This window comes from Streptomyces sp. NPDC091376, from assembly GCF_044757085.1.
GTDB classification, from domain to species: domain Bacteria; phylum Actinomycetota; class Actinomycetes; order Streptomycetales; family Streptomycetaceae; genus Streptomyces; species Streptomyces pratisoli.
Genome location: NZ_JBIVUF010000013.1, coordinates 171,390 through 229,060, shown reverse-complemented (window position 1 = coordinate 229,060; position 57,671 = coordinate 171,390). Strand labels below are relative to the sequence as shown.

Annotated in this window: 43 protein-coding genes (1 of these 43 only partly in view); 20 read left to right on the top strand and 23 right to left on the bottom strand. The window is 73.0% G+C overall.

The genetic code is table 11. From position 1 onward, the window contains the following. Positions 1–41: 41 nt before the first annotated feature. Positions 42–1,283 (top strand): cytochrome P450, encoded by a 1,242-nt coding sequence (locus tag ACIQMR_RS26775; RefSeq protein WP_401392181.1) that lies wholly within the window; start codon positions 42–44, stop codon positions 1,281–1,283. A 15-nt stretch (positions 1,284–1,298) separates the two neighbouring features. Here ACIQMR_RS26775 and ACIQMR_RS26770 read toward each other — a convergent pair whose 3' ends face one another. From ACIQMR_RS26770 to ACIQMR_RS26760, 3 genes are all read right to left on the bottom strand, one after another. Then, a complete protein-coding gene (locus ACIQMR_RS26770) occupies positions 1,299–2,150 on the bottom strand; it encodes an anti-sigma factor domain-containing protein (protein WP_401392178.1) in 852 nt (283 codons plus the stop codon). Further along, complete coding sequence (locus ACIQMR_RS26765; RefSeq protein WP_401392175.1) at positions 2,147–2,746, bottom strand: sigma-70 family RNA polymerase sigma factor; 600 nt, start codon at positions 2,744–2,746, stop codon at positions 2,147–2,149. Before ACIQMR_RS26765 ends, ACIQMR_RS26770 begins: the two co-directional genes overlap by 4 nt. A gap of 270 nt (positions 2,747–3,016) precedes the next feature. Continuing rightward, positions 3,017–3,322 (bottom strand): hypothetical protein, encoded by a 306-nt coding sequence (locus tag ACIQMR_RS26760; protein ID WP_401392172.1) that lies wholly within the window; start codon positions 3,320–3,322, stop codon positions 3,017–3,019. A 449-nt stretch (positions 3,323–3,771) separates the two neighbouring features. Here ACIQMR_RS26760 and ACIQMR_RS26755 point away from each other — a divergent pair, with 449 nt between their 5' ends. Both ACIQMR_RS26755 and ACIQMR_RS26750 read left to right on the top strand, forming a co-directional pair. After that, positions 3,772–4,863 (top strand): hypothetical protein, encoded by a 1,092-nt coding sequence (locus ACIQMR_RS26755; protein ID WP_401392169.1) that lies wholly within the window; start codon positions 3,772–3,774, stop codon positions 4,861–4,863. Between the two features lie 141 nt (positions 4,864–5,004). Beyond that, positions 5,005–5,685 carry a class F sortase gene (locus ACIQMR_RS26750; protein ID WP_401392166.1) on the top strand — a complete coding sequence of 227 codons (681 nt, stop codon included), beginning with the start codon at positions 5,005–5,007 and terminating at the stop codon, positions 5,683–5,685. Between the two features lie 393 nt (positions 5,686–6,078). Here the strand turns inward: ACIQMR_RS26750 and ACIQMR_RS26745 are convergent, their stop codons facing one another. The 3 genes from ACIQMR_RS26745 to ACIQMR_RS26735 form a co-directional block, all read right to left on the bottom strand. Next, entirely contained in the window at positions 6,079–6,999 is a 921-nt protein-coding gene (locus ACIQMR_RS26745; RefSeq protein ID WP_401392164.1) for a MurR/RpiR family transcriptional regulator, read from the bottom strand. A 132-nt stretch (positions 7,000–7,131) separates the two neighbouring features. Beyond that, a complete protein-coding gene (locus ACIQMR_RS26740) occupies positions 7,132–7,608 on the bottom strand; it encodes an SPW repeat protein (protein ID WP_401392162.1) in 477 nt (158 codons plus the stop codon). 103 nt (positions 7,609–7,711) lie between these two features. Beyond that, a complete protein-coding gene (locus ACIQMR_RS26735; RefSeq protein WP_401392159.1) occupies positions 7,712–8,626 on the bottom strand; it encodes a DMT family transporter in 915 nt (304 codons plus the stop codon). 253 nt (positions 8,627–8,879) lie between these two features. Between ACIQMR_RS26735 and ACIQMR_RS26730 the strand changes: the two genes are divergently transcribed. The 4 genes from ACIQMR_RS26730 to ACIQMR_RS26715 all read left to right on the top strand — a co-directional run bounded on the left by ACIQMR_RS26730 (position 8,880) and on the right by ACIQMR_RS26715 (position 14,212). Next, the gene (locus ACIQMR_RS26730) at positions 8,880–9,071 is read left to right on the top strand and encodes a hypothetical protein (protein WP_401392157.1); all 192 of its coding nucleotides are present in this window, start codon (positions 8,880–8,882) and stop codon (positions 9,069–9,071) included. Then, positions 9,068–11,299, top strand: coding sequence for an FUSC family protein (locus ACIQMR_RS26725; RefSeq protein WP_401392154.1), 2,232 nt, complete (start codon positions 9,068–9,070; stop codon positions 11,297–11,299). Before ACIQMR_RS26730 ends, ACIQMR_RS26725 begins: the two co-directional genes overlap by 4 nt. A gap of 10 nt (positions 11,300–11,309) precedes the next feature. Next, the gene (locus ACIQMR_RS26720) at positions 11,310–12,455 is read left to right on the top strand and encodes a PP2C family protein-serine/threonine phosphatase (protein WP_401392151.1); all 1,146 of its coding nucleotides are present in this window, start codon (positions 11,310–11,312) and stop codon (positions 12,453–12,455) included. Positions 12,456–12,541: 86 nt separating this feature from the next. After that, positions 12,542–14,212 carry a SpoIIE family protein phosphatase gene (locus tag ACIQMR_RS26715; protein WP_401392148.1) on the top strand — a complete coding sequence of 557 codons (1,671 nt, stop codon included), beginning with the start codon at positions 12,542–12,544 and terminating at the stop codon, positions 14,210–14,212. A gap of 103 nt (positions 14,213–14,315) precedes the next feature. On the opposite strand, the gene ACIQMR_RS26710 is transcribed toward ACIQMR_RS26715, so the two are convergent. Together ACIQMR_RS26710 and ACIQMR_RS26705 are read right to left on the bottom strand one after the other, a co-directional pair. Then, positions 14,316–16,427: a SpoIIE family protein phosphatase gene (locus ACIQMR_RS26710; RefSeq protein ID WP_401392272.1), complete on the bottom strand. Its 2,112-nt coding sequence runs from the start codon at positions 16,425–16,427 to the stop codon at positions 14,316–14,318. A gap of 150 nt (positions 16,428–16,577) precedes the next feature. Next, positions 16,578–17,972, bottom strand: a complete 1,395-nt coding sequence (locus ACIQMR_RS26705) for a DUF6777 domain-containing protein (protein WP_401392146.1) — start codon at positions 17,970–17,972, stop codon at positions 16,578–16,580. A 221-nt stretch (positions 17,973–18,193) separates the two neighbouring features. Between ACIQMR_RS26705 and ACIQMR_RS26700 the strand changes: the two genes are divergently transcribed. Then, positions 18,194–19,468 (top strand): streptophobe family protein, encoded by a 1,275-nt coding sequence (locus ACIQMR_RS26700; protein ID WP_401392143.1) that lies wholly within the window; start codon positions 18,194–18,196, stop codon positions 19,466–19,468. Between the two features lie 154 nt (positions 19,469–19,622). Here ACIQMR_RS26700 and ACIQMR_RS26695 read toward each other — a convergent pair whose 3' ends face one another. The 7 genes from ACIQMR_RS26695 to ACIQMR_RS26665 form a co-directional block, all read right to left on the bottom strand. Beyond that, positions 19,623–20,249 (bottom strand): hypothetical protein, encoded by a 627-nt coding sequence (locus ACIQMR_RS26695; protein ID WP_401392140.1) that lies wholly within the window; start codon positions 20,247–20,249, stop codon positions 19,623–19,625. An 11-nt stretch (positions 20,250–20,260) separates the two neighbouring features. Next, positions 20,261–22,627, bottom strand: a complete 2,367-nt coding sequence (locus ACIQMR_RS26690) for an FHA domain-containing protein (RefSeq protein ID WP_401392138.1) — start codon at positions 22,625–22,627, stop codon at positions 20,261–20,263. Positions 22,628–22,728: 101 nt separating this feature from the next. Continuing rightward, positions 22,729–23,880, bottom strand: coding sequence for an XdhC family protein (locus tag ACIQMR_RS26685; protein ID WP_401392135.1), 1,152 nt, complete (start codon positions 23,878–23,880; stop codon positions 22,729–22,731). Positions 23,881–23,926: 46 nt separating this feature from the next. After that, a complete protein-coding gene (locus tag ACIQMR_RS26680) occupies positions 23,927–25,390 on the bottom strand; it encodes an NCS2 family permease (protein ID WP_401392132.1) in 1,464 nt (487 codons plus the stop codon). A gap of 255 nt (positions 25,391–25,645) precedes the next feature. Continuing rightward, positions 25,646–28,054, bottom strand: coding sequence for a xanthine dehydrogenase family protein molybdopterin-binding subunit (locus tag ACIQMR_RS26675; RefSeq protein ID WP_401392129.1), 2,409 nt, complete (start codon positions 28,052–28,054; stop codon positions 25,646–25,648). A gap of 5 nt (positions 28,055–28,059) precedes the next feature. After that, positions 28,060–28,650, bottom strand: coding sequence for a (2Fe-2S)-binding protein (locus ACIQMR_RS26670; RefSeq protein WP_401392126.1), 591 nt, complete (start codon positions 28,648–28,650; stop codon positions 28,060–28,062). 2 nt (positions 28,651–28,652) lie between these two features. Beyond that, entirely contained in the window at positions 28,653–29,543 is an 891-nt protein-coding gene (locus tag ACIQMR_RS26665) for an FAD binding domain-containing protein (protein WP_358665998.1), read from the bottom strand. A 285-nt stretch (positions 29,544–29,828) separates the two neighbouring features. Between ACIQMR_RS26665 and ACIQMR_RS26660 the strand changes: the two genes are divergently transcribed. Next, positions 29,829–31,547 (top strand): PucR family transcriptional regulator, encoded by a 1,719-nt coding sequence (locus ACIQMR_RS26660; RefSeq protein WP_401392123.1) that lies wholly within the window; start codon positions 29,829–29,831, stop codon positions 31,545–31,547. Positions 31,548–31,773: 226 nt separating this feature from the next. Next, the gene (locus tag ACIQMR_RS26655; RefSeq protein ID WP_401392120.1) at positions 31,774–32,538 is read left to right on the top strand and encodes a hypothetical protein; all 765 of its coding nucleotides are present in this window, start codon (positions 31,774–31,776) and stop codon (positions 32,536–32,538) included. A gap of 472 nt (positions 32,539–33,010) precedes the next feature. On the opposite strand, the gene ACIQMR_RS26650 is transcribed toward ACIQMR_RS26655, so the two are convergent. Both ACIQMR_RS26650 and ACIQMR_RS26645 read right to left on the bottom strand, forming a co-directional pair. Further along, positions 33,011–34,381, bottom strand: a complete 1,371-nt coding sequence (locus ACIQMR_RS26650) for a WD40 repeat domain-containing protein (RefSeq protein ID WP_401392117.1) — start codon at positions 34,379–34,381, stop codon at positions 33,011–33,013. Between the two features lie 10 nt (positions 34,382–34,391). Beyond that, on the bottom strand, positions 34,392–35,228 hold the full coding sequence (locus ACIQMR_RS26645) for a GntR family transcriptional regulator (RefSeq protein WP_401392114.1): 837 nt from the start codon (positions 35,226–35,228) through the stop codon (positions 34,392–34,394). A gap of 149 nt (positions 35,229–35,377) precedes the next feature. On the opposite strand from ACIQMR_RS26645, the gene ACIQMR_RS26640 reads away from it, so the two are divergent. Together ACIQMR_RS26640 and ACIQMR_RS26635 are read left to right on the top strand one after the other, a co-directional pair. Continuing rightward, complete coding sequence (locus ACIQMR_RS26640; RefSeq protein ID WP_401392111.1) at positions 35,378–36,247, top strand: (2Fe-2S)-binding protein; 870 nt, start codon at positions 35,378–35,380, stop codon at positions 36,245–36,247. A gap of 245 nt (positions 36,248–36,492) precedes the next feature. After that, the gene (locus ACIQMR_RS26635; RefSeq protein ID WP_401392108.1) at positions 36,493–37,572 is read left to right on the top strand and encodes a DUF2637 domain-containing protein; all 1,080 of its coding nucleotides are present in this window, start codon (positions 36,493–36,495) and stop codon (positions 37,570–37,572) included. Between the two features lie 121 nt (positions 37,573–37,693). Here the strand turns inward: ACIQMR_RS26635 and ACIQMR_RS26630 are convergent, their stop codons facing one another. The 4 genes from ACIQMR_RS26630 to ACIQMR_RS26615 all read right to left on the bottom strand — a co-directional run bounded on the left by ACIQMR_RS26630 (position 37,694) and on the right by ACIQMR_RS26615 (position 45,461). Beyond that, positions 37,694–38,107: an ATP-binding protein gene (locus ACIQMR_RS26630; protein ID WP_401392105.1), complete on the bottom strand. Its 414-nt coding sequence runs from the start codon at positions 38,105–38,107 to the stop codon at positions 37,694–37,696. Between the two features lie 121 nt (positions 38,108–38,228). Next, a complete protein-coding gene (locus tag ACIQMR_RS26625; protein WP_401392102.1) occupies positions 38,229–39,971 on the bottom strand; it encodes a pyruvate dehydrogenase in 1,743 nt (580 codons plus the stop codon). Between the two features lie 41 nt (positions 39,972–40,012). After that, on the bottom strand, positions 40,013–41,557 hold the full coding sequence (locus ACIQMR_RS26620) for a protein phosphatase 2C domain-containing protein (RefSeq protein WP_401392099.1): 1,545 nt from the start codon (positions 41,555–41,557) through the stop codon (positions 40,013–40,015). Between the two features lie 136 nt (positions 41,558–41,693). Beyond that, positions 41,694–45,461 (bottom strand): S8 family peptidase, encoded by a 3,768-nt coding sequence (locus tag ACIQMR_RS26615; protein WP_401392096.1) that lies wholly within the window; start codon positions 45,459–45,461, stop codon positions 41,694–41,696. A gap of 199 nt (positions 45,462–45,660) precedes the next feature. On the opposite strand from ACIQMR_RS26615, the gene ACIQMR_RS26610 reads away from it, so the two are divergent. The 3 genes from ACIQMR_RS26610 (at position 45,661) to ACIQMR_RS26600 (ending at position 50,181) form a co-directional block, all read left to right on the top strand. Continuing rightward, positions 45,661–46,692, top strand: a complete 1,032-nt coding sequence (locus ACIQMR_RS26610) for a helix-turn-helix transcriptional regulator (RefSeq protein ID WP_401392093.1) — start codon at positions 45,661–45,663, stop codon at positions 46,690–46,692. 642 nt (positions 46,693–47,334) lie between these two features. Beyond that, positions 47,335–49,701: a glycosyl hydrolase family 95 catalytic domain-containing protein gene (locus ACIQMR_RS26605; RefSeq protein ID WP_401392090.1), complete on the top strand. Its 2,367-nt coding sequence runs from the start codon at positions 47,335–47,337 to the stop codon at positions 49,699–49,701. Positions 49,702–49,803: 102 nt separating this feature from the next. Beyond that, the gene (locus tag ACIQMR_RS26600; protein ID WP_401392087.1) at positions 49,804–50,181 is read left to right on the top strand and encodes a PPOX class F420-dependent oxidoreductase; all 378 of its coding nucleotides are present in this window, start codon (positions 49,804–49,806) and stop codon (positions 50,179–50,181) included. A 38-nt stretch (positions 50,182–50,219) separates the two neighbouring features. On the opposite strand, the gene ACIQMR_RS26595 is transcribed toward ACIQMR_RS26600, so the two are convergent. Both ACIQMR_RS26595 and rsgA read right to left on the bottom strand, forming a co-directional pair. After that, the gene (locus ACIQMR_RS26595) at positions 50,220–51,617 is read right to left on the bottom strand and encodes a DNA-3-methyladenine glycosylase 2 family protein (RefSeq protein WP_401392085.1); all 1,398 of its coding nucleotides are present in this window, start codon (positions 51,615–51,617) and stop codon (positions 50,220–50,222) included. Positions 51,618–51,782: 165 nt separating this feature from the next. Continuing rightward, the gene (gene rsgA / locus ACIQMR_RS26590; RefSeq protein ID WP_401392082.1) at positions 51,783–52,922 is read right to left on the bottom strand and encodes a ribosome small subunit-dependent GTPase A; all 1,140 of its coding nucleotides are present in this window, start codon (positions 52,920–52,922) and stop codon (positions 51,783–51,785) included. Positions 52,923–53,289: 367 nt separating this feature from the next. On the opposite strand from rsgA, the gene ACIQMR_RS26585 reads away from it, so the two are divergent. The 5 genes from ACIQMR_RS26585 to ACIQMR_RS26565 form a co-directional block, all read left to right on the top strand. Continuing rightward, positions 53,290–54,066: a VOC family protein gene (locus ACIQMR_RS26585; RefSeq protein ID WP_401392269.1), complete on the top strand. Its 777-nt coding sequence runs from the start codon at positions 53,290–53,292 to the stop codon at positions 54,064–54,066. Positions 54,067–54,158: 92 nt separating this feature from the next. Continuing rightward, positions 54,159–55,145, top strand: a complete 987-nt coding sequence (locus ACIQMR_RS26580; protein ID WP_401392079.1) for an aldo/keto reductase — start codon at positions 54,159–54,161, stop codon at positions 55,143–55,145. 92 nt (positions 55,146–55,237) lie between these two features. Continuing rightward, complete coding sequence (locus ACIQMR_RS26575) at positions 55,238–56,212, top strand: SDR family NAD(P)-dependent oxidoreductase (RefSeq protein WP_401392077.1); 975 nt, start codon at positions 55,238–55,240, stop codon at positions 56,210–56,212. Between the two features lie 231 nt (positions 56,213–56,443). After that, positions 56,444–57,433, top strand: a complete 990-nt coding sequence (locus ACIQMR_RS26570; RefSeq protein WP_401392074.1) for an aldo/keto reductase — start codon at positions 56,444–56,446, stop codon at positions 57,431–57,433. After that, positions 57,430–57,671, top strand: partial view of an L-rhamnose mutarotase gene (locus ACIQMR_RS26565; protein WP_401392071.1) — the 5' portion only. Its footprint extends 70 nt past the window's final position; 242 of the gene's 312 nt are visible here — the first part of the coding sequence; it begins with the start codon at positions 57,430–57,432; its stop codon lies beyond the right edge, outside the window. The genes ACIQMR_RS26570 and ACIQMR_RS26565 overlap by 4 nt, the downstream gene beginning before the upstream one ends.

Here is a 57,671-nt window from a genome sequence, read left to right as displayed (position 1 = left end):
AAGTCCGCCCTCGGCGGCCGTGCCGTACCCCGGGAGACATCATGAGCCAGCAGCCGGTCCTCCTCCCCTACACCGACCCGGCCTTCCTCGCGGATCCCTTCCCGCTCTACCGGCAACTACGCGAAGAGGGCCCGGTGCGCCGCGCCGTGATCGCCGGCGGCCTGGAAGCATGGCTGGTCACGCGCTACGAGGACGGTCTCGCGGCCCTGTCGGACCCCCGGCTCAGCAGCGACGTCCGCGACGCGTCGGATCCGCGGCTGATGCAGCAGCTGCCCGTGACCGAGCGCGAATCGATGCTGAGCAACATGCTCCGCACCGACCCGCCCGACCACACCCGGCTTCGCCGGCTGGTCTCGAAGGCCTTCACCGCGCGCCGGGTGGCGGAGCTGCGGCCCCGCGTCCAGGAGATCACCGACCGGCTGCTCGACGACGTCGTGGCGGCCGGCCGTGCCGAACTCGTCGCGGACTTCGCGCTGCCGCTCCCGGTCACGGTCATCAGCGAACTGCTCGGCGTACCCGTGGAGGACCGGCACGACTTCCAGCGGTGGACCGACGACATGCTGCTGCGCCGGGCCGAGATGCCGGATCCCGCCGTGGTGAACGCCGCCTGGGAGCAGATGCGCTCCTATCTGACCAAGCTCCTGGAGGCGAAACGGGCCCGGCCGGGAGACGACCTGCTCAGCGCGCTGATCACGGCTCGGGACGAGGAGCAGCGGCTGAACGAGGACGAGCTGATCGCCATGTCCTTCCTGCTGCTGGTGGCGGGGTACATCACCACGGTCAATCTGATCGGCGGAGGCATCGCCGCACTGCTCGCCCACCCCGATCAGCTGGCCCTGCTGCGGGACGACCCGGCGCTGCTGCCGGGCGCGATCGAGGAGTTCCTCCGCTACGACGGGCCGGTGAGCCCCGGTATCGCGCGGTTCGCCCGCGAGGAGGTCGAGATCGCGGGAGTGACCGTCCCGCCCGGCGCGACCGTGCTGATCGCCTCCGCCATCGCCGACCGCGACCCGGCGCGATTCGCCGATCCCGATCGCCTGGACATCACCCGGCGCGACAACGCCCACCTCGCGTTCGGGCACGGCATCCACTACTGCCTGGGCGCTCCGCTGGCCCGGCTGGAGGGTCAGGTCGCCATCGGCACCGCGCTGCGCCGGCTTCCCGGCCTGGCCCTGGCGGTGCCGCCGGGTGACCTGCGCTGGCGGCCCGGCGGGCTGCGCGGCCCCCAGCAGCTGCCCGTCACCTTCACTCCCGACGGGGACTCGTCCGGAGGCGCGGGCTGAGCCCGGCGGGGCCCGTCAGGCCGGAATGTCGATCTTCCCCAGCGTCGGGGTGGTGGGCTGCGACGAGCCGCCGGCGGGCTCGACGGTGATGCCGACGGCCGTCGCCCCGGCCACCGGACCGTTCAGCATCTGCATGTCCTGCGCCCCGGACCGGCCCACCAGCCCGGCGGGCCGGTAGGTACCGTCCTCGTCGAACCACAGCGCGTACGTCTGGCCGACCGGCAGCGCCGGGACTCCGGTGGCGAAGAAGACGGCGGCGTCCTGGCTGCGGGACACGGCGATGGTGCCGGTGCCGCCGTTCGCCAGCGGCTGGGTGTGGAGCTCCACGTCGGACGCGGCGAGCACATCGGAGACTCCCGCGTACCGGTCCTCTGCGACGGCCAGCTGGGAGCGGGCGCGTTCGGCCGCCTGGTACTGCCATGCGGCGACGCCGCCGAAGGCCACCACGAGCGCCATGCACGCGGCGAGCGCCAGCCGCAACAGCCGCGGTCCGACGGACCGCGCGCCCTCGGCCGGGCGGTGCTCCTCGGCGGCCGGCGAGACGGACAGGTCCTGCCGGGCGGCGGCGACCGCGGCGGACGACGAGGCCCCTGGCACCGGCGTGGCCTGCGCGGTGGAAGGGGTCCGTGGGGCGTAGGGGGCCTGCGGAGTGACGGCGATCCGCTCCTGTACGCGGCGCCAGAGGCTCGACGGTGGCACGACGGCCACCGGCTGCGCCAGCCGTGCGGCCGAGACCTGGAGCTCGGCGACCTCCCGCGCGCACGCCTCGCAGGAGGCGAGGTGGTCCTCGAAGGCGCGCCGTTCGTCGTCGGGCAGCGCGTGCAGTACGTAAGCGCCGGTCGCGGAGTGCAACTCGTCTTCGTTCATGGCCGCACCTCGCCCTCCTGCAGGCAGTCACGCATCCGGATCAGCCCGTCACGCATCCGGGCCTTCACCGTGCCCAGCGGCTGTGACAGGGATTCGGCCACCTCCCGGTAGGTGAGGCCGTGGTAGTAGGCCAGCACGACCGACTCCCGCTGGAGCTCGGTCAGCGCCTGCAGGCAGCGCCGGACCTGCTGCTGTTCGAGGTTGATCTCGACCTGCTCGACCACGTCGTCGAACGGCGGCCCCGACTCCAGCAGTGCCACCCTGCGTTCCCGCTCGGTGCGGGCCTGGGACGAACGGACCCGGTCCACCGCGCGCCGGTGGGCCAGCGTCAGGACCCAGGTCAGCGCGCTGCCCTGCTCGGGCCGGAACCGGCCGGCGGTACGCCACACCTCGACGAGCACGTCCTGGGTCACCTCCTCCGACTGTGCCGGGTCCCTCAGGACCCGTCGCACCATGCCGAGCACCGGGCCGCTGACCGCTTCGTAGACCGGGACGAACGCGTCCTGGTCGCCGCGGCCCACCAGGACCAGCAGCTCGTTCAGACCGAGCTTGGCCAGCTGCTCGGCGGCATCGGGATCCGCATCAGGTGGCGACACTCGCGCCCCCTCGCTCCTCGTGGGCACCAGGGGTGCCGTGCAGGCTCGTTCGTCATCAATGCCACCACTGATCCGAACGAGCCGCACGCCTGGAGCCACGAGGGGCCGTGGCGCGCGGTGACATGTCACATCCACCCGGTCACCTGTCACCGCTCATGAGCCACCGTTGACCTATTGCCGCTGACCTGTCGCTGTTCACTTCGCTGTTCACTTCGCTGATCACTTCGATGTCGTCCGTCACGATGCGCGGACCGCCGTTCTCCGTCTCCCTCAGCCCCGGTCCCAGTGCCAGTGCCTGTCGTCGTCGTCGTCACGGCACTGCCAACGGCCCTTGACCCACTTCTCCTCCGAGCGGCCGTCGACCCGCTTCTCCTTCCAGTGCCCCTTCCGCCAATCACAGCGGTCGTGGTCTCCGCCACCGGCGGCGGAGTACGAGATGTACGAGGCCGGCGCCGCGCCGGCCGGTGCGGAAGAGGTGACGGCAGCACCGGCGGGACCCGCCGCGGCACCACCGGCGAACAGGCCGACGGCAGCCGCTGCCACCGCAAGACGGCGCACCCGGACGGAAAGGACCATCGGACACACCTCCCTCGTCGGAGATGCCCCGCGCCGGAGATCTCCCTCCTCGGAGACCTGCCGGATCGGAGACCTCCGGATCGGAGACACGGAATCCGCACGGCGCCGCTGCCGTGTACGACATGAGTAGTTCGAAGCCGACCCCCGTCCGGATAGGCGGATTGCCCGAGGAACACAGAATTCGGCTGTCCGCGCAGACGAAGACCCTCGCCGGAATCCGGATCGCGAATGATGCGGACGGTGCCACGAAGCCGCGTATCGGCCGGCTGCCGTCCAACGAGTGAATCTGCGGCGTGTCGCCACCCGAAGAGCCCACGGTGTCCCTCGAATGCAACGTTCTCGGCTGGTGCGAAGCCGGGATCCGTCTGACGGTGAACACGTCGCTGCTGCGATCCGATGAGCCGACGATGTGTCAGCTGTCGCAGTCGCGGCGAAAGGAATGGGTTCTCATGCGCTCTGCCCGCACCCTGTGCGCCTCAGCCGCAATTACCGCGGTACTGACGATTGCCGCACCCACCGCGTACGCGATGACCCTCGCCGAGGACTGGGGTCACGACAACGGCTCTTCGTCCAGCCGGGATCACGAAGACTCCAAGAAGGACGACCACGGCAAGGACGACCACGGCGGTAAGGACGACCACGGCAAGAAGTGGGACAAGAAGGACCACGACGACCACGACGACGACGACGACCACGACGACGATGACGACGACGATGACGACGACGACGACGACGAGCCCAATGGCGGCGTCGACACCGGCGGTGGCGCCCTTGCCACGGTCGTGACCGAGGACGAGGACTCCAAGAAGGACGACCACGGCAAGGACGACCACGGCGGTAAGGACGACCACGGCAAGAAGGACGACCACGACAAGGGCCACGGCAAGTGGGACAAGAAGGACCACGACAAGGGCCACGACAACGGCGACGACCACGACGACGACGACGACGACGATGACGATGACGACGACGATGACGACGACGACAAGCCCAATGGCGGCGTCGACACCGGCGGCGGCGCCCTTGCAACCGTCGTGAACCAGGAGTGGGACGAGGGCTCGAAGAAGGACGAGGGCTCGACGAAGGAAGAGGGCGCCCAGCAGGGCGAAAGCTCCTCGAAGGAAGAGGGATCCAAGAAGGACGAGGGATCCAAGAAGGACGAGAGCTCCTCGAAGGAAGAGGACTCCAAGAAGGACGAGGGATCCAAGAAGGAAGAGGACTCCAAGAAGGAGGAGGACTCGAAGAAGGACGAGTACGGCAAGAAGGACGACGACAAGAAGGAGTACGGCAAGGACGACCACGGCAAGAAGTGGAAGCACAAGGACCACGACGACCACGACGACCACGACGATGACGACGATGACGATGACGATGACGACGACGACGATGACGACGAGCCCAACGGCGGCGTCGACGCCGGTGGTGGCGGTCTGGCCGCCAACAACGGCAGCCTCGCCGCCGGTTCGCTGCTGATGCTCGGTGGCCTCGGCGCCGGCGTCTACAGGCTGCGTCGTCGCGGCGTTACCGGTACCTCGGCCTGATCCAGGCCCGCATCACCTGCAGCTCGCTGCGCTGTCGCGGCCGCCGTCCCCTTCCGGACGGCGGCCGCGGCGATGCGTTTTCGCTGCCCGGCCTCGATCCCTCCCCGCCGACCCCCACCCGGTACACGAAAGGCGTCACGCATGACCGCCCAGCAGCCGCTCGGCTCACAGACACCCCCGCAGCCCGCCGCTACCCGTACCCTCGGCCAGGCCCTGTTGTGGCCCGTTGTGGCGGCCGGGCTGGGCGCACTGCTCCTCTACAACTCCCTCGGCACACCGACGGAACACACCCCGCAGGCCCGTCCGGCGGCCCCCGCGCCCGCCCCCGTGAGCCCGCCCAAGACCATCGCGCCCCTGCCGCGTTCCGTCCCGACGCGCATCTCCATCCCGGCCATCTCCGTCAACGCCCCCTTCATCGAGCTGGCCATCGGCAAGACCGGGCAGCTGAACGCGCCACCCCCCAACGACAAGAACCTCGTCGGCTGGTTCGGGAAGGGCGCCACCCCCGGCGAGGCCGGCACGTCCGTCGTGGCGGGACACCTGGACACCATGACGGGCCCGGCGGTGTTCGAGTCGCTCAGCGCGCTCAAGCCGGGCTACACGATCGACGTCACCCGCCAGGACCGCAAGGTCGCCGTCTTCAAGGTCGACACGGTGGAGACCTTCAGCAAGGCCAAGTTCCCGAGCGCGCGGGTCTACAACGACACACCGTCCCCGCAGCTGCGCCTGATCACCTGCGGCGGCGAGTTCGACAAGAAGACCAAGGACTACAAGGACAACATCGTGGTCTTCGCCCACCTCGCCGCCGTGAAGAACGGCTGAGCCGCCGAGCACCGGGAAGCCCGGGTCACCGGCTCGGGCCTCGGCTCACGGGCGGCCGCCGCGGGGTTCGCGGCGGCCGTTCCCGTGACGCCGGGCAGTGGCACGCCCGGGTGAAGTCATGTGATGGCACGTTCCGTTGACCGGCGGCCCCGGCCCAGGGGTTGACCAGGGCCGCCGGGGGCATCCGAGGGGAGCGGAGTGCCCGAACAGAACACCGTGGGGCCGACGAGGAGGAGTGTCGTCCGCAGTGCCACACGCAGTAAATATATTTACCGCCAAGTAAGCAAGGGCATGAAAAAATTCATGCGGTTCTTGGCCTGAAAATCCCCTGTTCCTCCCGTTGCGGGGAGGGGGTGGGGCTCGGGGCGGGCGGCCGTGGGGGCCGGTGCCCGGTCAGTCCTCGATGAAGAAGTCGTGCTGCTCAGCGGCGTGCTCGTACTGCTCGAGCCGCAGTTGCGTACGCTCGGGATCCGCGTCGGCCATCGCCTGGAGGATCGCCGCCGACAGCACCCCCGGCGCGGAGTAGGAGTCGAAGACGAGGCGCGATCCGGTGCCCGCGGTCAGCGCCACATCGGCCGCTTCGACCAGTGGACCCATCGTCAGATCCGTGATCAGCGCGGTCCGCAGGCCCGTACGGCGAGCAGCCCGCACCGCCGCGAGCATCTCGTTCGCGTGCCGGGGCATCGCGAAGGCCAGCACCCACGTGCCGCCCGCCTCACGGGACTGCAGCAGCGCGTCGTACGCCACGCTCCCGCCGCGCGACACCAGCCGCACATCCGGGTGGATCCGCCGCGCCGCATAGGCGAAGTACTCCGCGAGCGAGGTGGAGATCCGCAGGCCCAGAACGGTCAGCGGCACCGATCTGGCCAGCTCACGGCCGACTTCGAGGACCTGGCCGGTGTCGGCGAACGACCGGCGCAGGCTCTCCAGGTTCGCGATCTCGGCGTCGACGGCCGTCTGGAGTTCGTTGCGGCCGCTCTCGGCCGCTTCCGGAGTGCCGGCGACGGCGCTGAGCGCGATGGGCTGCAGCGCCTCCCGCAGCGCCGGGTATCCGCTGAAGCCCACCGAGGACGCGAAGCGCGTCACCGACGGCTGGCTCACCCCGACCCGGTCCGCGAGATCCGTGATCGACAGGAAGGCGGCCTCGGTCAGATGGTCCGCGATGTACTGGGCGATACGCCGCTGCGCGGGCGAGAGGCGGTGTCCGCCGAAGAGGGCCCGGACCTTCTCCACAGGAGCCGGCTCCGCGTCCGGAGAGTGTCTGCCCGGTGTGATCGCAGACGCCTGCGCGCGCGCCTGCTGCCCTGATGGCACCGTGTGCCTCCTTCGTGTCCCGCTGCCGCTCAACATAGCTCACCTTCCGTGGTCGCCAACGCTACTCCCCGTACAACCGGAAGGCCCCGGCCCTGTCCGGGCGGCCGGGACCTTCCGCCTGCGTGCGGAGCGTCAGCTCAGGGGACCGAGGTCCGGACCTCCGCGCCCGGATGCCCGGGAGGTGCGCGGGCCGCCGCGGCGGTCGCTCATGGCCGCCATGGCCACACCGAGGCACAGGGCCACGATGCCGACGATGACGTTGCTGACGATGCTGCGGACCGTATCGGCGTTCCCGGCGACGATCCAGGGGGAGAAGATCGTCCAGGCTCCGATGACGATGGCGCACCAGGCCATGGCGTGGGTGCGCTCGTACGCCGAGCCGAACCCGCCCAGGCACAGGGCGTAGGCGACACCGGTGATCAGATTGGTGACCGCCAGTGTGGTGAGGCCGTTGAAGCCGACGATCCACGGTGATGCCGCGAGATAGAGGCCCGTGAGCAGGGCCAGTGTCTCTATCACCTGGCCGCGCGGCGTGGCCGTGGCCCGCTCGAAACGCGCGCGCATCTCGGCGAGGTCGGGATGTTGCTCAATGCTGGGGTGAGTGGTCATGCGGGCCGCCTCCTTCGAATGCCTGAAATCGGCCCTTCACCTGCAATGAAACGCTTATTGCCGGGTTTGCTCAATCCCCTGGCCGATCCCTGGGCCCGTTGGTTCACGGAAGCGTCTGCCCGGCCTGCCGGGAGGACGGGTCCGCTGTCTCCTCGGCGGCGACGAGAGACCGGGTGAGCGGGATACGGGCGAGGGTGACCGCGCCGACGGCGATCAGCGCGAGGCCGAGGATCTGCGGCGCCAGCCACCAGCCGGAGCGGACCGTCTCCTCGTACAGGGTGATGCCGAGCACGAGGCTCAGGGTCGCGTCGCCGAGCGTGATCGCGGGCTGTGACGCGACGAGCGGGCCCGCCTGCAGCGCGTTCTCCAGCAGGAACAGTGCGGTGCCGCCGGTCACCGCGAAGGCGTACGTCTGCCAGGCGGTGAAGAAGGCGGCGGCCCCGTGGTCGGCCAGGATGTGGGTCGCGGACTTCATCAGCGCCGCGGTCAGTGCGTAGCTGATGGCGGTGGCCGTGCCCAGCAGGGCGGCCCGGGCCCGACCCTCGGGACGGCGCAGCGCCACGCCGGACAGCACGACGATCGCTCCCGCGCCGACGACGAGCACGGGCAGCCAGCGGTCCATCGGCACCTGGGTGCGGTTGCCGGTGGGGGCCGCGGCGCCGAGGGCCACACCGAGACCCACCACGACGAAGCCCACGGCCACCCAGCCCATGGCCGGCAGATGCCGGCGCATCAGGATCGAGGCGACGATCAGCGCGAGGGGCAGTTCGAGGACGAAGAGCGGCTGCACGATCGTGAGCGGCCCGGTGTTCAGGGCCAGGGCCTGGCACACGCCCGCGGCGATCACGGCAACGATCCCGGCCAGCCAGAGCGGGCGGCGCAGCAGATCGAGGATCAGCCCGGGGCGGAACCCGGTGGAGCTGGGCACCGCGAGGGCCTCCTGGCGCTGCAGGACGACGGCGAGGGCGTTGCTGAGTGCCGAGAGGAGCGCGAAGAGGACAGGGACGAAGAGGTGCACGGTACGGACTCCCGTCTCCACCCCCGCGGACCCTGTGCCTGGTGGGCCCCGTGCCTGCCCGGTGCCTCGGCACTTCCTGCCATGGTCACCCCGGCGCGCCCGAAGCCGCGATCCGGCGCGGCCACCGGAGCGGTCCTGGGCCGCCGGGCTGCGGTCCGTACGGCGTCGGCCGACAATGGAGGGCAGGTCGGGCGGGTGGTTCGTCCGACTCGTTCACGTCGCCGCGGCGGTTTCGCCCGAGAGGAACGTGCCCATGCGCGCAGAGTCGTCGTCGGCCGCGCGGACGGGCGCCTTCACCGCGGTCACGGCGGCGCCGTGGCACGCCCGGGCCGGCTTCCTCGCGCCGAGGCGGGTCTCCCCCGGTGTCGCGCGGGAACCGGGTGCGGCCGCGCTGTGGGCGCTCCGCGCGTGCCCGCGCTCGGCGAGCGGTGAGGGCGGGCCGTGAAGGGCGGGGCCGAGCGGACGGCGATCCTGCACCGTTCGGTGCGGGTGAGCGTCGCGGCGACCGCGGGGTTCTATCCCTTCCTCTACGGGCTGCAGGAGCCCACGGTGGCGCTGTACGCCCTGTTCGCGCCCATCGCCCTCGGGCTGCTGTCCTCGATCCCCGGGTCGGGGCGGCAGCGGGCCGAAGTGATGCTGAAGGCGCTGCCGGTGGGCCTGCTGCTGGTCACGCTGGGGACGGCGCTGGCGGTACGGACCTGGGCGGCGGTGCTCGGGATGCTCGTCATCGGCTTCATGCTGGCCTTCGCGGCGGTCGCCGGACCACGGCCCGCCGGGGCGGCTCCGGGACTGCAGCTCTTCTACATCCTGGCCTGCTTCCCGCCGTACGCCCCGGACACCCTGGGGCTGCGGCTGGCCGGGCTCACCGCGGGCGTCCTGCTGCTCGCGGCGTGCGAGCGCTTCCTGCTGCCCGAGCCGGCGGACGTGTCGTACCGGGAGAGCCTCGCGGAGGCCGTGGCGATCGCGGGTGCCGCGGCCCGGGGGAACTCCGGTGCCTCGCCCGAGTCCCTCCGCGAGGCCGGCGCCCGCCTGCGGTTCTCCTACCTCCCGGCCGCCGAACGCCCCGCCGGGCCGGGCCGTAAGGACCGCGCCCTCGCCCAGGCGGGCTCCGCGGCCCGCCGGCTGCTCGAACAGCTGGCCCATCTGACCGAAACGGGCGTCCTGCCCGCGAGCGGGCTCCCCTCTGCGGACACCACCGCACCACCCGGGCGCGTGGCGGGTACGGACCCCGGGCCGGACGGTGACGCGGGGTCCGGGCTGATGCTGCGGCAGGTGGCCGCCCTGTGCAAGCGGATGGCGGCGGCGTTGCGGGCGGGGCGTGCGGGTGTGGCGGGTCCGGACCGGATGGACGAGGCGGTGCGTGGCTTTCAGCAGCTGCGCGTCCGGCAGGCGACCGGGCCCGCTGCCGAGGTGCCGCCCGTGCCCGTCCTGCGCCGGCAGGCCGCGCTGGTGGCCGTCGCCGAGTCCGCGCGGATGCTGGAGGCGTCCGTACGGGTCGGCCTGGACGGCAGGCGCACGGCGCCGATTCCGCCGCAGGGGCTGTTCTGGTACGCCGACGCGCCCACCGCCGTCCTCTGGTACCGCCGTATCGCCGGCAACATGACCCTGCATTCGGTGCAGTTCCAGAACGCCGTCCGGATCGCGCTCGGTCTGGGCGCGGCCCGGCTGGTCGCCGGTTCGCTCGATCTGGCGCACGGCTTCTGGGTGCTGCTCGCCGTGCTGACGCTGAGCAGGACCACGGTCGGGGAGACCTGGGCGGCGATCCGCCAGGCGGTGGCCGGCACCCTCGTCGGCGCGGTCGCGGCGGGTGCCCTGCTCGTCGGCCTCGGCGGCCACACCGTCGCGTTCGCCGTGCTGCTCGCGCCCGGCATGCTGGTCGCCTTCGCCCTCGGGCCACTGCTCGGCATCGCCTGGGCCCAGGGCCTGTTCACCCTGGTGGTGGCGACCGCGTTCGCCCAGATCGCGCCGGCCTCCTGGCAGCTGGCGGAGGAGCGGATCGTGGACGTGCTGGCCGGCAGCGCGGTCGGTCTGCTGTGCGGGCTGCTGGCCTGGCCCGCCGGGGCCCGGCGGGAGGTACGCAAGGCCATGGCCGGGCTGCTCCGCGCCACGGGTCCGCTGATCACCGGCACCGCCGCCGCCGTCACGACCGCCCCACCGGGCTCCGTGCCTCCCCCGACGACCCTCGTCGCCCTGAACCGGCTGCGGCTCGCGGAGGCCGCGTACGCCCAGTTCCGCAGCGAACCGGCCGGCAGCACGCCCGCCCGCGCCGACTGGCACGCGGTGCTCATCGTCGCGAACCACGTCCTGGTCGGCGCCCACTGGCTCCCTCGCTTCGATCTGCCCGAGGTGGCCCTGCCGGCCGGCGCCGCCGACCGGGCCTGTTCCACCGCCGGCCGGGCGGCGGCGACCGCCGACCGGCTCGCCTCGCTGTGCGGCGGCGAGAGACCACCGCCGTTGCCGCCGCCGGGCCCGGCGCCCGCGCCGCCCGGTGGCCGGCCGCTGCCCGCGCTGGTGGACCTCGAACTCTGGCTGGACGGTGTGGCGGCCCAGCTCAGGGGCCTCGACGGCGCGATCCCGGGCACGTTCCGCAGCACCGGCGGGGACACGGCACCGCGCGGCGGAGGCGACGACACGGCACGCTCCGTGCCCGGCCCCGGCGGACCCGGCTCTTAGGGTGCGCCTTATGCCTCGTAGTCGTAGGAGTCCCGGCGCCGTCCTGCGGCCCCCGTCCCCGCGCCGGGGGTGGGTCTGGTGGCTGCCGTTGATCGCGGTGGCCGTCGATCTGATCGCGGAGTTCGCCGTCAGGGGCAGGGAGCCGGTGAGCTTCATGCTCATCGCCGTACCGCCGCTCGCCGCCGCGACGCGCGGGCCGCGGGGCACCGCGCTGTCCACCGTCGTGTGCCTGGGACTCCAGATGTGGATGGCGGCCATACGGCCGGGGCACTTCGGCGAGCAGCACCATGTGGCCGTCTACTCCGCCACGCTCGTCATCGGGATCGCCAGCGTCGCCCTCTCCTGGCAGCGTGAGCGGACCAGGCTGCATCTGGTCCGTGCCCATTCGGTCGCGGAGGCGATGCAGCGGGTCCTGCTGCGGCCGGTGCCGGGCCGGCTCGGGCCGGTACGGGCCGCCGCGTACTACGAGGCCGGGGAGGGCGGCACCCTCGTCGGCGGCGATCTGTACGACGTGTGCGAGACGCCGTTCGGGGTGCGGGCGATCATCGGTGACGTGCGGGGCAAGGGGCTGGACGCGGTGCAGACGGTCGCGGCCGTGCTGGGCAGCTTCCGGGTGTCCGCGCACGAGTGGCGAAGTCTGAGCAGTCTCGCCGAACGCCTGGAACTCAGCATCGCCCGCAACAGCCCCGGCGGTGACGACGGGGACCCGGAGCTGTTCGTGACCGCGCTCGTGCTGGAGTTCCCGCCGGAGGGCGGCGAGGTGCGGATCGTCGACCGCGGCCATCCCTCGCCGATCGTCGTGGGCCCGCTCGGCGCCCGGCGGCTGGTCACGGCGCCCGGGCTGCCGCTGGGTCTGGGCGCGCTGTCTCCCGACGGGGACGACACGACGGTGCATCCGCTGGATCCCGGAGAGGTCCTCGTCGTCCACACGGACGGGGTGAGCGAGGCCCGTGACGCGAAGGGTGTCTTCTATCCGGTTCTGGAGCGGCTCGGCGAACGGTTCGGTGGTGAGCCGTCACCGGACCCCGAGACCGTCGTCTCGTTCGTACGGTCCGACACGGAACGCTGGTCGGCGGAGTCGGACGCCGACGACCAGGCCGTTCTCGCCCTGACGCTGACCGGCGCGGCCCCGCGGCAGCGTCCCCGGCTCGACTGAGCGGCCCGATTTCCGTCCGGTGATGCGAGCGGGGAGGCTGTGGAGGAAGCTGGGGTCACCGCCCCGCGAGGGGAGGAGGTGATCGTGTGGCTGCCGATCGTCGGGACTGGCTACAGGACCGCCGCGGACTCCGCACGGCCGACACCGGCGGCCCCGGCCCCTGGCCTTTGGAGGACGACCTGCGGGGAACCTCGGCCGGTGTCGGCGTTCTCGGCGCGGACCTTCGCTATCGCTTCGCCAACCCGGCCTACTGCCGGATCACCGGGGAGGCTCCGGCGGACCTCGCGGGCCGCTCCCCGAGCGCGCTCGCGGAGCGGTACATCGGTAGGCCCTCGCTGCTGGCCGAGGTGCTCGCGGACGGGGTGCCGCGTACCTGGGTCACCGGCCCGGGCGGCCGCTGCCACACGACCTGCCTCCGGCTGGAGAACCGGGGAACCGTCACCGGCGTCCTGTGCATCGTGATCGAGACCCCCGTGCCCGGGCTCTACGAGGAGCTCGAGCTGGCCCGTGCCCGGCTCGCCGCGGCGGACGAGGCCGTGGAGCGGATCGGGACCTCCCTCGACGAGGTCGCGACGTGCCGGGAACTGGCCGAGTTCCTCGGCCCGCGCCTCGCGGAGGCCGCTGCCGTCGACGTGCTCCCTCCCCCGGTGAAGAGCGGTGCGCCGCCGCCGACGCCCACTGCCTCGGCGATGCGGCGCACCGCCGGGACCGGGGACGTGGAGCTGCTCGACGACGACGGCCGGCGCCGTCCGCGGACGGAGTCGGCCCTCGTGCGTGCCGTCGAGACCCGGCTGCCCGCGACGGAGCACGGCGACGGGGACCGGGTCACGGTGCTGGCCGTGCCGCTGACCGCGGCACCGGACCGGGGCGGCGCGGTCGGCCCGCTGATCGGCGTGGTGCTGCTGGCCCGGGTGGGCTCGCCGTTCAGCGAGAACGAGATCGCCATCACGCGGCACGCGGCACGGCGCGCGGCCGTGAGCATCGCGCACGCCCGTGAGTTCGCGACGGAGCAGGGCAAGGCGGTCGAGCTGCAGCGCGCCCTGCTGACCGAGCCCGGCAAGCCCCACCCCAACCTGCAGTTCGCGACGCGCTATCTGCCGGTCGGCAGCAGCAATCTGGTCGGCGGCGACTGGTTCGAGACGGTACGGCTCCACTACGGCCGGACGCTGCTCGTCATGGGCGATGTGATGGGGCACGGCGTCGAGGCGGCCGTCGAGATGAACACGTACCGGTCGATGCTCCGTGACGTCGCCGCGGCCGATCTGCCGCCGCACCGGGTGCTGCGCCAGCTCGACCTCGCCATCGCCGACACCATGGCGAGGCCGGCGACGTGTCTGCTGGTGCGGGTCGACCCGGCCCGCGGGCTCGGTTCGTTCTCCAGTGCCGGGCATCTGCCGCCGGTCGTCTTCACCGCGACCGGATCGGCGGAGCTCGTCGACGTACCGGCCGGGCCTCCGCTCGGCACCGGTCTCGGGGGGTACGAACTCGTCACGCGCGAACTCACCCCCGAGGACACCCTCCTGCTGTACACGGACGGGCTGGTCGAACGGCGCGACGAGGACATCGACGTGTCGCTGGAGCGGCTGACGTCGGTGCGGCTGCCGTGCACCGCGCCGATGGAGGAGATGGTCGACGCGGTGGTCAGGGAGCTGGACGCGGAGCACGCCGAGGACGATGTCGCGCTGCTCGCCGCCCGCATCCGCCGTCGCCGCCCGCAGGGCTCGGAGGAACAGCCCGTCCAGGGCCACAACCGCTAGGTCAATACAGCTGGGCCGTGTCTGAGGGTGTCCCTGGACCTGCTCCGTGGCAGCCGGTGTCACGGTCGGTCAGCGCGGTTGTCGTGGTCCCGCGACGAGGAGGCTACGGGCCGCCGGACACCGTGGCCTCGGACGCGGGCCGGGTGCCCGTCAGGCGCAGCAGCAGGAGTGCCACGTCGTCGGCGCGCTCGTGCGTCTGGGCGGTGTGAGCGACGAGGCTGTCCGCCACCTCCTCCAGGGGGCCCGCGCCGACGTCGGCGAGATGCGTCCCGAGATCGGCCAGTTCCTCCTCCAGGTCGGTGTCGGGCAGTTCGATGAGGCCGTCGGTGTAGAGGGTGAGGACGGAGCCGGGCGGCAGCGGGACCTCGGTCGCCGGGTAGCGGGAGGCGCGGTCGACGCCGAGGACCGGGCCGCCGGCGACGTCGAGGACCCGGACGGATCCGTCCGGCGCACGCAGCAGCGGATGCGGATGGCCCGCCCGGGCGACCAGGGCGCGGTGGTGCTCCAGGTCGAGTTGTACGTACACACAGCTGACGAACAGGTCGGCGTCGAGGTCCAGTAGCAGCCGGTTGGTACCGGCCATGACCTCGCCCGGAGGCTGTCCGACCGCCGTGAACGCGCGAATGGCGGTACGGACCTGTCCCATCAGCCCGGCCGCGGCCACGTTGTGGCCCTGGACGTCTCCGACGACGGCGGCAGGACCGGTGCGGTTGCCGGTGCCGTCGCCGGTGCCATTGCCGGTGCCGTCGCCGCGGATCAGGTCGTAGAAGTCGCCGCCGATCTCCATTCCGCGGGTGGCCGGCAGATAGCGGGCGGCGTGTTCGAGCCCGGGCACGTCCGGCAGGGAGCGCGGCATCAGCGCGGACTGGAGACCATGCGCCAGTCGGTGCTTGGCGTCGTACAGCCGGGCCCGCTCCAGGGCCTGGGCGATGAGGCTGACGAGACTGGTGAGCACGGCGCGGTTGTCGGGCGGGAAGCGGTGCGGCTCCGCGTAGCCGAGGACGCAGGCGCCCACCGTACGGCCGGACGCGATGAGCGGCAGATACGCCCAGGCCGCCATGCCGTCGCGGGTGTTCTGGCGGGCGGGGTAGACCTGCTCCAGGTCCCGCCGGGACTCGAAGAACGACGGCACTCCCGTGACCAGTGCCTGCGCCCCCGGGGTGTGGGCGCTCAGCGGCATCCCGTGGAAGCGCTCCACGATGTGCGGGTCGTCGTAGCCGCGGTGGCCGATGACGCTCAGCCGGCCGGCCTCGGGGGCGAGGATGACCAGCGCCTGGCAGCCCACGGCGGGCATGAACTCGGCGCCTGCCATCTCGATGACGTCGTCGACGCCGACGGCTTCCGTCAGTCCGCTGGCCAGGCTGAGGACATGGGAGATGGCCACGAGCCGGGTGGGGGCCGGCTCGAGGGCGTGCCCTCCGGTGCCCCCGGCGGTACGGGCGGGGGTGACGCGCACGGAGATGCCCGTGGTGCTGGGGTGGAGGCGGAACGAGAGCCAGTCGCGGGGCGGCCGCAGCGCCACGAACGAACTGGCCTGCTGGCTGATCAGGGCGGCACGGTAGCGGTCCTCGTACACCGGGTCGTTCAGCCAGGGCAGCGCCCCCCACAGCTGTCTGCCGAGCAGCTCGCGCCGGGCCAGCCCGAGCAGCTCCGCACCTGCGGGGTTGACGAAGGTGATCCGGCCGTTGAGGTCGAGGGAGCACAGTCCCTCGGGGATGCGGTCGAGCAGTTGCAGGGCCTCGGCCGCGTTCGAGCCGCCGGTGAGGGCCTGGTCACCCAGGATGTCGGGCTCCGAGCGGAAGGGACGGCCCCGTTCGCTGACCCGTTGCAGGCGCAGCGCGAGCCGCTCGCAGGCGGCGGCGAGATGCTCCCGTTCCCACGCGGAGAGTTCGGGCGGGTGCGAGCCCGGCCAGGTCACGAACACCGCCCCGTACACGGTGTCGTCGGTGGCCACCGGCAGTGCGGCGAGGGCGAAGGGGTAGGGCAGGACCACCGCGATCCGGGGGTAGCGGGCGGCCATCTCCTCCTCGCCGCCGACCCAGACGAGGCGTCGCTCCCGTGCCGCGTCGGCGACGGGTAGCGGCGCGTTGATGCCGACCCGCTCCCAGGGTGCGGCGAAGGCCCTGGGAAGGCCCGCCATGACGGCCATCTCCAGTGCCGTGCCGTCGGGGGCGAGCAGATACACCGCTCCGGCGACCGCGCCGACCTCGTCCATCGCCCCGGCCAGCGCCAGCGAGAGCAGCGGCTGCCGGCTCTCCCCGCCGGCTCCCGGACCGGGTGGGGGCGCGGGCGTGCCGGAGAGGGGCGGGTCGGTCACGGCCGGCTCACCTCCTCCGCGTCCGTGCGGCTGGTCGAGGAAGACGCCTCACGTCGCCGGCGCCGGGGACGTCGGCGTCTTCGCGGGTGGGACGACGATGTCCGGCAGCGAGGGGACGATCGGCTGCTCCTCCTGGGGCGGTGGTCCGTCGGACCGGGGCTGGGTGTCGGGGGCGGGCTCCTGCTTCTCGGCCGGGCTCGACGCGGGCGGCTGCGGCGGTGAGGCGGGCGGCTCGCTCTTCGTGGTGCCGTCCGTGGCGGTGCGCCCGGGCGTGGTGTCCTCCGCCGGCGTACGCGGCGACGGGGAGCCGGCCGGGCTGTCGGTGGGCGGGCTCTTCGGCGACGGGCTCACCGACCCGGGGCTGTCCGTCCCCGGGCTCCGGGACTCCGGCCGCTCGGAGGTCGTGGAGCCGGTGGGTCCGGTGGGGCTCGCGGACGTCGGTGCGGCCGGGACGAGGACCGGAGTCGACGGATCACGGGGCGGCGGCGCCGGTTTGTCCTTCGCGACGTCGTCCCCGGGCTCCCGGGCGATGTAGCCGTCGTCCTTCGCGTCGTAGACGACGAAGACCTCGACGTTCTCCGGTGCCGGGGTGACGGCCACGGTGTCGGCCGCGTCGTACCCGGGCCAGCTGTCGCCGGTCCGCTCGGCGGGCCCTTTGACGAACACGGGCGGCAGCAGAGGGTTGCCGCAGGCACAGCGCACGCGCGGCACGCCCCGGTCGTCGACGAGGACGGCGGTACCGGCCTGCAGTACGGCCTGGTACGGGGTGGCGGCACCGTCCTCGTACCGGTGGTTGGTGACCCGGGTGTCCATGCGCAGGGTGACGGGGGTCAGGGAGCGCAGATGGCCGGGGACCCCGGCCGGTTCGATGCCGAGGACCGAGGCGAAGGCGCGGTTCCTGTCCGGCTGCTCGGTGAGGCTTCGGATCTGCTGCTCGGTGTCGCAGCTGGCGAGCTTCTGGGTGCCGCCGTAGAGACCGGGGGTCGCGCCGTCGACTCCGCGGGTGACGTTGCCGCCGGCCGGGGAGGGGGAGGCGGGCGACGCGGGCAGTTTGGCGCGCGGCTGCGGTGTCGCGGGCACCTTCGCCGAGGACGGGGTGAAGGGGGCGGGTCCGGCCTCTGCCGCGGCCTGCAGATACACCTCGCTGCCGGATTGGCCGCCGGGGCGGGTGAGGACGATGGCGAGCGCCGCGGCGGCGACCACCACCGCCGTGATCGACGCGATCCTGGGTACGGAACGCCACCAGGGGCCCGCGCCGCCCCGGCCGCCGCCCTCGCCGCCCGTCGGGCCCGGCCGCCCCGGACGGCCTCGCCCGCTCCCTGCGCCTCCGCCGCTTCCTGCGCCGCCGCCCGGCGGCGGTGGCGGCGGCGCCGCCTCCCCGCCCGAGAGCGGGCCGGAGGGAGGTCCTGCGGGTGATCGCCCTGACGGCGGTTGCGCGCTCACGGGCCCTACTTCCCAGACGTACCGGACTTCCGTCTTCCGTCCGCCGGCTTCCGGAGGTCCCGGGTTTCCCAGCCGTCCCAGAGATCGAGGGTGGTTTCGAGATCGAGGGGGTTCCCCCAATTGTGTGCCCCGCCTCGGCGCGGCACGCAAGCCGGGCCCTGGCCGGGACCGGTCGGACCTTCCGGCGCGCGGCCGTCGTCCGCGCTGCTTACCGTGGCACCGTGAGCCAGCACGGAGCCACCTCGCCGGGTCGCGCCGCACATGCCGTACGCGACTGGCGCGACGCGCTGGTGGCCGTCGTCGCGGGCTTCGCCGCCATGCTCGCCGTGGCCGCGCTGGGCCTGTGGGCGGCGGGCGGAACCGGCCTTCCCGAGAACGCGTTCCCGCAGGTCGTCGCCGCCCTGGTCGTCATGGCGGCCGGTGGCTCCGTGGGGCTCGCTGGCGACGCGGGTTTCGTGGCCCGGTCGCAGGCCGAACTCACGGTCGTGCCGCTGTCTGTGAGCCTCGTGGGTGCCCTGGTGACGGCTTGGCTGTTCCTGCGGCCGCTGCGTCACCGCGCCGTCGCCAGGACCCGTGAGCTGCTCGGCCGGTTCGCCCGGCTCGCGGTGCTGTGGCTGGCGGCGCTGGCGGGGCTGGCAGCGGCGGCCGGGAAGACGTTCCCGGTCTCGCTCGGGGAGGACTCCCTGCTGAGCGACCTCGGCGAGTTCCTCGACGCGTCCCCCGAGGTCGGCTTCCGCGCGGACGTGGGGCCCACCCTCCTCTACGGCCTGCTGTGGCTGATCGGGGTGATCGCGGTCGCCCTCATGGTGTCCAGGAAGGCCCCGCTGCCGGCGCGGCTGGTGCGGTTCCAGGAGTCGGTGCGCCCGGCCGCGTACGCGATGGTCTGGCTGCTGCTGGCGTACGTCGTCCTCGGGCTGTGCGCCGGGATCGTGGTCGCGGCGACCCACGGGCACCCCGACCGGACCTTCGCGATGATGCTGCTCGGCCTGCCGAATCTCGTCTGGCTCGCGCTCACCCTCGGCCTCGGCGCGTCCTGGGAGGGCAAGGTGGAAGGGCCCTTCGGACTGCCGATGCCGCAGGTGCTGGACGCCGTACTGCGCGGCGAGAACACCTCGACGCTGAGCGTCTCCACGCTCGCCGAACAGGACGGACGCGCCTGGTGGCTGGTGGTGATCGCTGCGGTGCTGGTGCCGGCCGCGGCGTTCCTGATGGCGGTGCGCTCCCCCGCGCGGACCCGGCCCTGGCAGCACGCCCTGCACATGGGTGTGGCGCTGGCCCTCACGATGCTCGTCGTGTGTCTGACCGGCCGGGTCGCGGCACGGTACGGGCTGTCGCTGATCGGTGTCGGCGATCTGGGAGGGCTCGGCGGCGAGGTGGCGCTGGAGCCGCGGCTGTGGGCCGCGGTGGGCATCGGTCTGGGCTGGGGGGTCGTCGCCGGGCTGCTCGGTTCGCTGCTGGCCGCTCCGGTACGGCGCCGAGGCGAGGTCGCTCCGTAGCGACGTCCATCCGGGGCGATGAACCCCCGCGCAGCGAGGTCCTTCCGCGACGCAGAACCTCACCGCAGCGAGGTCCATCCGGGGCGATGAACCCCTCCCTGGCGTCCCTCCGTGGCCGTGAGCCCCTCCGCAGCGCCGCGCGGCCACGCGCCGGTCACCCGGAGAGGCCTCTGCCGGCCCCGGACCCGGACCCGGGTTCCGTGACCCGCCCCGGCGGCGCGGGTGCCGACGGGCGGCCGGGCTCGGTGGCCCGCCGGGGTGTGTCCGCGGGCGCCTCGCGCGTGGTGCTCGGGGGCGCCGTGGTGGCGAACGGGGCCAGCCTGGCGCCGTCGCAGTACACCCAGCGCTCGTGCTCGGCGTCGTACAGCCAGAGCGCCTCCCCGTCGACGACGACGCCCAGCCGCATCCCCTGGGTACGCCTGCGGAAGGTCTCCCCGTCGCAGCGGCCCGTCGCGAGCTCCTGCGCCGCCCGGCGGTACTGCGACAGCACCTCCTCCGCGCGGGCGAGCAGCGGCTGCGGGTCGGCCGTGCGGTCGAGCGGCTGCCCGGCGGACGGCGGTGCCTTCGGTACGGCGATGAGCAGGCGCCCGTCGACCCAGGCCGACCAGCCGTTGGCGCACAGGACGCGTCCCCACTCGCCCCGCCGGTCGACGAGCTCGACCGGCAGGAACGGGTCGAGCGGCGCGCTGGGACTGCCGACGTCGGGGCTCTCCCAGGTCGGCATGCCCTCGCCCGGGACGACATGCGTGGGCCGGAAGCCGGGCACCGCGGTCTCGGTCATCGTCGCCGCCGCTACTTCCGCATGACCGCGGGCTCGTGGCGCCGCAGCAGCTGGGCGATGACGAACCACAGGACGGCGCAGAACACCAGCATCACGCCCATGTTCGGCAGCCACACCCCCAGGGAGTGCCGGAACAGCGGATCGGCGGTGTCCGGCCCCGGCACGATCCGGGCGATGTCGACGGTGCCCGCCATGGCGGCGAAGGCCCACCGCGCCGGCACCAGCCACGCCAGCTGCTCCATGCCCGCGACACCGTTCAGCTTCAGCAGCGCACCGCAGAAGACGATCTGGACCATCGTGAGGAGGACCAGCAGGGGCATGGTGACCTCCTCCTTGGGCACGAGCGCGGAGATCACCAGGCCGATCATCATCGACGTGAACGACAGCAGCGCGACGGCCACGGTGATCTCGATGAGCGGGGGCAGCAGGACGCCCCGCCCGTCGGGCGCGTTCAGGTCGACGCCGAAGAGGCCGACGAGGGTGAGGACGACGGCCTGGGCGACCGTGACCACGCCCAGCACCACCACCTTGGACGTCAGATAGGCGGATCTGGACAGGCCGACGGCGCGTTCGCGCCGGTAGATGACGCGTTCCTTGACGAGTTCGCGTACCGCGTTCGCCGCTCCGGTCAGGACCCCGCCGACGCACAGCACGAGCAGGGCGTCCAGCGCGGTCTCCTGGGTGAATCTGCTGCCCGCCAGTCCCCGGGCCATCAGCCCCATCCCGAACGGCAGCGCGATCATGATGATGATGAAGGTGCGGTCGGCGCTCAGCACGGAGGCGTAGCGCCGGACCAGGGTGCTCAGCTGGGCGAACCAGCTCTGCGACTTGGGCGGCGGCGCGGCGTCCAGGGGCCTGCGGTCCTGGCCGGACCGGGGCTGCGGGGTGACGTCGATGAACTGGCGGTGGTACGGGGAGGCCCGGAACTCCCGTGCCCAGTCCCGGTCGTGGTCGTTCTCGAACGCCTCGAACGCCTCGGGCCACTGCTCGAAGCCGAAGAAGCCGAGGGCGTCCTCGGGTGCGCCGAAGTAGGCGATCCGGCCGCCGGGCGCCATCACCAGCAGCCGGTCGCACACGTCGAGGCTGAGCACGCTGTGGGTGACGACGATGACGGTCCGGCCGTCGTCGGCGAGCCCGCGGAGCATGTGCATCACCGAGCGGTCCATTCCCGGGTCGAGACCGGAGGTGGGCTCGTCCAGGAACAGCAGCGACGGCTTCGTCAGCAGTTCCAGGGCCACGCTGACGCGTTTGCGCTGGCCGCCGGAGAGGCTGTGGATGGGCTGGTCCGCACGCTGCTCCAGGCCCAGTTCGCGGATGACCTCCGTCACGCGCGCCTCGCGTTCCGCGGGTGCGGTGTCCTCGGGGAAGCGCAGTTCGGCGGCGTACATGAGGGCCCGGCGGACGGTGAGCTGGACGTGCAGGATGTCGTCCTGAGGTACGAGTCCGATGCGCCGGCGCAGTTCGGCGTAGTCGCGGTACAGGTCGCGCCCGTCGTAGACGACGGTGCCGTGCTCGGCGGGGCGCAGTCCGGTGAGCGCGTTCAGCAGCGTGGACTTCCCGGCGCCGCTGGGGCCCACGACGGCGAGCAGGCACTTCTCGCCGACGGGGAACGACACGTGGTCGAGGAGGACCTTGCGGCCGTCGTCCACGGTGACGGCGAGGTCCTGCACATCGAGCGAGACCTCGCCGGAGTCCACGAACTCCTGCAGTTCGTCGCCGACGAGGCGGAACGTGGAGTGGCCGATGCCGACGATGTCCCCGGCCGAGAGCCCGGCCCGGGTGACGGGCTGTCCGTCGAGGTAGGTGCCGTTGTGACTGCCGAGGTCGACGATCTCGTACGTGCCGTCGACATGGGCCCGCAGCTCGGCGTGGCGGCGCGAGACGATGAGGTCGTCGATGACGATGTCGTTGTCGGTGGCGCGGCCGATGCGGACGGTGCGGGTGGGCAGCGGGCGCACCGTGGTCGGCTGCCGGAGGGTGCTGGTGGCGGGGGGCGGCGGCGTGGCCCGGGGCGGGGCGGGTGCTTCGGGCGGGGGCGCCGGCTCGGGCGGTTCGGGTTCCGTGCCGACCAGAACGGCGCGCGGGCCGTCCTGGGGGTTGCCGAACCGGAGGACGCTGCCGGGGCCCACCCCCCATTCGTGGATGCGGCGGCCGTCCGCGTAGGTCCCGTTGGTGCTGTTCTCGTCCTCCAGCGTCCAGTGGTCCGCCACCGTGCGCAGGACGGCGTGGTGCCAGGACACCCGGGCGTCCTCGATGACGATGTCGCTCAGGGGGTCACGGCCGACGTGATACGTCCTGCCCGGGCTCATGAGCGTCGAGCCCCTGTCGGTTTCCATGACCAGCTCGGGCGCGGTCGGCGCTGCGGGCCGCTCAGCCATGCGTCGATTTTAACTTTCGCGCCCTTTGCCCGCCCGGTGTCGCCCGCGCGGTCCCGCCCGCCCGGTGCCTCCCGCCCGGTGTTTCCCGCGCGGGGCCGGGGTCAGGCGACGGACCCGATGATCTGCGCCGGTACGCGCGGCTCGTCGTGGTGGATCGGCGTGTGGGCGCCGGTCAGCGAGACCCCGCTGCCGCCTCGCCGGCCGGCGACGATCTCGGCCGCGATCGACAGCGCCGTCTCCTCGGGGGTCCGGGCGCCCAGGTCGAGTCCGATCGGCGAGCGCAGCCGGGCGAGTTCCCGTTCGGTGACGCCCGCCTCGCGCAGCCGTGCGTTGCGGTCCTCGTGGGTGCGCCGGGAGCCCATGGCCCCGACGTAGGCGACGGGCAGCCGCAGTGCCCGTTCGAGCAGGGGGATGTCGAACTTGGCGTCGTGGGTGAGGACGCACAGCACCGTACGGCCGTCGACGTCGGTCGACTCCAGGTAGCGGTGCGGCCATTCGACGACGATCTCGTCCGCGTCGGGAAAGCGGAGCCGGGTCGCGAAGACGGGGCGGGCGTCGCACACGGTCACGTGGTAGCCGAGGAACTTCCCGACGCGGACCAGTGCGGACGCGAAGTCGATCGCCCCGAAGACGATCATGCGGGGGGCGGGGACGCTGGACTCGACGAGCAGGGTCAGGGGCCGCCCGCAGCGCGAGCCGTCCGCGCCGATGAGGACGGTGCCGGTACGGCCGGCGTCGAGCATCGCGCGGGCCTCGCCCGCGGCCGTGCGGTCCAGTTCCGGGTGGCCGCCGAGGGTTCCTTCGTACGAGCCGTCGGCACGGACGAGCAGGGCGCGGCCCAGCACGTCGGCCGGCCCGTCGGTGATCCTCGCGACCGCCGCCGCCTCCCCTTGGGCAGCGGCGGTGAGCGCGGCGGCGAGAACGTCCCTCGCGGGAGAGTCCGCGCGGACCGGGGTGACGAGGATGTCGATGATCCCGCCGCAGGTCAGGCCCACGGCGAAGGCGTCCTCGTCGCTGTAGCCGAAGCGTTCGAGCACGGTCTCGCCGTCCTCGATCGCCTGCCGGCACAGGTCGTAGACCGCGCCCTCCACGCATCCGCCGGAGACCGAGCCGATCGCCGTGCCGTCGCTGTCGACGGCGAGCGCGGCTCCCGGCAGGCGGGGCGCGCTGCCGCCGACGGCCACCACGGTGGCCACGGCGAAGTCACGGCCCTGTCCGACCCACCGGTGCAGCTCGTCGGCGATGTCCAGCATGTCGGTCTCCTCCGGGGATCGGGGATGCGTGGAGGGCTCGGCGGAGTCAGTGGACTCCCAGCCAGCCTTCTATCGGGTTGAGTGCGAAGAACACGATGAAGATCGCGGTCAGCGCCCACATGAAGCCGCCCACTTCCCGGGACTTGCCCTGGGCCGCCTTGATGGCGACGTACGCGATCACACCGGCCGCCACGCCCGGGGTGATGCTGTACGTGAACGGCATCAGCACGACGGTGAGGAAGACCGGGACGGCGACCGCACGGTCGCCCCAGTCCACGTGCTTGGCGTTCTGCATCATCATCGCGCCGATGACGACCAGGGCCGCGGAGGCGACCTGGGGCGGCACGATCGCGGTGAGCGGCGTGAAGAAGAGGCAGGCCGCGAAGAACAGTCCGGTGACGACCGAGGCGAGCCCGGTCCTCGCGCCCTCGCCGACGCCGGTGGCCGACTCGACGAACACGGTCTGGCCCGAGCCGCCCGCGACACCGCCGATCGCACCGCCGGCCCCGTCGATGAACAGCGCCTTGGACAGGCCGGGCATCCGGCCGCGCTCGTCGGCGAGCTTGGCCTCGGTGCCGACACCGATGATGGTGGCCATGGCGTCGAAGAAGCCGGCCAGGACGAGCGTGAAGACGATGAAGCCGACGGTCATCGCGCCGACGTCGCCCCAGCCGCCGAACTCGACGTGCCCGAAGAGCGAGAAGTCGGGCATGGAGACCGCGCCGCCGCCGAGCTCCGGCGGGGCCATGTTCCAGGCCTTGGCGTCGAGTCCGGCCACGTTGTGCACGACGACCGCGACGACCGTGCCCACGACGATGCCGATCAGGATCGCCCCGGGTACGGCGCGGGCCTGCAGCATGAAGATCAGCAGCAGGGTGAGGCAGAAGATCAGTACGGGCCAGCCGGCCAGCTCGCCGCCGGCGCCGAGGGTCACGGGCGGTCCGAACTCGGAGCCCTTGCCGACGAAGCCCGCCTTGACCAGGCCGATCAGGGCGATGAAGAGGCCGATGCCCATCGTGATGCCGTGCTTGAGCGGCAGCGGGATCGCGTTCATGATCAGCTCACGCAGTCCGGTGACCACCAGGAGGCAGATCACCAGGCCGTAGACCACGCACATGGCCATGGCCTGCGGCCAGGTCATCTGCGGGACGACCTGCGAGGCGAGCACACCGGAGACGCTCAGTCCGGCCGCGAGGGCGAGCGGGACCTTGCCGAAGAAGCCCATCAGCAGGGTGCTCGCGGCGGCCGCGAAGGCGGTCGCGGTGATGAGTCCCGGTTGGCTCAGGACGTTGCCGGCAACGTCCTTGCCGTTGAGGATCAGCGGGTTGAGCAGGAGGATGTACGCCATCGCCATGAAGGTGGTGATGCCGCCGCGCACTTCCCGCGCGACCGTCGATCCTCGTTCGGATATGTGAAAGTACCGGTCGAGCCAGGACCGTCCGGCGGGAACGCGCGAGCCGGGGCCCGCGTCCTCCGCGGTGGTCCTCGGCTCCACTGACGACTGGGTCATGATGCCTACTCCCAAGGTTCACAGGGGCACCCGCACCGGACGTGAATACTGCGCCGGGCCGCGGGATTTGGGATTCTTCGTTGGCTGCACGACCCGGGGGACGGCCCGAGACGAACGGGTCTGCAGAGCGGGGAACCCACGGGGTTCGTCACTGCAGTTCTTCCGGTGTTGCTGTGCGGGATCCTCGGGGGCTCTCGCCTCCCGGGACCCCCGGCCCGGGGGCCGGGGGGACAGGATCCCCCCGGCCGCGGGAGGCTAGGTGCCGGTGAGGTGTTCGGGGCGTACCGGCGTCCTGTCGAGCTCCAGACCCGTCGCGTTCCGGATCGCCGCGAGGACGGCCGGGGTGGACGACAGGGTCGGGGCCTCGCCGATGCCACGCAGCCCGTACGGGGCGTGGTCGTCGGCGAGTTCGAGCACATCGACCGGGATGGTCGGGGTGTCGAGGATCGTGGGGATCAGATAGTCCGTGAAGGACGGGTTGCGCACCTTCGCGGTCTTCGGGTCGACGATGATCTCCTCCATGACCGCCACACCCAGGCCCTGGGTGGTGCCGCCCTGGATCTGGCCGACGACGGACAGCGGGTTGAGCGCCTTGCCGACGTCCTGGGCGCAGGCCAGCTCGACGACCTTCACCAGGCCGAGTTCGGTGTCCACCTCGACGACCGCGCGGTGCGCGGCGAACGAGTACTGGACGTGGCCGTTGCCCTGGCCGGTGCGCAGGTCGAAGGCCTCGGTCGGACGGTGCCGCCACTCGGCCTCGACCTCGACCGCCTCGTCCTCCAGCACGTCCACCAGGTCGCAGAGCACCTCGCCGCCGTCGGTGACGACCTTGCCGCCTTCGAGCAGCAGCTCGGCGGTGGCCCAGGCGGGGTGGTACGAGCCGAACTTCCGGCGGCCGATCTCCAGGACCTTCTCGCGGACCAGCTCGCAGGAGTTCTTCACCGCGCCGCCGGTGACGTAGGTCTGGCGGGAGGCGGAGGTGGAGCCGGCGGAGCCGACCTGGGTGTCGGCGGGGTGGATGGTCACCTGGGTCACGCCGAGTTCGGTGCGGGCGATCTGGGCGTGCACGGTGACACCGCCCTGGCCGACCTCCGCCATCGCGGTGTGCACGGTCGCGACCGGCTCTCCGCCCACGACCTCCATGCGCACCCTGGCGGTGGAGTAGTCGTCGAAGCCCTCGGAGAAGCCGACGTTCTTGATGCCGACCGCGTAGCCGACGCCGCGGACGACGCCCTCGCCGTGCGTGGTGTTGGACAGACCGCCGGGCAGGGCGCGTACGTCCGCCGCGCCGCCGGCGACCTCCCACTGGCGCTCCGGGGGCAGCGGGCGGGACTTGACGCGGCGCAGCAGTTCGGCGACGGGGGCCGGTGAGTCGACCGGCTGGCCGGTCGGCATGATCGTGCCCTGCTCCATGGCGTTCAGCTGCCGGAACTCGACCGGGTCGATGCCGAGCTTCGCGGCCAGCTTGTCCATCTGCGCCTCGTAGGCGAAGCACGCCTGGACCGCGCCGAAGCCGCGCATCGCGCCGCAGGGCGGGTTGTTGGTGTAGAGCGCGATCGCCTCGATGTCGACGTCGTCGACGACGTACGGGCCGACGGAGAGCGACGAGGCGTTGCCGACGACCGCCGGGGACGCCGACGCGTAGGCGCCGCCGTCCAGGACGATCCGGCACGTCATGTGCGTGAGCTTGCCGTCCTTGGTGGCGCCGTGCTCGTAGTGGAGCTTCGCCGGGTGGCGGTGGACGTGCCCGAAGAAGGACTCGAACCGGTTGTAGACGATCTTGACCGGCTTGCCGGTGCGCAGCGCCAGCAGACAGGCGTGGATCTGCATCGACAGGTCCTCCCGGCCGCCGAAGGCACCGCCGACGCCGGAGAGCGTCATGCGGATCTTCTCCTCGGGCAGGCCGAGGACGGGGGCGATCTGGCGGAGGTCGGAGTGCAGCCACTGGGTGGCGACGTACAGGTCGACGCCGCCGTCCTCGGCGGGCACGGCGAGGCCGGACTCCGGGCCGAGGAACGCCTGGTCCTGCATGCCGAAGGTGTACTCGCCCTCGACGATGACGTCGGCGCGCTCGCGGGCCCTCGCCACGTCGCCGCGCACGATCGGCTGCCGGTGCACGATGTTGGGGTGCGGGACATGGCCGATGTGGTGGTCGTCGCGGCCCTCGTGGACCAGGATCGCGCCGGGCGCGGTGGCCGAGGCCTCGTCGGTGATGACGGGCAGCTCGACGTAGTCGATCTTGATCTTGGCGGCGGCGCGGCGGGCCGTCTCGGGGTGGTCGGCGGCGACGAGGGCCACCGGCTCGCCGTGGTGGCGGACCTTCCCGTGCGCGAGGACCGGCGTGTCCTGGATCTCCAGGCCGTAGTTCTTCATCTCCGTCGGCAGGTCGTCGTAGGTGAGGACCGCGTGGACGCCGGGCATGGCCAGGGCCTCGGAGATGTCGATCGACCTGATCTCGGCGTGCGCGACGGTGGAGCGGAGCGTCTGGCCCCACAGCATGTCCTCGTGCCACATGTCCGAGGAGTACGCGAACTCGCCGGTGACCTTGAGGGTGCCGTCGGGGCGGAGCGTGGACTCGCCGATGCCGCCCTTGGTCTGCGACCCCTGGGTGACCTTGGTGGGCGTGCCCGCGGGAGTGGTGGTGACTCGTGGATGGAGCGCCATGGTGGTCAGACCGCCTCTTCCTGACGGGCGGCCGCGAGGCGGACCGCGTCGAGGATCTTCTCGTAACCGGTGCAGCGGCAGAGGTTGCCTGACAGCGCCTCGCGGATGTCCGCGTCGGACGGGGAGGCGTTGTGCTCCAGCAGCTCGTCGGCGGCGACCAGCAGACCCGGGGTGCAGAAGCCGCACTGCACGGCGCCGGCGTCGATGAACGCCTGCTGGATCGGGGAGAGTTCGGCGCCCTCGCCGGTCTGCGAGTCGGTGCCCTTGGCGGACCACTGCCGGGCCTCCTGGAGCGGGGTGCCGCAGGCGCCCGTGGCGCATCCGCCGTGACCGTGCTCGGCGCGCTGCCTGGCGAAGTCCGCCAGGCCCTCGACGGTGACGACCTCGCGGCCCTCGACCTGACCGGCGGCCACCAGGCACGAACACACCGGCACGCCGTCGAGACGGACCGTGCAGGAGCCGCACTCGCCCTGCTCGCAGGCGTTCTTGGAGCCGGGCAGGCCCAGGCGCTCGCGGAGCACGTACAGGAGGCTCTCGCCCTCCCAGACGTCGTCGGCCTCCTGCTGACGGCCGTTGACCGTGAAGTTGACTCGCATGATCAGGCAGCTCCTTCAAGCGTGCGGCCGGTGCCGCGGTACTGCTCCCAGGTCCAGCCGAGGGTGCGGCGGGCCATGATGCCGACCGCGTGACGGCGGTACCTGGCGGTGCCTCGGACGTCGTCGATCGGGTTGCAGGCGGCGGAGGCGAGATCCGCGAACTGCTTGGCGATCGAGGGGGTGATGATCTTGCCGCTGTCCCAGAAGCCGCCCTCCTCCAGCGCGGCGTTCAGGAACTCCTCGGCCGCCTTGGCGCGCACCGGGGTGGGCGCGGCCGAGCCGATGCCGGTCTTCACCGTGCGGGTCTCGGGGTGCAGGGCGATACCGAAGGCGCACACCGCGATCACCATCGCGTTGCGGGTACCGACCTTCGAGTACTGCTGGGGGCCGTCGGCCTTCTTGATGTGGATGGTCTTGATCAGCTCGTCCGGGGCGAGCGCGTTGCGCTTCACTCCGGTGTAGAACTCGTCGATCGGGATGAAGCGTGCGCCTCGTACCGACTCCACCTCGACCTCGGCGCCGGCGGCCAGCAGGGCCGGGTGGGCGTCACCGGCGGGGGACGCGGTGCCGAGGTTGCCGCCGACGCCGCCGCGGTTGCGGATCTGCGGGGAGGCGACGGTGTGCGAGGCGAGGGCCAGGCCGGGCAGCTCCGTGCGCAGGTTCTCCATGATCCGGGTGTACGGGACGGAGGCGCCCAGGCGGACGTTCTCCTCGCCGACTTCCCATTCGCTCAGCTCGGTGATCCGGTTCAGGTCCAGGAGGTACTCGGGCCGACGGTGGTCGAAGTTGATCTCGACCATGATGTCGGTGCCACCCGCGATGGGCACAGCGGTGGGGTGCTCTGCCTTGGCGGCGAGCGCCTCCTCCCAGCCGGCGGGGCGAAGGAAGTCCATGAGTGGCTCTCTTCTACGTGATTCGGTCGTTCACTGGGGCCCGGGGACGGCCGGCCCTGGCGGGGATGTTCATGTCCTGTTAACGCGGTGTGGCCCAAGTACACAAGCACCGCCCCGCCCGGTGCAGTCACCGAAAACATGAAGGAGTTGGCTGGTCGCCATCCTTGTCTTGTAGATTCGAACGAAAGGCGGGGGTCGGCAACCCCTTCTTGTTCCTCCGGAAACCAACGGCACATCCCTCAGCACAGTCCAACGGCAACAACGAGACAGATCGGCGGCGACGAGATGCGGCTGCGCGCACTGCTGGAGACCGACGCGCTGGGACTGCGGCTGCTCGGCGGCGACGACGAGCTGGACCGCACCGTCCGTGGCGTGATGACGACCGATCTACGCGACCCGAGCCGCTATCTCTCGGGCGGGGAACTCGTTCTCACCGGGCTCGCCTGGCGGCACAGCGCCGATGACTCCGAGCCTTTTGTCCGTATTCTCGCAAGCGCGGGGGTCGCCGGGCTCGCGGCCGGCGAGGCGGAGCTCGGGGACGTCCCCGAGGACCTGGTGAAGGCGTGCGTACAGCACCGGCTGCCGCTGTTCGCGGTCAACGAGGACGTTGCGTTCGCGACCATCACCGAGCATGTGGTGCGTCAGGTGTCCGGCGAGCGGGCCGGGGACCTGGCCGCCGTCGTCGACCGGCACCGCCGGCTGATGACCTCAGGGCCGGCAGGCGGCGGGCCCGAGGTCGTTCTCGACCTCCTGGGCTCCGACCTGGACCTTCGCGCCTGGGTCCTGTCCCCCACCGGCCGGCAGATCGCGGGCGCCGGCGAGCCGCTGCCGGACGGTGTCAGCGCCGCACTGGCCGCCGAGCATCTGGCCGCGAGCCGTACCGGACGGCGCGGACCGCATCGCGCCACGGTGGAGGCCGCACCCGGTGTCACGTATTCGCTGTTCCCGATCCGGAACACCGGCCGTGGCGCGGCGCCGGCGTCCCGTGACGTCCGGGAGACCGTGCTGTCGGACTGGCTGCTGGCCGTGGAGGCGGACGCCTCCGACTGGCCCGCGGCCCGGCTCGATCTGCTGCAGGGCGTCACCCAGCTGATCGCGGTCGAGCGGGACCGGCGGGAAGCGGCCCGCACGGTACGGCGCCGGCTCGCCCAGGAGGTGCTGGAGCTCGTCTCGGCGGGCGCGCCGCCGGCGGAGATCGCCGCCCGGCTCAGGGTCGCCGCGCCGGTGCTCGTGCCGGGCCTCGGCACGGCGCCGCACTGGCAGGTCGTCGTGGCGCGCGTCGAGTGGGAGCAGGAGGGCGGCACGGCCCCGGTCGAGGCCGGCCCCGTCACCCAGTCGCTGCTGGAGGAGATCCTGGTCGACCCGGCGTCGGCGGGCTCGGAATCCGCCGACCGCATCGCCGTGGCGCACACCGGGGACGAGGCGATCGCCCTGGTGCCGCTGCCCGCGGTCACCGTCACCGCCGACGCGGAGCTGCTCGACGGCCCGCCCGACGACACCGCCGACACCGGACTGCACGCGGACGCCCTGCTCGCCGCCGTGCGCGGCCCGCTGTCCGCGGGGCTCGACGGCGACGGCCGGCTCACCGTCGGCGTCAGCGCCGCCGTCCACTCGGCGGAGGGCCTGCGCGGCGCGCTGGAGGAGGCACGGCACGCGCGCCGGGTCGCCGCGGCCCGCCCCGGCCGGGTCTGCGCGGCCGGCCACCACGAGCTCGCGTCGCACGTCCTGCTGCTGCCGTTCGTCCCCGACGACGTCCGCCGGGCCTTCACGGCACGGCTCCTGGACCCGCTGCGCGACTACGACCGCCGCCACCGTGCCGAGTTGATCCCGACGCTCGAGGCGTTCCTGGACTGCGACGGCTCGTGGACCCGCTGCGCCACCCGGCTCCATCTGCATGTGAACACGCTGCGGTACCGGGTTGGCCGGATCGAGCAGCTGACGGGCCGGGACCTGTCGCGGCTGGAGGACAAGCTGGACTTCTTCCTGGCCCTGAGGATGAGCTGAGCCGAACACCCGTCAAACGGCGTACACACTTTCACCCGAACGGAAGGGAAATGACCGGCGGGCCCGGATCGCGCCGGAATCCCACCGGCGTACGCCCGCCAAACCCCCGGCGATTGTGAATTGATTCACCAGAACCCTTGGCCCGGCAGGCGGATCCGTGCTGAGATTCCGTCTGACTCAACAGCACAATGGCGCGCTCGGGGAGGGCAATGTGGCGCATACCGCCATGTCTGGTACCGGAACCACTGCAGGTGACGATCCCCTCCAGACCGCGGTATGGCGGCTGCGCTCGCGTGGCTGTTGGACCGATGCGGCAGCCCTGCTCGCCCCTCACTCCACGTCCCCCGCGCTCACCCTGCAGCGCGCGACGCTCCTCGTCGAACGCTGCCTGTTCACCGGCAAGGGCTGGGCGGACGCGGAGGACGCCCTGCGCGCGGCGGAGGCGGTGGCGGGTGACGACGACGAGCGTGGTGCGGCCGCGTGTGAGCGCGGTCAACTCGCGTACGCCTCCACCGTGCTGAGCGTCCGTGACCGGGCCGACGAGGCCCGCGCCGCTCTCGGCCGGGCGGCGGCGCTGCTCGCCCCGGCCGCGCCCGGCCGGCCCCTCCTCGACTTCCGCCGCGGCCTGATCGCCGAGCATCTCGCCGACTCCCCGCAGGCCGCCCGCGCCGCCTACCGCCGCGCCCACGCCGGCGCCATCGCGCACGGCGACACCCTGCTGCTGTCGTTCACCTGGCGCCACCTCGCCGCTCTCGCCCTGCGCGACGGCGAACTCGCCGAAGCCCGGCACGGGTTCACCGAATCGCTCCGCATCCGCGAGGACCTCGGCTATCTGATCGGTACGGCCCCGGCCCTGGCCGCACTCGCCGACACCGAACCGGAGCCCGAGGCGGGCCGTCTGCGCGCCGAGGCGACCCGCCTCTTCCGGCTTCTGGGCGGCGTACCGACCTGGCTGGCGGAGCAGTTGGCACCACCGGCCCCGGCGGCCTGACGGGGCCGCCTCCGCCGACGCGTTCGCCCCGGACGGCCGCGGGAGTGCGGGGGTGCGGGGTGACGGGGGTGCTCAGCGCGACGACGCCGACTCCCGCCGCCGCTCTCGCGATACGGCGGATCACGCGCCGGGAGCGAGCAGTTGGGCGCCGGGCGGCACAGGGGCCGTGCCTGACGCGCGTCGACGGCGAGGACGGGGCGCGGCCGAGGGGCCGGTACGGAAGCACGGGATGTCCCGCCGCGGCCGGTGGTTCCCGCCGGTCTCGCGAGACGGCCGACCAAGCGCCGGGAGGCGAGCGGCCGGGCTCGCCCGGGCGTCACGGGTCACGAGTCACGGGTCACGGGTCACGGGCAACGGGTCACGGGTCACGGGTCACGGGTCACGGGTCACGGGTCACGGGTCACGGGTCACGGGTCACGGGTCACGGGCAACGAGTCACGGGTCACATGTCACGGGGAGTGTGATGCCGGGATCAGCGTGTGGACAGCGGAGTGGTCGTGGGGCGGGCCGTCAGGCGGATCAGGGTCTCGTCCGTGCCGATGACCACCGAGCGGTCCCCCGGGATCGCCACGGCGCGGACGGGTGGGCCCGGGCGGAAGGGCAGCGCCTCGTCCGTGCCGAGGCGGCGGAGTTCCACCAGTCCGTCGGCCCACGCGACCGCCAGCTCCCGTCCCCGGCCCGCGAGGGCGGTGACGGGGCAGTCCCGCTCCGCGAGCGGGGCGTTCTCCGGCGGACCGCCCGGGGTCCAGAGGCGGACCGTGCCGTCCACGCCGCCGCTGCAGACCAACGGCGCGGGGCCGTCGGCCACCGCCAGGGCGGTGACGCGGCCGCGGTGGGCGGCGGCCTGGTGCACGCCGTCGTAGCCGAAGGCGTGCAGCGATCCGTGCCGGTCGCCGACCAGGACGAGACGGTCGGTGGCGGCCAGCGCCGTGCCCGGGTGCTTGCGCAGCGTGGCGGCGACCGCCTCGGTCAGGGCCGTGTCGCCGTGCGTGTGCAGGCGTCCCCGCTCGTCCAGCATCACCAGCGTCCCGTCGGGCAGCGGCGCGAGCGCCGTGATACGGACGGGCATGGCGGCGGTGCCCGGCGCGGGCGTGGCGTCGGCCGGACGCAGGGAACGGATCGTGCGGCGCTGGTCGGCGACGAGCAGATGGTCCGACCAGCGACCGGTGCCCTGGGCCAGCGCGGCCACGGGTCCGGGCCAGGCAGGGGCGACATCGCCCCGCACCCGGGTCCAGTCGACCTGCCACGGGGCGTCGGTGGCCAGGGCGTTCAGAGCGGGCCGCAGCCGTGGGTCCGCGTCGTCGCCGAGGGCGGTGAGCAGGACCAGGGCGCGCTCGGCCGCCGACTGGTCGCGGATCAGGGACTGTCCGGCCCGGAACCAGGCCGTGCGCAGACCACCGTGGCCGGACGGCCCGTCCGGGTCGTCCGCCGCGTGCTCGTACGCGGCCGTCACCCGGGAGGGATCGGCGGCGCACACCGCGCCGGGGTCGGCCAGGTCCACAGGCCGGGCGTCGACCGGCTCGGCGTCGACCGGCTCGGCGTCGACCGGCCGCGGGTCATCCGGCGCCGGGTCATCCGTCCCGGTGGCGCCGGGCGCGCCGTCGCGTCCTGTGACGAGCCGGATGTGGCCCAGATCCCGTAGCGCGTGGACGAGTTCGGTGATCGCCGCGGGATCGTGGGCGGCGTCCAGGTCGGGCAGCACGACCACGCTCGGGCGGGCGAGCGCCGTCAGGGCGCCGACCAGCTCGCCCGGGTTCCGCGCCACCACACCGAGCCGGTTGGCCAGGGTCCACACCGCGCCCCGCACGCTCTGGCCCGTGAGCGGGACGACCGCGTCCGGCAACGGCCCGGCCTCAGCGGTCCGCGCCGGTGAAGTGCTCCCGTACGAGGGAGTTCACCACGGCCAGGTCCTGCGCCATGAGCGCCTCCAGGAGCGCGGAGTGTTCGGCGGCGTCCGCCAGCAGGTCCGCGCGGCGCGTGGCCGGGGCACTCATCAGGGGCCACTGGGAGCGGCGGTGGAGGTCGTCGGCCACGGCGAGGAGCTGGTCGTTGCCCGCGAGCGAGAGGACCGCGCGGTGGAAGGCGCGGTCCGACTCCGCGTAGCCGGCGCGGTCGCCGGTGGCCGCGGCGGCCGCGGTCGCCTCGGCCAGCGGGACCAGTTCGGCCCAGTGGGCGGCCGGAACGGTCCGGGCGAGGCGGAGCATCACCGGGACCTCGATGAGGGCACGGACCTCGGCGAGTTCGGCGAGTTCCCGGGCACTGCGCACGATGACGCGGAAGCCGCGGTTCGGCATGGTCTCCACCGCGCCTTCGAGGGCGAGCTGCTGCATCGCCTCCCGCACGGGGGTGGCGGAGACGCCGAACCGTTCACCGAGGGCAGGGCCGGAGTAGACCTCGCCGGGCCGCAGCTCGCCGCTGACGAGGGCCGCGCGCAGGGCGTCCAGTATCTGGCCGCGTACGGAGTGGCGGCGGACGACGGCTCCGGGGGCGGGCGGCTCGCTGTGGGTGTGCTCGCCCCGGGCCTGCGCGCCGGGCGGCTGCTCCTCACGCACCCGGGCGGCCGGCAGCTGCTCGTCGCGCGTCTGCCCCGGGATCGCGGCGGGAGCCGTCTGCGCCCGGGTCTGCCCGGGGACGCGGGCGGACGCGTACGGCTGTGCCGCGGCGGGGCCGCGTGCTCTGCCCTGCTCCACTCGGGTCCTCCTCCGGCCGTGTACGGGACCCGGCTCGCTCGGTACGGGTCCTGCGTGCACGATAGGCGGACAAGGACACAGTTCAAACACGGATCGCATCGGGTAAGGTAAGGCTAACCTGCTAACGATCGCGATTCGGTGGTCCCCGCATGACGGTCCCCGCTGTCCTCACCAGCTCGCGGCCTGCCCTTCCGCCCGCCGCCGGCACCACGCCCGTCACGGACGCGTACGAGCGTCTGTCGACGGCGTTTCCGGGTCTGCACGTCCAGGAGCTGGCGGACGGCGAGCAGGTGCCGCGCGGCGGCGGCTGGGTCGCGGCGGCCGATCTCGCGGCCGGCGGCCCCGCCCTGGACGCGTTCCTGGCGTGGGACAACGCGCAGGTGCTCCGGGACTACGGGCAGCAGGCCCGGCCGGACGTCGTCGCCAGCTTCGGCCTCCACCGGTACGCGTGGCCGGCGTGCCTGCTGATCACGGTGCCGTGGTTCCTGGCCCGCCGGGTCCCCCGGGTCCCCGTCGAGGACGTCGCCGTCCAGCGGGCCCTCGGCCGGATGACGGTCCGCGTCCGCTCCTTCGCCTGCCTTCCCGGCGACCCTGCCGCACAGCTGCCCGGCGCCCGGGTCGTCCCGGACGAGGAAGCGCTGCGCGCCGAGGTGCGCGACGCCCTCGCCGAGCACCTCGGACCGGTGCTCGACGGCTTCGGCCCGCGGATGCGGCGCGGCCGGCGCGCCCTGTGGGGCATGGCCACGGACGAGATCGTCGAGGGCCTCTGGTACATCGCGGACCAGCTCGGCGAGGAGCGGCGCGCGATGACGGAACTGGCGGCGCTGCTGCCCGGCACCACCAAGCCCTACGTCGGCACGGCCGGGTTCCGCGAGCTGACCGGTCCCGCCGGGGAGGCGCTGCCCACCCGCGACCGGGCCAGCTGCTGCCTCTTCTACACCCTGCGGCCCGAGGACACCTGCGGCACCTGTCCTCGTACGTGCGACGCCGACCGCGTCCGACGGCTCATCGCCACATAGGCACCGCGGGCGCGCGGGACCTACGGAGCCCGTTGGCGGCACGCCGCTCGTCCCGGTGACGCGATCGATGACGTAATCGAACTCAAATCCCGCTCCCTGCAGACGCGTTCGAGTGAAACGCCCCTATTCGTAGGCGCTGGAGCGCCCTTGGGGTCCTCTTGCCGGGAAAGCCCCTGTGCGCAACGGGACTTCGGCCAGGATGGCGCGCGAACCGTCCACCGCGATGCAGATGCAAGGGACAGCGCATGAGACTGACCGACATATCGCTCGACTGGCTGCTTCCGGGCGGCGTGATGCTCGCGGGGGTCGTGGCGGCGGTGGCGGTGCTCGCGCGCGGCAGGCGCGCCGCCGGTGGCGGCGGTTCCGTGGCCGAGGACTCCTGGGAGCGCAGCGAGGAACGGCGCAGGCGCAAAGAGGCCGTCTACGGCACCGCGTCCTACCTCCTCCTCTTCTGCTGTGCCGCGGTCGCCGCGGCGCTCTCCTTCCACGGGCTGGTCGGCTTCGGCCGGCAGAACCTGAACCTCTCCGGCGGCTGGGAGTACCTGGTCCCGTTCGGCCTGGACGGCGCCGCCATGTTCTGTTCGGTGCTCGCGGTGCGCGAGGCCAGCCACGGCGACGCCGCACTGGGCTCTCGCATACTGGTCTGGATGTTCGCCGGCGCGGCCGCCTGGTTCAACTGGGTCCACGCGCCCCGCGGTCTCGGCCACGACGGCGCCCCCCACTTCTTCGCCGGCATGTCGCTGTCGGCGGCCGTGCTCTTCGACCGCGCCCTGAAGCAGACCCGCCGGGCCGCGCTGCGCGAACAGGGCCTGGTGCCCCGTCCGCTGCCGCAGATCCGGGTCGTACGGTGGCTGCGCGCACCCCGCGAGACGTTCGGCGCCTGGTCGCTGATGCTGCTCGAAGGCGTACGCACGCTGGACGAGGCGGTCGAGGAGGTCCGCGAGGACCGGCGGGAGAAGGAGCAGGACCGGGTGCGCAGGCGCGACCACGAGAAGCTGGAGCGCGCCCGTATCCGGGCCATCAGCCGGCAGCACCGGGCCTGGGGGCTCGGTCGCGGCGGACGCCAGGTGGAGGTCACCACCGTGAGCGGGCCCGTGGCGGGCTCCGCCGCGGCCGTGGAGACCGCCGCCGAGCCCGCCACGGCGGATCCCGGCCGGCTGCCGTCGCGCGCCCGCCCCTCCCTTCAGGCCGTGAACAACCTCCAGACCGTGAAGGGCACCGAGCCGGTCAGCGTCGACCTCACCGCCGAGGACGACACCCAGGCACTGCCACGCCTCGACTCACTGGAGCAGAAGCTCAAGCACCTGGAGCAGCAGTTCGGCTGACGCCCGAGCGGCGTTCCCAGCCGGCGTTCCCGGCCGACGCACGACCCGCGCACGACGGGCGCACGACCGACGTTCCGCCACGGCGGGCGGACGGGCCCCACGGGGACAGGGTCCCTGAGGGTCAGGTCCGCCCGCCGTGCAGTTCGAACCACACCACCTTGCCGAGTCCGAGCGCACGCACTCCCCACGCGTCCGCGAGGCTCTGGACCAGGATCAGTCCCCTGCCGTGTGTGCTCTCGTCGGGCGCGGCCGCCGCGGGCGGCTCGACCTCGCCGGTCGTGAAGTCCCGTACCTCCACCCGGAGTCCGGCCGGTGCGACCGTGGCCGTCACGACCGCGCCCTCGCCCGTGTGGACCAGGGCGTTGGTCACCAGCTCACTGGTCAGCAGCTCCGCCACCTCGGCAGAGCCCGGTTCGCCCCAGTGCCCGAGCAAGGCCCGCAGGGCGCTGCGCACTTCCGGTACCGCCCTGAGGTCCGCGCGCCGCACGCTGCGCCGCAACTGCGCGGCCCCGGACCCCTCCTGACGCCTCGTCATCATCCCCCACCGCACGTCGGAACGGTCCTTTCCGTCTCGTCGTCCCGCACCTGCTCGCACAGGTGCTCCCGAAATGCATGCCCCGCCCCCGTGCCGCCAACGCCTGCCGGTGCACACTGAGTCACAGGCGCGGTACGTTCCGCAGGTTCGAGCGGGCCATCTGGACCATCCGGCCGACGCCGCCGTCCAGCACGATCTTGCTGGCGGAGAGCGCGAAGCCGGTCACCATCTCGGCCCTGATCCTCGGCGGGATGGACAGCGCGTTCGGGTCGGTGACCACGTCGACGAGCGCCGGGCCCTTGTGCGCGAAGGCGTCCTTGAGGGCGCCGGCGAGCTGCTTGGGCTTCTCCACGCGCACGCCGTAGGCGCCCGCGGCCCGGGCGATCGCGGAGAAGTCCGGGTTGTGGTTCGTGGTCCCGTGCGGCGGCAGACCCGCGACCAGCATCTCCAGCTCCACCATGCTCAGGGAGGAGTTGTTGAAGAGCACGACCTTCACCGGCAGGTCGTACTGCACCAGGGTGAGGAAGTCCCCCATCAGCATGGCGAATCCGCCGTCGCCCGACATCGAGACGACCTGGCGGTCACGGGCGGTGAACTGCGCGCCGATGGCCTGGGGCAGGGCGTTGGCCATCGAGCCGTGGCTGAAGGAGCCGATGATGCGGCGCCGCCCGTTCGGGGTGATGTAGCGGGCCGCCCACACGTTGCACATGCCGGTGTCGACGGTGAACACGGCATCGTCGTCGGCGAGTTCGTCGAGGACGGAGGCGACGTACTCCGGATGGATGGGGGTGTGCTTCTCGACCCTGCGGGTGTAGGCCTTGATCACGCCTTCCAGCGCCTCGGCGTGCTTCTTCAGCATCCTGTCGAGGAAGCGCCGGTCGTTCTTGAGCCGCACCCTCGGGGTGAGGCAGCGCAGCGTCTCGCGCACATCGCCCCAGACGGCGAGGTCCAGCTTGGAGCGCCGGCCGAGGTTCTCCGGCCGGACGTCGACCTGCGCGATCCTGACGTCGTCGGGAAGGAAGGCGTTGTACGGGAAGTCCGTGCCGAGCAGGATCAGCAGATCGCACTCATGGGTGGCCTCGTACGCGGCGCCGTAGCCGAGCAGTCCGCTCATGCCGACGTCGTAGGGGTTGTCGTACTGGATCCACTCCTTGCCGCGGAGCGCATGGCCGACGGGTGACTTGACGCGCTCCGCGAACTGCATGACCTCGTGGTGCGCGCCGGCGGTCCCGCTGCCGCAGAAGAGCGTGACGCGCTCCGCCTCGTCGATCATCCGGGCCAGGGCGTCGATCTCCGTGTCGCCGGGGCGGACCGTGGGGCGACTGGTCACGAGGGCGTGCTCGATGGACTTCTCCGGGGCCGGCCGGGAGGCGATGTCACCGGGGAGCGCGACGACGCTGACGCCGCTGCGGCCGATGGCCTGCTGGACGGCGGTCTGCAGCAGCCGCGGCATCTGCTGCGGGTTGGAGATCAGCTCGCTGTAGTGGCTGCACTCACGGAACAGCTGGTCGGGGTGGGTCTCCTGGAAGTAGCCGAGCCCGATCTCGGACGACGGGATGTGGGAGGCCAGGGCGAGGACCGGGGCCATGGAGCGGTGGGCGTCGTAGAGGCCGTTGATGAGGTGCAGATTGCCGGGCCCGCAGGAGCCTGCGCAGCCGGCGAGCCGGCCCGAGATCTGCGCCTCGGCACCGGCCGCGAAGGCCGCGGTCTCCTCGTGGCGGACCTGGATCCACTCGATGGCGTCGTTGCGGCGGATGGCGTCGACGACGGGGTTGAGGCTGTCGCCGACGACTCCGTACAGCCGCTGCACGCCCGCGCGTACGAGGATGTCGACGAACTGCTCTGCGACGTTCTGCTTGGCCATGGATCCATCTATCCACGGTCCGGCCGATCACGCCTGCGGGGTTACGCCTCCCAGACGGCGCAGGCCGTGCGGTCGTCGGCGTACCCCTTGACGCGGAGCTGGGTGTCGGCGAGATACGCGGCGAGACCGGGCGGCTCGGCGCCGGCCCAGCGCTGCGCGAGTTCGCCGGCGAGCGCGGGTTCGCCGCGCAGCGGCTCGGCGAGGCCGGTGCTGCACAGCAGGAGGGTGTCGCCCGGGCGGGCCACGGAGGCGCGGAAGCGGAAGGGCTCGGCGGGTGGCGGGACGGGCGGGTCGATGTGCGGTGCGGGGGCCGTGGTGATGCCGAGGTCCATCGTGAGCCGGTCGCCGCCGGGGGTCTCGGGGGGCGGGGAGCCGTAGCCGACGACGGGCTCGCCGGCGGCGGAGTCCGGGACGCGCGGCTCGATGTCCTGCCAGCCGCCGTCGCGGAGCCGGAAGAGCCCACCGGCGCCGACGCCGAAGAACACGCGGGTGCGGCAGGCCGGGTCGGCGGACAGCAGCAGGCAGCGCAGGTTCGCCGTGTACGTCTCGGGCGACAGGCCCAGTTCGGTGGCGCGGGCGCGGAGCTTGCCGAAGGAGCGGTCGGTGAGCCGGTGCAGCCCGGACTTGAGGTCGCCGCGGCGACCGCCCCTGATGTCGTCGGCGAGCCGCGCGTGGCTGCGGCCGACGGCGCCGGCGATCCAGCGGCAGGCGTCTGCCGCGGCGAGGTGGGCGCTCTCGGTGGCCCGCGCACCGGTGGCCACGGCCACCATCACCAGCGCGCCCTCGCCGGCGCCGAACCGTGCCGTGAGCAGCGCGTCGCGGCGGTGCTCGCCCCGGTAGCGCGCCGAGTCACCGCGCACGGACGCGGCCCGCAGCGTGAACGTGCCGTACCGCGCCCCATCCAGCACGGTGTCCGCGACGAGTTCCTCGAGCTCCTGCGGCCGTGCGACGGGCAGTGCGGTGGGCTCGGCGTCGTACGTCGGCGGCCGGTCCCCGACGTACCCGGGCCGGGGCCGGGGCACGCTCACGCCCTGCTGGGGACGTCCCGCTGCCGGTCCGGCAGGCTTCGGCTCCGCACCGGGCACGGCCGGCCGCCCGGCACCCGCGCCACCGGGCTCCGGACCCGTGAGCCGCGGCCGCCCACCGGCACCGGCACCAGCACCAGCACCAGCACCAGCACCAGCACCAGCACTGGCACCGGCCGCAGGCGGCGCACCCGCCCCCGCCGCCGGGGGGCCCGCTTCTGGGATCGGGTGGGCAGCGTGCGGGGTGGTGCTCGGCGTCGCCTCGGCGGGACCTCCTCCCGCGGGCGGGGCGCCGTCCGGTGGTGGCGGGGCGCCGGGCGCGGCGGCGGAGCTCGGCGCGCGTTCCCACGGGGCGCCGCCCTGCTGCGGGGACGGGTCCCACCAGGCGCGGGGGCCCTGGTCCGGTGGCGGTGGGGCGCCCACGGTGTCCGTCGCGGAGTCGAAGCGGTCGTCGAGTGTGTCGCCCGCCGCGGAGGCGGGGCCGGTGTCCGGGGCGGACTCGTCGTACAGCCGGTGCCACCAGTCGTCGCCGGCGGCGGGCTTCTCCCCCTGCTGACTCATGCCCGTATTTTCCACCGCACGGGGCGCACGAAAACGGAGCATTGCGAAAAATCAGTTTCCGGACCGGTGCCCGGACATGAGTCCGCCGGGTGGCCCCACCCCCCACGGGAAGGACACCCGGCGGACGTTCGGGTGGTCAGCGCACGTCGTACGCGCGCACCACTGTCTGGGTGACGGAGTTGCCGTTCGCGTCGGTGAGTTCGGTCCTGAGGGTCACGGGCGCGCCGCTCCTGCCGGCGTGGTCCACGCTCGCCGTCCAGGCGCCGCCCTGCCGTGACGTCCTCGCCTCGGTCCAGGTCGTGCCGCCGTCGTACGAGTAGGACAGCTCGGCCGAGACGAGCGCGCCCGGGGTGTACCCCGCGTGCCCCGACGCCCGGAGCGTGAGCTTCTGGCCGTCGGCCGCCGGGAGGGTCTTGAGTTCGTCCTCGGGAAGCCCGATCACCGGGAAGAGGACGGGGATGCCCTGAGAGTACGCGGTCTCGTCGCGTGCGGAACGGAACGTCCAGACGGTGGACACCTCCGTCGACCGCTTCCAGACCGCCGCGGGCTGCCCGACCTTCATGGTGTTCAGGGTGAGTTCGTAGGCCGCGTCGTCCGCGGGGACCTCGAAGACCCCGAACGGGTAGGGCGAGCTGCCGATCTCCTCGCCGTTCCGCTCGAGCGTCATGTTGCCGATGTCGCCGAACGATCCGGCCTGGCCCGCGTGTTCGCCGTCGCCCCAGAACGCGGTCGCCACACCGATCAGATCGCCCTGCCGCTCGGCGACGAGCACGGGCTCGCCGGTGGCGGGGTCGCGCGGGGCGGACGGTGCGACGACACCGCCGTACCACGACTCGCCGCGCCGCTGGCCGCTCTTGTACGTGTGCGGGGCGCCCTCCATGAACTCCCCCCAGGGGAAGCTGCTGGAGACCGTCTGCGCGTAGGTGGTGTCCCCGGCCGTGTGGTACTCGGTGCGCCTGCCCGGCGCGGAGACCACGTCGACGAGTCCGCCGAGGTAGATCCGCTGGCCGCTGCCGGGCCGCACCGCGGACACGCTGTCGAGGTAGTCGGCGGGTGTGCCCATCGCGCGGTACGTGGCCTCGGTGGCGCCGAGCTTCGCGTCGCGGACCCGGTAGGTGCGATCGGAGGTGACCGGTCCGTCCTCCGGGAAGGCGAGGTTGTAGACGTGCGGGCTCTTCGCCGTGGCCTTCCAGCGCAGGGTGACGGGTCCGGCCGCGAGGCGTGTCAGCAGTCCGGCGGCCTCGTCGGACGGCACGGACAGTGCGGGCAGCTGGGCGCCGAGGAATCCGGCGGACGGGTACCAGGTGCCGGGCGCGGCGCGGTGGGCGATCAGCGCGACGGCGCCGGCGGCCTTGGCGTCCTGGGCCTGCCGGCCGACCACGGTGCTGTCGTCGGCGACCCGGACGAGAACGACACGGTCCTTGGCGCCGGCGGCGGCGAGTTCCTCCGGCGTACCGGATCCGGCGTCCACGAGCCGCGCCGAGCCCGTGCCGTCGAGGTTGGCCGCGCCGAATCCGGAGGTCAGCGGGTGCAGCACGGGGCCGCCGGTCACGGCGAGTTCACCGATCTGCGGGGCGTAGCGGCGCCAGTAGCTGCCGAATTCGAAGTCGCCGTCGGTGGCGCGTCCGTCGACGAAGGCGTAGTACCTCTGGATCTGGCGGCCGCCGGTGATCGTGCCGGCGTGCAGCCAGGTGTCGTCCCAGGAGCGGGCGAAGGCGAGGGTGCCGGCGCGGTCCTCGCCCGGCTTGTCGGTCTCGACCCGCAGCCGGTGGGCCTTGCGGGCGTCCAGGACGACCGTCGTGTCCTTCGTCAGCTCCAGTTGCGGGCGGCCGAGGTAGGCGACGCTGTCCTGTCCGTCCGCGGTGCCGGTGACGGCGGCGAAGGCGGAGAGGAGGTACGAGCCGGGACGCAGCCGGTAGATCTGGTCGGTGGCGCCGTCGTTGAAGCGGCGCTCACCGGTGGCGGTGTCGGTGCCGACGACGTCGAGGGACGACGCGCCGGCGGCGGGCCTGCCCGAGCGGTCGACGAGCTTGACGCGCAGGGTGACGGTCTGCGGTTCGACGTACAGCGAGAACGGGATGGAGACGCCGGTTCCGCCGCGCACGGTGGCGAGGATCCGGCCGGTGACGTCGCCGTACTGGGCGCGGTCGAGGCGGGCGGCGGGGTCCAGGGTCAGGGGGACCTCGACCGTCGCGCCGGCGGGGACGGTGACGGAGCGCGCGCCCAGCCGGGCGACGGTGGAGCGGATGCGTGAGCCGTCGTTGCCGGTGACCTTCTCGACGGCGAGGTCCAGCTTCACGGGCGCGGCCGCGTGGTTGGTGTAGGGCAGCGTGACGGTGGTGCGGTCGCTGGTGTCCTGGGGCCAGTTGAAGGTGCCGCCCTGGACGGCGGGGGCGCCGGTGACGGTGGTGTCGAGGGCGGCCTTGACGTCGAGGCGGCCCGCGCCGCTCTCGCGAACGTCGCCGGGGATCGTGGCCTTCGCCGACGACACGAGCGCGGCCTTGAGCTGCTGGGCGGTCCAGTCGGGGTGGCGCTGCTTGAGGACGGCGGCGGCGCCCGCGACATGCGGGGTGGCCATCGACGTACCGGACATCGACCGGTACGCGTGGACGCCGCGGCCGCCCGCCGCGGCGGCGGAGATGTCGACGCCGGGCGCGGCGATCTCGGGCTTGAGGGTGTGCGAGACGACGGCCGGGCCGCGGCTGGAGAAGCTCGCGGTGGCGTCGTCACGGTCCACGGCGCCGACGGTCAGGACAGCGGGCGTGCAGCCGGGCGAGGAGACGGTGTTGAGCGCGGGCCCCGAATTGCCGGCCGCGACGACGAACAAGGTGCCCGTGCTCTGGGCGAGTTGCTCGGCGGCGACGCTCATCGGGTCGGTGCAGTCGGTCGGGACCTGGCTGCCGAGACTCATGGAGACGACGTCGGCCTTCTGGTCGACCGCCCACTGCATGCCGGCGATGATCCAGGACGTGGCGCCGCTGCCGTAGTCGTTGAGGACCTTGCCGTTGAGGAGTTCGGCGCCCGGGGCGACGCCCTTCTTCCTGCCGCCGCTCGCGGCGCCGGAGCCGCCGACGGTGGAGATGGTGTGGGTGCCGTGGCCCTGGCGGTCGCCGGCGTCCGCGGAGTCGGTGAAGTTCTCCTGGGCGGTGATACGGCCCTCGAGGTCGGGGTGCGCGGCGTCCGCGCCGGTGTCGAGGACGGCGACCTTGGTGCCCTTGCCGTCGTAGCCGGCGGCCCATGCCTCGGGGGCGCGGACCTGCGCCGTCGAACGGTCGAGCGTGGCATGCACCTTGCGGTCGAGCCAGAGTTTGGTCAGCCCGGCGGCGGCGCGGGAGCGGGGGCTCGTGACGTCGGCCCAGAATCCGGCGGCCTGCTTCTTGTCGGCCTTCAGCGCGACACCGTCCACGGCGTCCAGGACGAGGGAGCGCTCGGCGCCGCGGGGCGTCGCCGGGGCGGAGCGGGCGACGTCGCTGCCGTAGACGGCGATCAGCGGCAGGGAGGCGCTGTGCGCGTCGTCGTAGCCCTGGCGGATCAGCCCGGTGACGTTGAACAGTTCCTGGTCGACCCGGCCGGCGGCGAGCGCGGCGGCCGCGCCCTCGGGGTAGACGTACAGGTCCTTGCCCGACTGCCGGGTCTGCAACAGCGGTACGGAGCCGTCCTCGCGCGGCAGGGCCGCGGCGGCGGGGCTCGCCGTGCCGGCGCCGGCCACCACGACGCGGTCTCCCGTGACGAGCGTGACGGCGACGGACCGCGCCTCGGCGGCGGTCGCCGCCCGGCTGCCCGTCAGGGGTCCGCTGTCTGCCGTTCCGTCCCGCGGCCCGGCGGCCGCGGACGGACCGACCGCGGTGGCGGCCAGGACGGCGGCGGTGGCCGCACCCATGACCGTGCGCATTGTCGGACGCATCGCTCTCCCCAGTCGATTCCGGATCACACATCGGCAAATGCCGCATGTCCGGTGGCTATTGGTGCTGCGGTGGCGGCCACCTTGGCAGAGCGGAGGATGGTGCAGGGATGATGTGCGCGGCGGGTTTACGCCGTGGCCGGTTTCCGCCACGATCATGTCCGCCGTAGGGTGAATCACCAGGTCCGGGGAGGGGTCAGGGGTGCTGGGAGCGATAGGTCTCGACGCGAGACAGGAGTCGGCGTACCGCGCGCTGGTGGCGCTCGGCGCCGCGGAGGTCACCGATCTGGCGCACCGGCTCGCGCTCGCGGAACCGGAGACCGAGCGGGCGCTGCGCGTGCTGGAACAGCACGGGCTGGCCGCGCAGTCGTCCGCCAGGGCGGGCCGCTGGGTGGCGGCTCCGCCCGGTGTCGCCCTGGGCGCGCTGCTCACCCAGCACCGTCATGAGCTGGAGCAGGCGGAGCTGGCGGCGGCGTTGCTCGCCGAGGAGTACCGGGCGGAGTCCGCGGAACCGGCGGTGCACGACCTGGTCGAGGTGGTCACCGGTGCGAGCGCGGTGGCGCACCGCTTTCTGCAGCTCCAGCTGGGCGCGACGGACGAGGTGTGCGCGCTGGTCAACGGGAAGCCGGTCGCGGTGTCGGGCATGGACAACGAGGCGGAGGAGGCGGCGGCCCGGCGGGGGGTGGCGTACCGCATCGTCATCGAGCGCGAGGTGCTGACGCTGCCGACCGGGGTCACCGAGGTCGCGGCGTCGCTCGGCCGCGACGAGCTGGTCCGCGTCGTGGACCGGGTGCCGACCAAACTCGTCGTCGCGGACCGGACGCTGGCGATGGTCCCGCTGAGCGGACGGGGCTCGGAACCCGCGGCGCTGGTGGTGCACGCGAGCGGACTGCTGGAATCGCTGATGGGACTGTTCGAGGCGGTGTGGCGGGAGGCACTGCCACTGCGGCTGGGTGCGGGCGCCGAGGTGACCGAGGATGAGGCAGCGGGCCCGGACTCCGCGGATCTGGAGATCCTCTCGCTGCTGCTGGCGGGGATGACGGACGCGAGCGTGGCCAAGCAACTGGATCTCGGGCTGCGGACCGTGCAGCGACGGGTGAAGGGGCTGATGGAGCTGACCGGTGTGACGACCAGGCTGCAGCTCGGATGGCACGCGTACGAGAAGGGCTGGGTGGCACGCTCCACGCACGGGGCCCGCGCCACGACACCTGGCGGCGCGCGGAACGACCCGTGACGCCAGGGTGTGCGCGGTAGCCCGCGAGGCGGCACCGGAAGACGCACGAGGCCCGGCGCCACGGACGCAGCCGGGTGCACGCGACACGCCGGCCGGCGCCGGCCCGCGGAACGACCCGCGCCACGGGGGCGTGCGCGGTAGCCCGCGAGGCAGGCACCGGTAGACGCACGAGGCCCGGCGCCACGGACGCAGCCGGGTGCACGCGACACGCCGGCCGGCGCCGGCCCGCGGAACGACCCGCGCCACGGGGGCGTGTGCGGTAGCCCGCGAGGCGGCACCAGAAGACGCACGAGGCCCGGCGCCACGGACGCAGCCGGGTGCACGCGACACGGCAGCCGACGGCGGCCGGCGGTGGCCGGCCACGGAAGGGCCCGTGGCACGAGGCCGAGACCGGCAGGTCCAGGTCCCCGCACCCGCAGGCGCACGGCGCCCGGGCCCGTGGGCACGCCGGGCCCGGCCCGGCGAGCAGCCCGGCGCCCGGTCGGGCCCGCGCGGGGGCCGTGAGGCAACTCGCCCTGTTGGGCCGGTGTTGACCCGGCTTCAGCCCCGACGGCAACGGACCCGGTACACGTCGGATCTCTCCCTCTCTCTTGACGCCCAACTCCCCCTTCCCTACCTTCCGTCAGGGAATAGCTCCGATGTATGGGAGATGACGTCATGGTCAACCCGTCCAGAAGATCCGTTCTCGCCGGCGGTACGGCGGCCGCGGCCGGCGCCGCGCTCGTCGGGCCGGGCATCACGTCCCCACCGGCGCGGGCCGCGGAGCCCGTGACCGACGGCGGCGCACCGGGCGCCGCGGCCGCCGGGCCCCGCGAGGACATCTGGCGCACGGTCCTGGACGACGCCGACCTCGTCTGGCAGCGGATGCCGACGACCTGGTACGAAGGCCCGTACCTCGGCAACGGCCTGCTCGGCTCCGGGATCTACGCCGAGCCCGGCGCGACCGCGAAAGCCGTACGCTTCAACGTCCAGCACTCCGAAGTGCAGGACCAGCGCCCCGAGTTCGGTTCCCTCTTCGGTCTCGCCCGGCTGCCCATCGGGCACTTCACCCTGGAACCCGTCGGCGCCATCACCGGTATCGACTGGCGGCTCGGTCTGCGCGACGCCGAACTGACCGGCACTCTCACCACCACCGCCGGCACACTGCGGCTGCGCGCCTTCGTCCACACCACTGCCACGGTGCTCGCCGTGGAGATCGAACCGAGCTCGGGTGAGCGGGACTTCCGCTGGGTCTTCCATCCGGCCGAGGCGATCAGCCCGCGCGCCGCGTTCCACCCGCGGCCCGACGGCTACCAGGCCAATCCCCCGGCCGTGATCGAGCGGCACGGCGAACTGACGGCCGCCGTACAGCCGTTGCTCGCGGGCGGGCAGCACGTCACGGCCTGGGGCGAGACCATCCGTGGCCGGCGGCGCACCCTGTGCGTGTCCGTCGCGCACTCCTTCCCGGGGACGACGGCGCGCGAGCGGGCACTGAAGTCCGTACGGAGCGCGTCGGCGGTGCCGTACGACGTCCTCGCGCTGCCGCACCGCGGCTGGTGGCAGCGCTACTACCGCAGGAGTTTCCTGTCGCTGCCGGACGCACGGCTGCAGCGGTTCTACTGGATCCAGCTGTACAAGACGGCGTCCGCTGCCCGGCGCGACGCACCCGTGATGGCGACCTGCGGCCCCTGGCTGGAGCCCACCCCGTGGCCCGCCGCCTGGTGGAACCTCAACGTCCAGCTGGAGTACTGGCTGATCCACGGCTCGAACCATCTCGAACTCGACGCCGTCACCCGGGCGCTCGGCGAGTACCGGGACCAGCTGACCGCCGAGGTGGCCCCCGCGTACCGGGGCGACAGCGCCGGTGTCCCGCGCACCACCGACATCCGTCTGCGCAACGGCCCGAACACCCCCACGAGCAACGGCTACGGCGTCGGCATCCCCGGCCGGAACCCGCCCACCCCGGAGGTCGGCAACCTCGTCTGGGCCCTGCACAACGTCTGGCTGTCCTACCGCCACACCATGGACCGGGCGGTCCTGCGCGACACCCTCTTCCCGCTGCTGCGCAAGGCCGTCAACTACTACCTGCACTTCCTCACCCCGGGCGCGGACGGCAGGCTCCATCTGCCGGCGACGTTCTCGCCCGAGTACGGCGTGGACGCACCGGACTGCAACTACGACCTGATGCTGCTGCGCTGGGGCTGCCGCACCCTCCTCGACTCGGCGCGCGAACTGGGCGTCGAGGACCCGCTGTCCGGCCGCTGGGAGGAGGTGCTCGCGAAGCTGGTCCCCTATCCGGTGGACGCCAACGGCTACATGATCGGCGCCGGGGTCCCCTTCGCGAAGTCCCACCGTCACTACTCCCATCTCCTCGCGGTCTACCCGCTGTACGAGATCACGGGCCGCACGGCCGAGGAGCGGGCGCTGATCGAGACGTCGCTGAACCACTGGGTGAGCTTCGAGGGGGCGCTGCAGGGCTATACGTTCACGGGCGCCACGTCGATGTCCGCGCTGCTCGGCAAGGGCGAGGACGCGCTCAGGTACCTGGGCGAGCTGATGCGCCGCTTCATCCGGCCGAACACGATGTACAAGGAGTCCGGTCCGGTCATCGAGACACCGCTGTCGGCGGCCCAGTCGGTGCACGACATGGTCTGCCAGTCCTGGGGCGACGTCATCCGCGTCTTCCCCGCGGTCCCGGACGCCTGGCGGGACCTGACGGTCCACGACTTCCGCACACAGGGCGCGTTCCTGCTGAGCGCGGTGCGCCAGGACGGCGTGACGCGGTGGGTGCGGCTGGTCAGCGAGGCGGGCGCGCCGTGCGTCGTGCGCCATGGGATCGAAGGACCGGTCGACGTACGGGACGGGCGGGGGCGCCCGGTGCCGTACGAGGACGCGGGTGAGGGGACCGTGCGCATCGCGCTGCGCCGTGGCGACTCGGCGCTGATCACCGCGCGCGGCGACCGCCCGGATCCGGTCGTCCGGCCGGTCACGCCGAACGCGCCGGCGGCGCCCTGGGGCCTGCCGGCGTGAGTGCGGCCCGCGGTGGTCCGTCATCGGTCCTACGTCCCGTCCCGGTCCGGTGCGGGACCCGCGCCCGATGCGGACGCGGCGTACGGGCGTGATGCTGGCCGTATGACCGAATTCAGCGAGGCGGAGCGGGCGTATCTGAGGACGCAGAGGCTCGGGCGGATGGCGACCGTCGACCCCGAGGGCCGCCCCCAGGCCAACCCGGTCGGCTTCTTCCCGCAGGACGACGGCACGATCCTGATCGGCGGGCTGGCCATGGGGAAGACGAAGAAGTGGCGCAATCTGTCGGCGAACCCGAAGGTCGCGCTCGTCGTCGACGACATCGTGAGCGAGCGGCCGTGGCGGGTGCGCGGGGTCGACATCCGGGGGGAGGCGGAGCTGCTGACCGGGCCGCACGCGCTGGGGCCGCACTTCAGCGAGGAGGTCATCCGCATCCATCCGCGGAAGATCCACAGCTGGGGTCTGGAGGAGCCCTCTCCCTAGGTGTACCGATCTGGAGCCCTCTGCCCTGGGACGGCCGATCAGTGGCCGGCGGCTTCGAGATGGCGGACGGCGTAGGAGCGCCACGGCCGCCAGGCGTCGTCGCCGGCCACGGAGCCGGCCCCGGTGTCGGGCCCGCCGCCAGGGGAGGTGTCGGGCTCGAAGTCAGGCCCGCCGTCAGGGGCGACGTCCGGGTCGCCGAGAGCGCGCATCCGGATGAGCGCGGCGGTCCGGGGGGACACGCCGGGCACCGCGAGCAGGGCACGCTCGGCCTCGTCGCGGTCGGCGCCGGGATCGAGCCGTACCCGCCCGTCGGCGAGCGCGGCCGCGAGCGGCCCTGCGACGGGATGGTCCGTCAGCGTCCGCGGTTCGGGGAAGAGATGGGTGAGCCCGCCGCTGGGCCGGTCCAGGATCTTGCCGTACGTCTCGACCAGCCGCGCGGACTCCTCGGCACCGACGAGCGTCCGGATCGCGAACTCCTCGGGCTCGGCGGTACCGGGTGAACGCAGCCCGGGGCGGGCGGCGACGAGCGGCGCGAGCGCCGGGTCGGCGGACAGGCGCTCCGTCACGGCGTACGGGTCGGCGTCCAGGTCGAACAGACGGCGCAGCCGCTGGACGGCGGTGGTGAGATCGCGCAGATCGGCCGGATGGATCCGGGCCTCCAGCCACGGCCCGGCCGACCGCTCGTCCACGGCGGCGATCCCGGATCCGTGCGGCAGCCGCAGCGTGCGGCGGTACGTGCGCGCGCCGGGCGCGCCGACGACCTCCTCGACACGGTCCGTGGCCTCCCGCGCGAGCAGGTCGAAGACCTCCCGGGCCGCGTACGGGCCGCGGTGGGCGAGCCGCAGCGGGATCGCGGCGGCGCTCGCGGCGCGCTTCGTCCCGGCATCGGCGCGCAGTTCGCTCGGCGTACGGGCGTAGATCTGCCGGATCGTGTCGTTGAACTGGCGCACGCTGGCGAACCCGGACGCGAACGCGATCTCGGTGACCGGCAGCCCGGTCGTCTGCAGCAGCACCCGCGCCGTGTGCGACCGCTGGGCCCGCGCGAGCGCGACGGGCCCGGCCCCCAGCTCCGCGTTCAGCTGCCGCTGCACCTGCCGGGCGCTGTAGCCGAGCCGCTCCGCGAGCCCCGGCACGCCTTCGCGGTCCACGACCCCGTCGCCGATCATCCGCACGGCCCGGCCGACGACGTCGGCCCGTACGTTCCACTCGGCCGACCCGGGCACCGCGTCCGGCCTGCACCGCCGGCAGGCCCGGAAGCCACGCCCCTGCGCGGCCGCGGCGGTCGGGAAGAACCGGACGTTCTCCCGCTTGGGCGTCACGGCCGGGCAGCTGGGGCGGCAGTAGATCCCGGTCGTCCGGACGGCGAAGAAGAACTCTCCGTCGAACCGGGCGTCGCGGCTGCTGACGGCTTCGTACCTGGTGTCCTCGTCCCTCACCCGTCCAGTGTCCGCCCGCGCCCGGCACGGTTCCGGCGGATTTCGGACACCGTGTCCGTCAGGGGCCCGGTGGCCCTGCGGCCGTCGCCGGCGGGACCGGAGGGTCCGGTCCCGCCGACAACGGCGGCGTGGCGTCCCCGGAGGGCGGGAGCCCCTGGGGAGACGTCAGCGCACGCGGCCGCGCTTGGCCTGGGCCGCCGCGCGGCCCTCGGCGTGCTTCTGCTTCCAGTCGCGGCGGATCTCCGCGCGCAGGCGGGCGTCGGTCTTCGCGACGATGCGCTGGTTCTCGCGCAGGAGCTTGCGATAGCTGTCCAGACGGCGCTCGGGCAGGGAGCCGTCCGCGACGGCGGCGAGAACGGCACAGCCGGGCTCCGCCTCATGGGCGCAGTCGTGAAAGCGACAGTCCCCGGCCAGGTCCTCGATCTCCGAGAAGACCTGCCCGACGCCGCTCCCGGCGTCGAAGAGCCCGACCCCGCGCAGACCGGGTGTGTCGATCAGGACACCGCCGCCGGGGAGCACGAGCAGGTTGCGGGTCGTCGTGGTGTGGCGGCCCTTGCCGTCGACCTCGCGCGCCGCCTGCACCTCCATGACGTCCTCGCCGAGCAGCGTGTTCGCCAGCGTGGACTTTCCGGCACCGGAGACGCCGAGCAGCACGCTCGTACCCCCGGCCACGACCGCGGCGAGCACGTCCGTGCCCTCACCGGTCAGCGAGCTGACCGGCAGCACCTGCACACCGGGCGCCACGGTCTCCACGTCCTGGACGAGATACGACCGCCCGGTCACGTCCGGCACCAGGTCCGCCTTGGTGAGCACGACGATCGGCTGCGCGCCGCTCTCCCAGGACAGCGCCAGGAACCGCTCGATCCGCCCGAGGTCGAGTTCACCGGCGAGCGAGACCGCGATGATCACGTGGTCGACGTTGGCGGCGAGGATCTGGCCCTCGGACCGCTGCGAGGAGGTGGAGCGCACGAACGCGGTACGCCGCGGCAGATACGTCCGCACGTAGCGCGGGCTGCCGGCCGCGTCGACGGCCGCCCAGTCCCCGGTGCAGATCACCCGGAGCGGATCGTGGGGCGTCACGAACGCCGTGTCGGCGCGGACGGTCCCCGCCGCGGTGACGACGTCGCACTGTCCGCGGTCGACCCGTACGACCCGCCCAGGTACGAGGCCCTGTTCGGCATGTGGTGCGAACGCGGCGGCGAGCGCCTCGTCCCAGCCGTACGGCGCGAGGGGATGTGACGGCGAAGCAGAAGAGGCGGAAGCCGAAGAAGCGGAATCCGAAGAAGAGAAAGAAGAGAGAGACAAGGGGAACCCTTCACACGGGTGGCCCCGGCGCACGCACACCGGCGTGCGAGGAAAGGAAGGTCAGCCGGAGACCACGGAAATGGGAACGAAGATCTTCTGGTTCTGGGCGGCGCCCATCGCAATGACCGTCATCAACGTCCTCACCTCCGGTTCCTCTTCTGGTTCTGCGCCGCGGGTCTCTTCACCGCGGCGACGCCACCTTAACCCGCCACCGCGCTCGCGCCAACGTGTTTTCCGCACCGTCCGGGTGTGCCGTCGCCAGGCGTGCAGTGGCGACGGTCCTGATTCTGTTGAAGGGTGTGAGGGAGTGGCTTCCGGCCCCGGGATGTGAATGAGGTGAGCGGCCTTGGCGGCCACAGCGTGTGGGGTGCAGGGCACGCCCTGCTGGGTGAGCCTGACGACACAGGACATGAACGCCGCCCAGGCCTTCTACGGTGAGGTGTTCGGCTGGGAGTTCGAGCCCGGCCTCCAGGGACAGGGCTATGTCGTCGCCCACGCCGACGGGGAACCGGTCGCGGGCCTGGTGGAGTCCACGCAGACCATGGGTGTCCGGCTGCCCGTCGCCTGGACGGCGTACTTCGTCGCGGACAGCGCGGACGCGGTGGCCGCACGCGTACGGGAGCGCGGTGGCACCGTCGCCGTGGGGCCGATCGCGTTCGGCCGGGGACGGATGGCATGGGCCGCCGACCCGGTGGACGCGGCGTTCTGCATCTGGGAGGGTCCGGTGGACGCCGGATGGTACGCGGGACGCGGAAGCGGCGCCGCGGCATGGCTGGAGCTCCATACGAGGGACCCGTTCGCCTCCGCCCTGTTCTACGGCGAGGTGTTCGAATGGGACACCCAGGGGCCCGAGGTCATCGATGTGCGCTATGAGCACGACCGGGTGATCCTGCGGGCGGGCGGGCGCACCGTGGCAGGCCTGTACGGCGGCGTTCAGGATTCACCGGATCCCGCCATTCGGCCCAAGTGGCACGTCCACTTCTGCCGCACCGACGTCGACGCCGCAGCCGCCCGGGCCGCCGCCGCGCACGGCACGGTCGTCACTCCACCGCACGACTCGCCGCTCGGGCGGACGGCGACGCTGCGTGACCCCGAGGGCGGTCTGTTCCATCTGTCGTCCGCCGAGGACGACGCTCCCAGTTGACCTGGAGCGCACTCGAAGATCCATCATCCCTCTCGGCAGAGTCGAGCGGCTCATCGTCGACGACCGATGAGCGAACACGAGGGGGACCACCCATGCGCTACCGCACGATCGGTCAGGATCCGGCGACCCGCCGGGAGGTGAGCGTGCTGAGCCTCGGCGCGATGCGCTTCGGCACGAGCACCGACGAGGCGACGTCGTTCGCGATTCTCGACCGCTACGCCGAGGCCGGCGGCACGTTCATCGACACGTCCAACAACTACGCGTTCTGGGTCGGCGGTACGCAGGGCGGGGAGAGCGAGGAACTGCTCGGACGGTGGCGCCGCAGCCGCGGCGTCGGCGACGGCATCACCATCGCGACCAAGCTCGGCGCCCGGCCCAACACGCCCACGAGCACCTTCTCCCACGACATCGAGGGGCTGTCGGCCACGGTCATCCGTGAGTCGGCGGAGCGCAGCCGTGAGCGGCTCGGGGTGGACCGGCTGGATCTGCTGTACGCGCACGTGGAGGACCGCGACGTGCCGGTGCGCGAGACCGTGGAGGCGTTCGCGGGGCTCGTCGCCGACGGCACGGCCGGGCTGCTGGGAGTGAGCAACCACTGGGCGTGGCGCGTGGAGCGGGCGAGGAACGTGGCCGCGGCGGCGGGGCTGCCCGGCTACGAGGTCCTCCAGTACCACCACAGCTATCTGCGCCGCCGCACCGACCTGCCGACGCTGCGTTCGCCCGACGGCGAACTGGGCACGGCCGCCGGGGATCTGCTCGGCTATGTACGGGCCGAGCCGTCGCTGACGCTGGTCGCGTACTCCCCGCTGCTCGGCGGCGCGTACACGCGTGACGACAAGCCGCTGGACCCGGGCCTCGACCACGCGGGCACTCCCGCCCGTCTCGAAGCCCTGCGGGCGGTGTCCAAGGAGACCGGCGCGACGCCGAACCAGGTCGTCCTGTCCTGGCTGATCGGCGGTGAGATCCCGGTGATTCCGCTGGTCGGCGCGTCGTCGGTGGCGCAACTGGAGGAGAGCCTGGCGGCGGTGGACCTGGACCTGACCCCGGAGCAGCGCGCCCGGCTGGACGAGGCACGCTGACGCGCCCGCCCTCGCCCACCCACGCCCGCCCACGCGACGGCGTTTGCGTTTCCGTTTGCGTTCGAGAGCACTTCAAGGTCTAGCGTCGAAGCATGAGCATTCCTCAGCACAAGATCGGCTCGGGGTTCGGAGCCCGGAGCACCACGCTGGACGTTCTGCAGGGCATCGACCTCACCGGCCGGCTCGCCATCGTCACGGGCGGGTACTCGGGCCTCGGGCTGGAGACGACACGGGCGCTGGCCGGCGCCGGGGCCCGTGTCGTCGTACCCGCGCGCCGGCGCGCGGTCGCCGAGGAAGCGGTCGCGGGCATCGAGGGCGACGTGGAGGTCGACGAACTGGACCTCTCCGACCTGGAGAGCGTCCGCGGTTTCGCCGGACGTTTCCTTGCCTCCGGCCGCGGCATCGACATGATGGTCAACAACGCGGGCGTCATGGCCAGCCCCGAGAGGCGCGTCGGGCCCGGCTGGGAGGCCCAGTTCGCGACCAACCACCTCGGCCACCACGCCCTCGTCAACCGGCTCTGGCCGGCCATCGAGGACGGCGGCGCCCGCGTCGTCTCGCTGTCCTCCCGGGGCCATCAGCTCTCCGGCATTCGCTGGGACGACGTGCACTTCGCCCGCGGCTACGACAAGTGGCAGGCGTACGGGCAGGCCAAGACGGCCAATGTGCTGTTCGCCGTACGGCTCGACGCACTGGGCCGGGACGCCGGAGTACGGGCCTTCGCCGTCCATCCCGGCCAGATCCTCACCGAACTGGCGCGTCATCTCTCCACGGAGGAGATGCTCGGTCGCGGCTGGATCGACGAGCAGGGCCGTCCGGTGGGCACGGCTTTCAAGACGCCCGAGCAGGGCGCGGCGACGCAGGTGTGGGCGGCCACCTCCCCGCGACTGGCGGGCCTCGGCGGCGTCTACTGCGAGGACTGCGACATCGCCGAGCCGCTGACCGACGATGCGGACGAGCTGACCAGCGGCGTACGCGGATACGCGACCGATCCCGGACAGGCGGAGCGCCTGTGGGAGCTGTCGGCGGAGCTCACCGGCGTCGACGCCTTCGCCGCGGGGCGCTAGCCGACACCGGTAGCAGGCAGTCCGTAGCCCGGAGCCCGTAGCCGGCGGACAACCCGTGATTCATCGGATCAATAACGGCTTCGGCGCTCCGATCGCGCCGGAAAACTCGGACAGAAGGGTGTCGCGTCCTCTCATAGGTCTGATAAATATGCGGATCACGTGGCCCGCGCGCGGACGAACGCGGGCTCGCGATGCCGACGCGGGGCGACAAGGGGCAGGGGCGACGACGGGATGCTCAGCACCGAACTGGGGCGCAGCGGCTGTCCGGTGACCGGGCTGTCCTTCGGGGCGGCCGGCATCGGCAATCTCTACAGGGCCGTGCCCGAGGAGACGGCGGCGGCCGCCGTCGATGCCGCCTGGGACGCGGGTGTGCGCTACTTCGACACGGCCCCGCACTACGGTCTCGGGCTGTCCGAGCGGCGGCTCGGGGCCGCGCTGCGGGAACGGCCACGGGACGGGTTCACCCTGTCCACGAAGGTGGGGCGGATCCTGGAACCCGTCGAGCGGCACGGCGACGGCCCCGCCGACGACCTCGCCGACGACCTCGCCCACGGCTTCGCGACCCCCGCGACGCACCGCCGCCGCTGGGACTTCAGCGCGGACGGGGTGCGGCGCAGCATCGAGGACAGCCTGCGGCGGCTCGGTCTGGACCGGATCGACATCGTCTATCTCCACGACCCCGACGACCACGCCGAGCAGGCGTTCCGCGAGGCCTATCCGGCGCTGGAGCGACTGCGCGCGGAGGGCACCGTACGGGCGATCGGCGCCGGCATGAACCAGGCCGGGATGCTCGCGCGCTTCCTCCGCGACACGGACGCCGATGTGGTGCTGTGCGCGGGCCGGTTCACCCTCCTCGACCAGCGCGCCGCCCAGCAGCTGCTGCCGCTGGCCGCGGCGCGCGGCCGCAGCGTCGTCATCGGCGGTGTGTTCAACTCGGGCCTGCTGGCCGACCCTAAGCCCGGCGCCACCTACGACTACCGGCCCGCGGACGCGCGGGTGCTGGAACGGGCGCTGCGCGTGAAGGCCGTGACCGAACGGCACGGGGTCCCGCTGCGGGCCGCGGCGCTGGCCTTCCCGTTCCGGCATCCGGCGGTGGCGAGCGTGCTCGTGGGGGCGTGTTCCCCGTACGAGATCGAGGACGCGGCGGCGATGCTGGCCGTTCCCGTACCCGAGGAGCTGTGGACGGAGCTGGAGGAGGAAGGGCTGGTGCAGCCGGTATGAGAGTCGCCCTGCACACGAGGGTCCGCGCCGACCGGATCGGGGAGTACGAGGCGGCGCACCGGGAGGTGCCCGCGGAGCTGCGGGCGGCGATCCGTGCCGCAGGGGCCTCCTCGTGGACGATCTGGCGCAGCGGCACCGACCTGTTCCACGTCATCGACTGCGCGGACTACGCCCGGCTGCTCGCCGAACTGGAGGGCCTGCCGGTGAACATCGCGTGGCAGGCGCGGATGGCGGAGCT

Coding starts and splice junctions, on each gene's coding strand:
- ACIQMR_RS26685 (WP_401392135.1), bottom strand. CDS start 23,880: ATGCTGGACATCGCCGACGAGCTGCACCGGTGGGTCGGACAGGGCCGT.
- ACIQMR_RS26770 (WP_401392178.1), bottom strand. CDS start 2,150: ATGAACGAAGACGAGTTGCACTCCGCGACCGGCGCTTACGTACTGCAC.
- ACIQMR_RS26695 (WP_401392140.1), bottom strand. CDS start 20,249: ATGACCGAGACCGCGGTGCCCGGCTTCCGGCCCACGCATGTCGTCCCG.
- ACIQMR_RS26635 (WP_401392108.1), top strand. CDS start 36,493: ATGAGACTGACCGACATATCGCTCGACTGGCTGCTTCCGGGCGGCGTG.
- ACIQMR_RS26615 (WP_401392096.1), bottom strand. CDS start 45,461: ATGCGTCCGACAATGCGCACGGTCATGGGTGCGGCCACCGCCGCCGTC.
- ACIQMR_RS26760 (WP_401392172.1), bottom strand. CDS start 3,322: ATGGTCCTTTCCGTCCGGGTGCGCCGTCTTGCGGTGGCAGCGGCTGCC.
- ACIQMR_RS26730 (WP_401392157.1), top strand. CDS start 8,880: ATGCGCGCAGAGTCGTCGTCGGCCGCGCGGACGGGCGCCTTCACCGCG.
- ACIQMR_RS26740 (WP_401392162.1), bottom strand. CDS start 7,608: ATGACCACTCACCCCAGCATTGAGCAACATCCCGACCTCGCCGAGATG.
- ACIQMR_RS26710 (WP_401392272.1), bottom strand. CDS start 16,427: ATGGACGAGGTCGGCGCGGTCGCCGGAGCGGTGTATCTGCTCGCCCCC.
- ACIQMR_RS26625 (WP_401392102.1), bottom strand. CDS start 39,971: ATGGCCAAGCAGAACGTCGCAGAGCAGTTCGTCGACATCCTCGTACGC.
- ACIQMR_RS26775 (WP_401392181.1), top strand. CDS start 42: ATGAGCCAGCAGCCGGTCCTCCTCCCCTACACCGACCCGGCCTTCCTC.
- ACIQMR_RS26720 (WP_401392151.1), top strand. CDS start 11,310: ATGCCTCGTAGTCGTAGGAGTCCCGGCGCCGTCCTGCGGCCCCCGTCC.
- ACIQMR_RS26575 (WP_401392077.1), top strand. CDS start 55,238: ATGAGCATTCCTCAGCACAAGATCGGCTCGGGGTTCGGAGCCCGGAGC.
- ACIQMR_RS26660 (WP_401392123.1), top strand. CDS start 29,829: ATGCGGCTGCGCGCACTGCTGGAGACCGACGCGCTGGGACTGCGGCTG.
- ACIQMR_RS26755 (WP_401392169.1), top strand. CDS start 3,772: ATGCGCTCTGCCCGCACCCTGTGCGCCTCAGCCGCAATTACCGCGGTA.
- ACIQMR_RS26580 (WP_401392079.1), top strand. CDS start 54,159: ATGCGCTACCGCACGATCGGTCAGGATCCGGCGACCCGCCGGGAGGTG.
- ACIQMR_RS26680 (WP_401392132.1), bottom strand. CDS start 25,390: ATGACCCAGTCGTCAGTGGAGCCGAGGACCACCGCGGAGGACGCGGGC.
- ACIQMR_RS26670 (WP_401392126.1), bottom strand. CDS start 28,650: ATGCGAGTCAACTTCACGGTCAACGGCCGTCAGCAGGAGGCCGACGAC.
- ACIQMR_RS26630 (WP_401392105.1), bottom strand. CDS start 38,107: ATGACGAGGCGTCAGGAGGGGTCCGGGGCCGCGCAGTTGCGGCGCAGC.
- ACIQMR_RS26655 (WP_401392120.1), top strand. CDS start 31,774: ATGTCTGGTACCGGAACCACTGCAGGTGACGATCCCCTCCAGACCGCG.
- ACIQMR_RS26605 (WP_401392090.1), top strand. CDS start 47,335: ATGGGAGATGACGTCATGGTCAACCCGTCCAGAAGATCCGTTCTCGCC.
- ACIQMR_RS26750 (WP_401392166.1), top strand. CDS start 5,005: ATGACCGCCCAGCAGCCGCTCGGCTCACAGACACCCCCGCAGCCCGCC.
- ACIQMR_RS26665 (WP_358665998.1), bottom strand. CDS start 29,543: ATGGACTTCCTTCGCCCCGCCGGCTGGGAGGAGGCGCTCGCCGCCAAG.
- ACIQMR_RS26620 (WP_401392099.1), bottom strand. CDS start 41,557: ATGAGTCAGCAGGGGGAGAAGCCCGCCGCCGGCGACGACTGGTGGCAC.
- ACIQMR_RS26675 (WP_401392129.1), bottom strand. CDS start 28,054: ATGGCGCTCCATCCACGAGTCACCACCACTCCCGCGGGCACGCCCACC.
- ACIQMR_RS26640 (WP_401392111.1), top strand. CDS start 35,378: ATGACGGTCCCCGCTGTCCTCACCAGCTCGCGGCCTGCCCTTCCGCCC.
- ACIQMR_RS26600 (WP_401392087.1), top strand. CDS start 49,804: ATGACCGAATTCAGCGAGGCGGAGCGGGCGTATCTGAGGACGCAGAGG.
- ACIQMR_RS26570 (WP_401392074.1), top strand. CDS start 56,444: ATGCTCAGCACCGAACTGGGGCGCAGCGGCTGTCCGGTGACCGGGCTG.
- ACIQMR_RS26690 (WP_401392138.1), bottom strand. CDS start 22,627: ATGGCTGAGCGGCCCGCAGCGCCGACCGCGCCCGAGCTGGTCATGGAA.